This window comes from Terrabacter aerolatus (genome assembly GCF_007991735.1).
GTDB classification, from domain to species: domain Bacteria; phylum Actinomycetota; class Actinomycetes; order Actinomycetales; family Dermatophilaceae; genus Terrabacter; species Terrabacter aerolatus.
The window spans coordinates 1-47617 of the sequence record NZ_BJYX01000025.1; the positions used below are offsets into that span (position 1 = coordinate 1).

The 47617-nt window shown below is 71.5% G+C and carries 43 protein-coding genes; 27 read left to right on the top strand and 16 right to left on the bottom strand.

The annotated features are described in order from the left end of the window. A partial coding sequence (locus tag TAE01_RS17415) for a DUF4245 domain-containing protein (RefSeq protein ID WP_246111428.1) occupies nt 1-662 on the top strand: 662 nt, incomplete at its 5' end. A 13-nt stretch (nt 663-675) separates the two neighbouring features. Here TAE01_RS17415 and TAE01_RS17420 read toward each other — a convergent pair. Both TAE01_RS17420 and xseA read right to left on the bottom strand, forming a co-directional pair. Further along, nucleotides 676-957 carry an exodeoxyribonuclease VII small subunit gene (locus TAE01_RS17420; RefSeq protein ID WP_147068084.1) on the bottom strand — a complete coding sequence of 94 codons (282 nt, stop codon included), beginning with the start codon at nt 955-957 and terminating at the stop codon, nt 676-678. Nucleotides 958-967: 10 nt separating this feature from the next. Continuing rightward, a complete protein-coding gene (xseA, locus tag TAE01_RS17425) occupies nt 968-2404 on the bottom strand; it encodes an exodeoxyribonuclease VII large subunit (RefSeq protein WP_147068118.1) in 1437 nt (478 codons plus the stop codon). A 101-nt stretch (nt 2405-2505) separates the two neighbouring features. Here xseA and TAE01_RS17430 point away from each other — a divergent pair, with 101 nt between their 5' ends. Further along, on the top strand, nt 2506-3540 hold the full coding sequence (locus tag TAE01_RS17430; protein WP_147068085.1) for a 4-hydroxy-3-methylbut-2-enyl diphosphate reductase: 1035 nt from the start codon (nt 2506-2508) through the stop codon (nt 3538-3540). A 43-nt stretch (nt 3541-3583) separates the two neighbouring features. Here the strand turns inward: TAE01_RS17430 and TAE01_RS17435 are convergent, their stop codons facing one another. Together TAE01_RS17435 and TAE01_RS17440 are read right to left on the bottom strand one after the other, a co-directional pair. Then, nucleotides 3584-5287 (bottom strand): substrate-binding domain-containing protein, encoded by a 1704-nt coding sequence (locus tag TAE01_RS17435; RefSeq protein WP_147068086.1) that lies wholly within the window; start codon nt 5285-5287, stop codon nt 3584-3586. Nucleotides 5288-5460: 173 nt separating this feature from the next. Continuing rightward, on the bottom strand, nt 5461-6708 hold the full coding sequence (locus TAE01_RS17440; protein ID WP_147068087.1) for a DNA recombination protein RmuC: 1248 nt from the start codon (nt 6706-6708) through the stop codon (nt 5461-5463). A gap of 139 nt (nt 6709-6847) precedes the next feature. Between TAE01_RS17440 and TAE01_RS17445 the strand changes: the two genes are divergently transcribed. The 3 genes from TAE01_RS17445 to TAE01_RS17455 all read left to right on the top strand — a co-directional run bounded on the left by TAE01_RS17445 (nt 6848) and on the right by TAE01_RS17455 (nt 10667). Further along, nucleotides 6848-7687, top strand: coding sequence for a thioesterase family protein (locus TAE01_RS17445; RefSeq protein WP_147068088.1), 840 nt, complete (start codon nt 6848-6850; stop codon nt 7685-7687). Nucleotides 7688-7858: 171 nt separating this feature from the next. Next, nucleotides 7859-8944 (top strand): redox-regulated ATPase YchF, encoded by a 1086-nt coding sequence (gene ychF / locus TAE01_RS17450; RefSeq protein WP_147068089.1) that lies wholly within the window; start codon nt 7859-7861, stop codon nt 8942-8944. A 397-nt stretch (nt 8945-9341) separates the two neighbouring features. Next, on the top strand, nt 9342-10667 hold the full coding sequence (locus tag TAE01_RS17455; RefSeq protein WP_147068090.1) for a fibronectin type III domain-containing protein: 1326 nt from the start codon (nt 9342-9344) through the stop codon (nt 10665-10667). An 18-nt stretch (nt 10668-10685) separates the two neighbouring features. Here TAE01_RS17455 and TAE01_RS17460 read toward each other — a convergent pair whose 3' ends face one another. Then, nucleotides 10686-11987: a DUF1479 domain-containing protein gene (locus TAE01_RS17460; protein ID WP_147068091.1), complete on the bottom strand. Its 1302-nt coding sequence runs from the start codon at nt 11985-11987 to the stop codon at nt 10686-10688. A gap of 86 nt (nt 11988-12073) precedes the next feature. On the opposite strand from TAE01_RS17460, the gene TAE01_RS17465 reads away from it, so the two are divergent. Then, entirely contained in the window at nt 12074-13225 is a 1152-nt protein-coding gene (locus TAE01_RS17465; RefSeq protein ID WP_147068092.1) for an ROK family transcriptional regulator, read from the top strand. 175 nt (nt 13226-13400) lie between these two features. Here the strand turns inward: TAE01_RS17465 and TAE01_RS17470 are convergent, their stop codons facing one another. Continuing rightward, nucleotides 13401-14165 (bottom strand): DUF5995 family protein, encoded by a 765-nt coding sequence (locus TAE01_RS17470; protein ID WP_147068093.1) that lies wholly within the window; start codon nt 14163-14165, stop codon nt 13401-13403. 112 nt (nt 14166-14277) lie between these two features. Between TAE01_RS17470 and TAE01_RS17475 the strand changes: the two genes are divergently transcribed. After that, nucleotides 14278-14877 carry a hypothetical protein gene (locus tag TAE01_RS17475; RefSeq protein WP_147068094.1) on the top strand — a complete coding sequence of 200 codons (600 nt, stop codon included), beginning with the start codon at nt 14278-14280 and terminating at the stop codon, nt 14875-14877. A gap of 6 nt (nt 14878-14883) precedes the next feature. Continuing rightward, nucleotides 14884-15741 carry a hypothetical protein gene (locus TAE01_RS17480; protein ID WP_147068095.1) on the top strand — a complete coding sequence of 286 codons (858 nt, stop codon included), beginning with the start codon at nt 14884-14886 and terminating at the stop codon, nt 15739-15741. A 93-nt stretch (nt 15742-15834) separates the two neighbouring features. Here the strand turns inward: TAE01_RS17480 and TAE01_RS17485 are convergent, their stop codons facing one another. Beyond that, nucleotides 15835-16677 (bottom strand): class I SAM-dependent methyltransferase, encoded by an 843-nt coding sequence (locus TAE01_RS17485; protein WP_147068096.1) that lies wholly within the window; start codon nt 16675-16677, stop codon nt 15835-15837. Between the two features lie 187 nt (nt 16678-16864). Here TAE01_RS17485 and TAE01_RS17490 point away from each other — a divergent pair, with 187 nt between their 5' ends. Further along, nucleotides 16865-17548: a winged helix-turn-helix transcriptional regulator gene (locus TAE01_RS17490; RefSeq protein WP_147068097.1), complete on the top strand. Its 684-nt coding sequence runs from the start codon at nt 16865-16867 to the stop codon at nt 17546-17548. A gap of 24 nt (nt 17549-17572) precedes the next feature. Here the strand turns inward: TAE01_RS17490 and TAE01_RS17495 are convergent, their stop codons facing one another. After that, nucleotides 17573-18295 carry a DsbA family oxidoreductase gene (locus TAE01_RS17495; protein ID WP_147068098.1) on the bottom strand — a complete coding sequence of 241 codons (723 nt, stop codon included), beginning with the start codon at nt 18293-18295 and terminating at the stop codon, nt 17573-17575. A gap of 299 nt (nt 18296-18594) precedes the next feature. On the opposite strand from TAE01_RS17495, the gene TAE01_RS17500 reads away from it, so the two are divergent. The 5 genes from TAE01_RS17500 (at nt 18595) to TAE01_RS17520 (ending at nt 24757) form a co-directional block, all read left to right on the top strand. Further along, nucleotides 18595-19611: an ABC transporter permease gene (locus TAE01_RS17500; protein WP_246111429.1), complete on the top strand. Its 1017-nt coding sequence runs from the start codon at nt 18595-18597 to the stop codon at nt 19609-19611. Between the two features lie 110 nt (nt 19612-19721). Continuing rightward, complete coding sequence (locus TAE01_RS17505; protein ID WP_147068099.1) at nt 19722-21455, top strand: ABC transporter substrate-binding protein; 1734 nt, start codon at nt 19722-19724, stop codon at nt 21453-21455. Nucleotides 21456-21614: 159 nt separating this feature from the next. Further along, nucleotides 21615-22631 (top strand): ABC transporter permease, encoded by a 1017-nt coding sequence (locus TAE01_RS17510; RefSeq protein ID WP_147068100.1) that lies wholly within the window; start codon nt 21615-21617, stop codon nt 22629-22631. Between the two features lie 39 nt (nt 22632-22670). Further along, the gene (locus TAE01_RS17515; protein ID WP_147068101.1) at nt 22671-23723 is read left to right on the top strand and encodes an ABC transporter ATP-binding protein; all 1053 of its coding nucleotides are present in this window, start codon (nt 22671-22673) and stop codon (nt 23721-23723) included. Further along, nucleotides 23720-24757, top strand: coding sequence for an ABC transporter ATP-binding protein (locus TAE01_RS17520; RefSeq protein WP_246111430.1), 1038 nt, complete (start codon nt 23720-23722; stop codon nt 24755-24757). Before TAE01_RS17515 ends, TAE01_RS17520 begins: the two co-directional genes overlap by 4 nt. A 58-nt stretch (nt 24758-24815) precedes the next feature. Here TAE01_RS17520 and TAE01_RS17525 read toward each other — a convergent pair whose 3' ends face one another. From TAE01_RS17525 to TAE01_RS17535, 3 genes are all read right to left on the bottom strand, one after another. Then, complete coding sequence (locus TAE01_RS17525) at nt 24816-25829, bottom strand: hemolysin family protein (protein WP_147068102.1); 1014 nt, start codon at nt 25827-25829, stop codon at nt 24816-24818. Then, nucleotides 25826-27313, bottom strand: coding sequence for a hemolysin family protein (locus TAE01_RS17530; RefSeq protein WP_222594175.1), 1488 nt, complete (start codon nt 27311-27313; stop codon nt 25826-25828). The genes TAE01_RS17525 and TAE01_RS17530 overlap by 4 nt, the downstream gene beginning before the upstream one ends. Before the next feature lie 161 nt (nt 27314-27474). Beyond that, entirely contained in the window at nt 27475-27783 is a 309-nt protein-coding gene (locus TAE01_RS17535; RefSeq protein WP_147068103.1) for a 4a-hydroxytetrahydrobiopterin dehydratase, read from the bottom strand. 96 nt (nt 27784-27879) lie between these two features. Here TAE01_RS17535 and TAE01_RS17540 point away from each other — a divergent pair, with 96 nt between their 5' ends. The 4 genes from TAE01_RS17540 (at nt 27880) to mshB (ending at nt 33128) form a co-directional block, all read left to right on the top strand. After that, nucleotides 27880-28359, top strand: coding sequence for a (deoxy)nucleoside triphosphate pyrophosphohydrolase (locus TAE01_RS17540; RefSeq protein ID WP_147068104.1), 480 nt, complete (start codon nt 27880-27882; stop codon nt 28357-28359). Nucleotides 28360-28414: 55 nt separating this feature from the next. Continuing rightward, nucleotides 28415-30313 (top strand): translational GTPase TypA, encoded by a 1899-nt coding sequence (gene typA / locus TAE01_RS17545; RefSeq protein WP_147068105.1) that lies wholly within the window; start codon nt 28415-28417, stop codon nt 30311-30313. Nucleotides 30314-30341: 28 nt separating this feature from the next. Further along, nucleotides 30342-32105: an ABC transporter substrate-binding protein gene (locus tag TAE01_RS17550; protein ID WP_246111431.1), complete on the top strand. Its 1764-nt coding sequence runs from the start codon at nt 30342-30344 to the stop codon at nt 32103-32105. A gap of 90 nt (nt 32106-32195) precedes the next feature. After that, entirely contained in the window at nt 32196-33128 is a 933-nt protein-coding gene (mshB, locus tag TAE01_RS17555; RefSeq protein WP_147068107.1) for an N-acetyl-1-D-myo-inositol-2-amino-2-deoxy-alpha-D-glucopyranoside deacetylase, read from the top strand. A 97-nt stretch (nt 33129-33225) separates the two neighbouring features. Here the strand turns inward: mshB and TAE01_RS17560 are convergent, their stop codons facing one another. Both TAE01_RS17560 and TAE01_RS17565 read right to left on the bottom strand, forming a co-directional pair. Beyond that, the gene (locus tag TAE01_RS17560) at nt 33226-34023 is read right to left on the bottom strand and encodes a 3-hydroxybutyrate dehydrogenase (protein ID WP_147068108.1); all 798 of its coding nucleotides are present in this window, start codon (nt 34021-34023) and stop codon (nt 33226-33228) included. A 25-nt stretch (nt 34024-34048) separates the two neighbouring features. Further along, a complete protein-coding gene (locus TAE01_RS17565; protein ID WP_246111432.1) occupies nt 34049-34786 on the bottom strand; it encodes an acetoacetate decarboxylase in 738 nt (245 codons plus the stop codon). A 140-nt stretch (nt 34787-34926) separates the two neighbouring features. Here TAE01_RS17565 and TAE01_RS17570 point away from each other — a divergent pair, with 140 nt between their 5' ends. Further along, nucleotides 34927-35793, top strand: coding sequence for a LysR family transcriptional regulator (locus TAE01_RS17570; protein ID WP_186815267.1), 867 nt, complete (start codon nt 34927-34929; stop codon nt 35791-35793). A 206-nt stretch (nt 35794-35999) separates the two neighbouring features. Continuing rightward, nucleotides 36000-37625: a VanW family protein gene (locus TAE01_RS17575; RefSeq protein WP_246111433.1), complete on the top strand. Its 1626-nt coding sequence runs from the start codon at nt 36000-36002 to the stop codon at nt 37623-37625. Between the two features lie 123 nt (nt 37626-37748). Here TAE01_RS17575 and TAE01_RS17580 read toward each other — a convergent pair whose 3' ends face one another. After that, nucleotides 37749-38825, bottom strand: coding sequence for a GNAT family N-acetyltransferase (locus TAE01_RS17580; RefSeq protein ID WP_246111434.1), 1077 nt, complete (start codon nt 38823-38825; stop codon nt 37749-37751). 65 nt (nt 38826-38890) lie between these two features. Between TAE01_RS17580 and fdxA the strand changes: the two genes are divergently transcribed. From fdxA to TAE01_RS17595, 3 genes are all read left to right on the top strand, one after another. Further along, nucleotides 38891-39217 carry a ferredoxin gene (fdxA, locus tag TAE01_RS17585; protein ID WP_020143133.1) on the top strand — a complete coding sequence of 109 codons (327 nt, stop codon included), beginning with the start codon at nt 38891-38893 and terminating at the stop codon, nt 39215-39217. A gap of 2 nt (nt 39218-39219) precedes the next feature. Next, nucleotides 39220-40356: a succinyldiaminopimelate transaminase gene (gene dapC, locus TAE01_RS17590; RefSeq protein ID WP_281289311.1), complete on the top strand. Its 1137-nt coding sequence runs from the start codon at nt 39220-39222 to the stop codon at nt 40354-40356. Between the two features lie 167 nt (nt 40357-40523). Next, a complete protein-coding gene (locus TAE01_RS17595; protein WP_222594176.1) occupies nt 40524-41804 on the top strand; it encodes a citrate synthase in 1281 nt (426 codons plus the stop codon). 151 nt (nt 41805-41955) lie between these two features. Here the strand turns inward: TAE01_RS17595 and TAE01_RS17600 are convergent, their stop codons facing one another. Both TAE01_RS17600 and dapD read right to left on the bottom strand, forming a co-directional pair. Further along, the gene (locus TAE01_RS17600) at nt 41956-42828 is read right to left on the bottom strand and encodes a hypothetical protein (RefSeq protein WP_246111435.1); all 873 of its coding nucleotides are present in this window, start codon (nt 42826-42828) and stop codon (nt 41956-41958) included. Between the two features lie 56 nt (nt 42829-42884). After that, nucleotides 42885-43817 carry a 2,3,4,5-tetrahydropyridine-2,6-dicarboxylate N-succinyltransferase gene (gene dapD, locus TAE01_RS17605; protein WP_147068113.1) on the bottom strand — a complete coding sequence of 311 codons (933 nt, stop codon included), beginning with the start codon at nt 43815-43817 and terminating at the stop codon, nt 42885-42887. A 134-nt stretch (nt 43818-43951) separates the two neighbouring features. Between dapD and dapE the strand changes: the two genes are divergently transcribed. From dapE to TAE01_RS17620, 4 genes are read left to right on the top strand one after another with little or no spacing between them, the layout of a single operon-like run. Beyond that, nucleotides 43952-45052 (top strand): succinyl-diaminopimelate desuccinylase, encoded by a 1101-nt coding sequence (gene dapE, locus TAE01_RS17610; protein ID WP_147068114.1) that lies wholly within the window; start codon nt 43952-43954, stop codon nt 45050-45052. A gap of 22 nt (nt 45053-45074) precedes the next feature. Then, entirely contained in the window at nt 45075-45848 is a 774-nt protein-coding gene (locus TAE01_RS17615) for an LOG family protein (protein WP_147068115.1), read from the top strand. After that, nucleotides 45845-46303 carry a cell division protein DivIVA gene (locus TAE01_RS20605; RefSeq protein WP_186815268.1) on the top strand — a complete coding sequence of 153 codons (459 nt, stop codon included), beginning with the start codon at nt 45845-45847 and terminating at the stop codon, nt 46301-46303. The genes TAE01_RS17615 and TAE01_RS20605 overlap by 4 nt, the downstream gene beginning before the upstream one ends. Next, on the top strand, nt 46300-47514 hold the full coding sequence (locus tag TAE01_RS17620) for a putative hexosyltransferase (RefSeq protein WP_147068116.1): 1215 nt from the start codon (nt 46300-46302) through the stop codon (nt 47512-47514). The genes TAE01_RS20605 and TAE01_RS17620 overlap by 4 nt, the downstream gene beginning before the upstream one ends. The last annotated feature ends 103 nt before the right edge of the window (nt 47515-47617 follow it).

A 47617-nucleotide genomic window follows, 5' to 3' on the forward strand; every position in this document is an offset into this window, starting at 1 on the left:
CGGCCGGCGAGCCGGCGGCCGGCTCGCCGACGGTCGCCGAGCCGGCGCCGCCCGAGACGGCCGCGCCGGCCGCCCCGGCGAGCCGCTACTCGCTCGGCACGTTCCCCAACATGTTCCGGTCGATGTTCGTCATCGGCCTGTTCGTCCTCGCCCTCGTGGCGATCGTCCCGCGCATCACGCAGGTGCAGCGCCCGGCCGTCGACGCGGCGGGCAAGGCGAGCCAGGTGGCCGCCGAGACGACCTGGCGGGTCGAGCTGCCCCGGGGCCTCGGGCAGGGCTGGGTCCCGACCGTGGCGAGCTACGCCCCGGGCACGGAGAAGATCCCGACGTTCACGACGGTCTGGACGACGCCGAGCGGTGCCGACATCGCCCTCAAGCAGGCGGTCGGGGTGACCCAGGGCTGGGTCGCGCGCTCGGTCAACGACGGCCAGGCAGCCGGCACGGCCTCCGTGTCGGGCCGGTCCTTCGAGAGGTTCGTCGCGAGCGACAAGGGCCAGCTCGCCTATGTCGTCCGGGGGCAGGGCGCCAAGGGGCTCACGATCGTGGCCAGCGGCACCGCCAAGGAGGACGAGCTCAAGGCGTTCGTCGCCGCCCTTGCGCCCGTGACGCCGTCGGCCGACGTCACGCCGGCCCCGACCACCTCCACGGGCACGACGGGCTGACCCGGGCCGTCGATCAGGCGTCGTCCTCGTCGAAGATCTCGTCGTCGGCGTGGAGCTCGGCGGCCGGGGCCGGCGGGCGGGTCGCCTGCTCGATCTCGGCCTGCGCCCCGTCGAGCCACGTCGCGCAGTGGGCCGCCAGCGCCTCACCACGACGCCAGAGGTGCATCGAGTCCTCGAGCGGGGCCTGACCGGCCTCGAGCTTGGCGACGATCGCGATGAGCTCCTCGCGGGCGTCCTCGTAGCGCATCCCGGCGATGTCGGGGAACGAGCCGTCGGTCGTGGTCGCGTCAGCCATGGGCGTCACCCTACGACGTGCCGTCCTCGGCGGTCTCGGCCGGCTTCGGCGTGGCCGCCGTGCGGGGCTTACGGGGCTTGCGTGCCGAGGCCGCTGTGGTGGCAGTCGATCCCGTCGCCGGGTCGGCGGAGGGCGCGCCGGTTGCCGACGCGCGTGTCGCCGTCCTCGCCGTGCCCTTTGCAGCCGTCTTCCGGGGAGCCCTGGGTGCCGCGTCCTCGGCCCCGGCCGACACGGGTCGCACCCCGAAGTCGCCCCGGGCCACGCGGACCCGCAGCAGCTCTCCGACACCGACGTCGTCCTGGTCCATGACGATGCGTCCGTCGCGGTGCTGCACCACGGCATACCCTCGCTCGAGCGTCGACTGGGGCGAGAGGGCCACGACCTGCCGGCGCAGGTGCTCCGTCTGGTCGGCGGCGCGGTGCAGCCGTGCCTCCATGCGCGCCGTGGCTCGCACCCGCAGCGCCGCGACCTCCTGCCGCCGGACGCGGACGAGGGCGACGGGGTCGGCCATGACGGGGCGCGAGACGAGGGAACGCAGGCCGGACCGCTCGGCCTCGACGCGGCGCACCATCGCGCGGCGCACGCGGTCGCGGGCGCCGTCGACGAGCGCCTGCTCGTGGGCGGCGTCGGGCACGACCTTCTTGCCGGCGTCGGTCGGGGTGGAGGCACGCCAGTCGGCGACGAGGTCGAGCAGGGGCGTGTCGACGTCGTGGCCGATGGCACTGATGACGGGCGTCCGGGCCTGCGCCACCGCCCGGATCATCGCCTCGTTGGAAAAGGGGAGCAGCTCCTCGAGCGCACCGCCGCCGCGGGCGATGACGATGACGTCCACCGCGGGGAGCGCGTCGAGCTCACGGAGCGCCTCGACGACCTCGGTGACCGCGGACGTGCCCTGGACGGCGACCTCGCGGATCTCGAAGGCGACTGCGGGCCAGCGCCGCCGGGCGTTCTCGACGACGTCCTTCTCGGCGGCGGAGTTGCGGCCGGTGATGAGGCCGACCCGGTGCGGCAGGAAGGGGATGGGGCGCTTGCGACCGGCGTCGAAGACGCCCTCGGCCGCGAGGGTGCGCTTGAGGATCTCGACCCGGGCGAGCAGGTCACCGATCCCCACGGGCCGGATCTGACGGGCCTCGAGCTGGAGGGTGCCCCGCTTGGTCCAGAACGTGGGCTTGGCCTGGAGCACCACCCGGGCACCCTGCGCGAGGGGGATCGGCATGGCGTTGACGGCGTTCATGGGCACGGAGACCGACAGGGACATGTCGACGTCGGGGTCGCGCAGGGTGAGGAAGGCGGTGCCGCCACGCGGGTTGAACTGCACGACCTGGCCCTCGACCCAGAGCTGGCTCATCCGGTCGACGTAGTCCGAGATCTTGATGCTGAGCACCCGCACCGGCCACGGCTGCTCGGCCGTCGTGTCGGCGGCCTTGTCGGGCAGCGGGCTCGTCATGCTCACCCGCGTCACCCTAAGGGTGTCGCCCGCCCGATGGGTCGAGCGGTGGGTCGGGCGGCACGTCGGGGCCGGCCGCCGTCCACCGTACGATGGGGGCCATGAGCCAGTCAGCCGACCAGACGCCCGGCAAGAAGGTCCTCCTCGCAGCGCCCCGCGGCTACTGCGCAGGTGTGGACCGGGCCGTGGTGACCGTCGAGAAGGCGCTCGAGCTCTACGGCCCACCGGTCTACGTGCGCAAGCAGATCGTGCACAACAAGCACGTCGTCACCACCCTCGAGAAGCGCGGCGCGATCTTCGTGGACGAGACCGACGAGGTGCCCGAGGGCGCCACGGTCATCTTCTCGGCGCACGGCGTGGCCCCGGTGGTGCACGAGGAGGCGCGGGCACGCAGCCTCAAGACGATCGACGCGACCTGCCCGCTCGTGACCAAGGTGCACCGTGAGGCCGTCCGCTTCGCCGACGACGACTTCGACATCCTGCTCATCGGCCACGAGGGCCACGAGGAGGTCGTCGGCACCTCCGGTGAGGCGCCCGACCACATCACGCTCGTCGACGGTCCCGACGACGTCGACAACGTCACGGTCCGCGACCCCGAGAAGGTCGTCTGGCTCTCGCAGACCACGCTGTCGGTCGACGAGACGATGCAGACGGTTGCGCGGCTCAAGGAGAAGTTCCCGGCCCTGCAGAGCCCCCCGTCGGACGACATCTGCTACGCCACCCAGAACCGCCAGCTCGCCGTGAAGCAGATGGCCAAGGACACCGACCTCATGATCGTCGTCGGGTCGCGCAACTCGTCCAACTCGGTGCGTCTCGTCGAGGTCGCCATCGAGCACGGGGCCCGTGGGGGGCACCTCGTCGACTTCGCCGACGAGATCCAGGAGGAGTGGCTCGAGGGCGTGACGACCGTCGGCGTCACGTCGGGCGCCAGCGTCCCGGAGGTGCTCGTGCGCGACGTCCTCGCGTGGCTCGCCGAGCGTGGCTACGGCGAGGTCGAGGCCGTCATCGCGGCCGAGGAGTCGCTCCTGTTCTCACTGCCCAACGAGCTGCGTCGCGACCTCAAGGCCCGCAGGGGTGAGGACGCCGGCACCCTGCGCCACGACGCGGCCTTCGAGGACACCGGCTCGCTGCACTGACGGGTCCCGTCCGGGCGTCGGGTCGTCGGGGCCTGCACGCGGGTCAGCCTCCGAGTGCCTGGGTGAGCACCGGCTGCAGGTCCGCGTAGGTCTCGGTCGCGACGTACTGGCCGCCCGTGACGGCCACGACCTGTCGCATCGCCGCGGCATCGGCGCGGCCGCCGATGCCGACGACGACCACGGTGATGGGCCGTTTGGGGTCCTTGGCCGCCGCGAGGTGCTGCTTGAGCAGGTCGAGGCTCAGACCGTAGTCGTCCTCGTTGGGCCCGTCGGCGACGACGACGACGGTGTTGGTGTAGCCGGGCCGCCAGGCCGACCTGGCCCGGTCGTAGGTCGCGGCGATGGTGTCGTAGAGCCCGCTGCCGCCGCCGACGTAGCCGTCCAGGCCGGTGACGGCCGTGTCGACGGCCGTGAGGCTCTTGGGATCGCCGAGGCTCGCGTAGTCGGTGAGCTGGCGGAAGTCGTCGGCGTGGCTGCCGACGTGCAGCGAGTAGATCCACAGCGAGGCCATGGCTGTCGCGGGGACGGCCCCGAGGGCGCGGACGGTGGCCTGCTGCACCACGGCGAGGCGGCTGCCGTCGTCGGTGCGTTCGAGCATCGACCCGGAGACGTCGAGGGCGAGGAGGGTCTGTGTCTTGCGCGACGCTTCGCTCCACTGAGCGGTGAGCGGTGCCAGGGCGCCATCGCTCCCCGCGGCGACCTCCCGGATCTCCCCATGGAGGGGCGAGGGGTCCTTGGGGCCACCCGTCGCGGTGCGGAATCCGCTGTCCTGCAACAGTTTCTGGCTGTCCGCAGACGTGAGGTAGCTCGCGAGCGCCGTCACGAGCCGGGCCCGGGCCGGGTCGGTCGTCAGGGCGACCAGGGAGTACTCCAGTGGAGGCGCCCCCTCCGTCGGTGCGACGGCCGCGAGTGCCTGGTCGGGGTGGGCAGAGTTCCACGCGAGCAGCTGGGCCTGCGACACGACCGCTCCGCCGGCCCCCGGCCCGGCCAGGCCGTCGAGGGTCACGGCGGCTCCGGACGAGGGCGCCGTCGCTGCGACGAACGACTGCAGGCGGGCGGCCGGGAGCGACGTCGCGGCGACCCCGAGGACGTTGCGCGCGAGGGCGGACCGGTTCGGGTCGGGGAGGCGCACGGGGGTGGTCGCGCCGAGCAGGTCCGCCCAGCCGAGGCGCGTCCCGAGGGCCGCGGCGTCGTCGTCGGCCATCGCGACGAGCACCGGGCTGGAGGCGAACGCCGGGACTGCTGCCGGTGCGGCGCCCGAGACGGCGGCGGCGCGCCCCAGCCAGACGGGGGAGTCGGTGACCCAGGCGTCGGGACGTCCTGCCCCGGCCAGCGACCCGGAGACGGCGTACGGCTCCGCCGACTCGACCGAGTACGCCGCGCACGGGGCGTCGGGACGCCGGGCCAGGGACGCGGCGACGGCTGCGACGGCGGGCGCGGCGGCTGGGGCGACGGCGACGCGGACCTTGACGGGGTGGGCGCACGAGGTGGGCCGTACCGCGACCGTGGGAACCGCGGTCGGCACCTCGCGGGCGCCGACGTAGCGGTAGGCGCCGTAGCCGAGACCGCAGGCGACGACGACGGTCGCCAGGACCGCGACGGCGCGCGTGCGCCGACGACGGTGGGCGCGCTGACGAGCGGCCGCCTCGGCGCGCTCACGCGTCTCGCGCAGGCTCTGCTCGTACGGTCCGATGCGACGCCTCGGCGCGTCGGAGCCCTCTGGATCCACGCCCCCCGGCGCGGTCACGATGCACCCGATCCCACGCGCGTATTGTGCGCGGGGCCTCCCCGGGTGTCCACTACCCGGACAAATCGGACGCTGACATCGGCAGACGGAAGTCGTTGTGCCGCAGGCCTATCCGTGTGGTCGGCAGTCTCGACAGGCCGCGCGGTCGGGCACGGGCTCGGCGGGGCCGACGGTCAGGCCGACCGGTGCTCGGCGTCGCGCGCGCCCCGGGGCCGGCCGTCGGTGCCAGCGTCGTCGACCTGGGGCCGCTCGGTGCCGGTGACGTGCTGGAGGAACGCGTCGTCGCGCGCGCTGCGACCGAGGTCGTCGGTGAGCTCGGCCGCGCTCAGCGACCGGGGGGACACCTCGATGGGCGTCAGGGACGGCGGGACGTCGCTGGCCAGGTGCAGCTCGTGCATCCGGCGCGCGGTGACGAGGACCCGCGACTCCAGCGTGCCGACGAACTTGTTGTACTGCTCGACCGACCGGGACAGCGACTGGCCCATGGTCGTGACGTGACCGCCCAGGGTGGCCAGGCGCGCGTAGAGGTCCTGGCCGATCGCGAGGAGCTCACGGGCGTTCTGCTCGAGGGCGTCCTGCTGCCAGATGGCGCCGATCGTGCGCAGCACCGCGAAGAGGGTGCCTGGCGACGCGAGGACGACCTTGCGCGAGAGCGCGTGCTCGTAGAGCCCGGGGTCGTCCGCGAGCGCCGTCGCGAGGATGGCCTCGCCCGGGACGAAGCAGATGACGACCTCGGGAGACCGGGTGAAGGCGGTCCAGTACGCCTTGGCGGCGAGGCTCTCGACGTGTCGGCGCAGGGCGGTGGCGTGCGCGGCGAGCAGCTCGGCCCGCTCGACCTCGTCGACCGTCTCGCTGTGCGCCTGGAGGAAGTGGGCCATCGGGGCCTTGGAGTCGACGACGACGTGACGGGCGCCGGGCAGGTTGACGACGGCATCGGGGCGCACCGTGGCCCCGTGACGGCTGACGCTCGTGACCTGCTCGTCGAAGTCGCAGCGCGCCAGCAGGCCGGAGAGCTCGAGCACCCGGCGCAGCTGGACCTCTCCCCACGCACCGCGGACGGTGGACGCGTTGAGCGCCGTCGCGAGGGTCGCGGTCTCGGAGCGCAGCGACTCGGTGGAACGGCTCACCTCGGTGAGGCGCTCGCCCAGCTGTCCGAACTGGAGGGACCGGTCACGCTCGAGCGCCCCGACCTGGCGCTCGACCCGCCCGATGGTGTCGCGCAGTGGAGCGAGCAGGCTCGCCGTCGTGTCGTCGACGTCGCGGGCCGCCTCGAGGTCGGCCACGCGCTCGCGGAGGACGTCACGCTCGGCCTCCGCGCCGGCCGAGCGAGCCAGCAGGGCCGAACGCGCCGACAGCCACGCGAGCAGGCCCCCGACCAGGGCGCCGAGGACGAGGCCGACGAGCAGAGCGGTGAGATCCATGCGAGCACCGTCCCAGAGACCGCCGACACGGGGCCTCTCCGACACCCGGGTGGCGCGGACCGCGCCGTGACGGCCGACGTGGCGCACGGCATACCCCGAGCGCACCGGCAGCGTCGGGGACGTCTGTTAGACCTGTCCCGTGAGCGAGTACGACGACGCGACCCGGCTCGAGGCCGGCGAGGACCCGGCCCGGCGACACGGCACCTTCCACGAGGAGTGGATGATCGGCAACGCCGTCAACGGGGGGCTCGTCATGACGACGGCGCTGCAGGCGCTCGGCGAGCACCTCGCCGCAGACCCGACCGAGACGACCGAGCACGTCAACCCGGTCGTGCTCTCCGCCTACTTCATGACGGCCTCCCAGCCCGGTCCGTTCACGGTCACGACCGAGATCATGCGCTGCGGACGCCGGCTCTCCACCGGTCAGATGACGATCCACCAGACCGGCGACGACGGGCAGCCGGTCGAGCGCATGCGGGCGATCGGCTCGTTCGGCGACCTCGCCGACCTCGACGTGCAGCGGCAGGCGTCACCGCCGGAGATGCCGCCGCCCGAGGAGTGCGTCTCGGCGGAGCAGGCGCCACCCGACTTCCTCGCCAACGCGAAGTTCCTCGAGCGACTCGACCTGCGCCTCGACCCGCGCACGGCAGGGTGGGCCGTCGGCAAGCCCTCGATGCGCGGGGTCATGCGTGGCTGGCTGCGGCTGCGCGACGGCCGCGAGCCCGACACGACGATGCTCATGATGGCGCTCGACGCGCTGCCCCCCGTCGCCTTCGACCTCGGGCTCTTCGGGTGGACGCCCACGCTCGAGTTCACCGGCCACGTGCGCCGGCGACCCGCACCGGGCTGGCTGCAGGTCTCCCTCGGCAGCGAGACGCTGGGCGGCGGCATGATGGAGGAGGACGCGTTGATCTGGGACTCCACCGGCAACCTCGTGGCCCAGTCGCGCCAGCTGTGCGGCGTCCGCCTGCCGCGCTGACGGCTGTCATGACGGTCCACCTCGTCCACGAGACGCACTCGATCACGGAGGACGACGAGGCGACCGCGACGTCGTCGAGGCCACGCGGCGTCCCGATCGCGTGACCCCGGCGGGACGGCATACGCCCTCGTGGTCGGCAGGCCGCCCGATCGCCACTAAACTCTTGTCCTCGTGGCACTCACCATCGGAATCGTCGGTCTCCCCAACGTCGGCAAGTCGACGCTCTTCAACGCGCTGACCAAGAACAACGTGCTCGCCGCGAACTACCCGTTCGCGACGATCGAGCCCAACGTCGGCGTCGTCCCGCTGCCCGACGCGCGCCTCGGTGCGCTCGCCGAGATCTTCTCCTCCGAGAAGATCCTCCCGGCGACCGTGAGCTTCGTCGACATCGCCGGCATCGTCCGCGGCGCCTCCGAGGGCGAGGGGCTCGGCAACAAGTTCCTCGCCAACATCCGTGAGGCCGACGCGATCTGCCAGGTCGTGCGCGCGTTCGAGGACGGCGACGTCGTGCACGTCGACGGCAAGGTGAGCCCCGCCAGCGACATCGAGACGATCCACACCGAGCTCATCCTCGCCGACCTCCAGACGCTCGAGAAGGCCGTGCCGCGCCTCGAGAAGGAGGCCCGGGTCAACAAGGACAAGAAGGCCGCCGTCGACCTCGCGCTCGCCGCGCAGAAGGTCCTCGAGCAGGGCCACACGCTGTATGCCGCGGGGCCGGCCGCCGGGGTCGACCTGGCCGAGGCCAAGCAGCTGGGTCTGCTGACGACCAAGCCCTTCATCTACGTCTTCAACCTCGACGAGGACCAGCTCGCCGACACCGAGCTGCAGGCGTCGCTGCGCGAGCTCGCAGCGCCGGCCGACGCGGTCTTCCTCAACGCGAAGCTCGAGATGGACCTCATGGAGATGGAGCCCGACGAGGCGCTCGAGCTGCTCCAGAGCTTCGGCGCGGAGGAGTCGGGCCTCGACCAGCTCGCCCGCACCGGCTTCCACACGCTCGGCCTGCAGACCTACCTCACGGCCGGTCCCAAGGAGTCGCGCGCGTGGACCATCGGCAAGGGCTGGACCGCCCCGATGGCCGCCGGCGTCATCCACACCGACTTCCAGCGCGGCTTCATCAAGGCCGAGGTCGTCAGCTTCGACGACCTCGTCGCGGCCGGGAACATGAACGCCGCCAAGGCCGCCGGCAAGGTGCGCATCGAGGGCAAGGACTACGTCATGGCCGACGGCGACGTCGTGGAGTTCCGCTTCAACGTCTGACCGGGGACGGCTCAGCGGGCCGCTCCGAGCCCGATCGACGGGGGCGGGGGCGCACGGCTCATGGGGTACTCACGGGGCGACCGGGACCTTGTCCTCTGGTGTGCTCCGTCGCGCCGACGTTGGCTGGAGGTGGCAGCGAGGCACGGCCCTTCCGGAGTCGTGCGGGGCGGCCCACCGCAGGAGGTGCGTCATGACGACGCCGACGATGTTTCCCCCCGGATCCGATGCGGACGCAGGCGGTCCCGGCCGATCAGGCGCAGGGGGAGCGGGCGCGGCGGGTCCGCCGGTGACACCGGCAGCCCCGGCCTCCGGGGCTCCCACGCCGACGGTGACCTTCCTGCCGCCCACCCCTCCGGGGCCGCCGGCTCCGCCGCCCCGTCGTCGCCGGTGGTGGTTCGTGGTGCTTGCCGCAGGCCTCGTCGTCGTCCTCGCCGTCGCGGGCTGGCTGCTGTGGCGCAACTGGGTGCCGTCGGCGCCCGGGTCCCCGTCCAGCCAGGCGGTCACCGCGACCTCCGTCGAGCTGCGCTGGGGCCCGTCGACGTCCGGCCCGGGAGTCGACCAGTACCTCGTCCAGCGCGACGGCGCCCAGGTCGCCGCGCTCGGCGCCACGGTCACGAGCTGGGTGGACCGCAACGTGGCGCCCAACTCGGCCTACCGCTACGTGATCGTCGGGGCGTCCGGCAGCAAGCGTTCCGCGCCCTCGGCAGAGGTCGCCGTGCGCACACTGCCCGCCATGCCGGAGGCTCTCGAGCAGAAGGGGAGCAGCGCCACGAGCGCCACGATCGGCTGGGCCGCCCCGGCGCGCGGGCCCGCACCCGAGAAGTACGTCGTCTCGCGCGACGGCACCGAGGTCGGGACGGTTCCGGGCACGCAGACGACCTACGTGGACACCGGCCTCGAACCGGGCGGAGTCTTCAGCTACGTCGTCGTCGCGGCGACAGGCGCCAACCGCTCGCAGCCCTCGGCGGAGCTCATCGCGGTGACCCTTCCGGCGGCCCCGACCGGTCTCCGAGCCTCGAAGGTGACGACCGACGCGGCCACGGTGCAGTGGTCGCGGCCGTCCGGCCCGCAGCCGACCGGCTACGTCGTGCTCCGTGACGACACCGAGGTCCGGACCGTCTCGGGGACGACGCTGTCGTACACCGACACCGGTCTCGCCCCCGCCTCGACTCACCGCTACACCGTGCTGACCGACCTGGACGGACTCCGGTCCGACCCCTCGCCCGAGCTCGTGGTCACGCTGCGCACCCCGTCGGTCGCCAGCGGCCACCTGGACGGGTCGTGGCCGGTCGACGGCAAGGTCACCGACGTCACCGGCACCGTCACCCTCGGCGGGTCGGCGGCGAAGGGCCAGACGTTCGGCTGGACCTGGGACTTCGCGTCCTCGTGCAAGGTCGGGCCGTGCGCGGCTGTCGTCTCCGGCGTGTTCGCCTCGCACCCGTTCTCGGTGAAGGTCACTCCCGCCAACGGCACCTACTCGGGCTCGACCAACGTGCACATCTCGCACTGCCAGGGACTGAGCGGCACCGTCGACGTCAAGAACACGGTCCGGCTCAGTCTCACGCCCACCCGGTCGGGGCTCGTGTCGAACATCTGGTCGGTCACCTCGTGGAAGGGAACCCTCGTCCTGACGAGCCCCTACACGGCTGCCGGCAGCTCGGGGAACCTCCGGTCCTACTGTCCCGCCAACTCGCTCACCGCGTCGGTGGCGGCGACCCGCTGACGAACGAGGACGGGCCCGTCAGTCCAGGCCGAGTCCGCGGCGCCCCGTGGCGTTGAGCTGCTGGGGCGCGAAGCGGTCGGCCCAGCCGCGCTCGTAGTGCTCCTCCGGGAAGTCGCTGGGGCTGGAACCGCTGAGGAACGCCTCACGCACGCCGGCGGCATACCGCTCGTTGCGCTCGCACCACGGCGCCGCGGGGATGTACATGACGTTGCCCCACCCCTGCTGGTCGGCGACGGGGGCGACGCTGTGGATCATGTCGCAGTGCCACCACACGGAGTCGCCGGCCTGCACGTCGGGGATGCCGCTCAGGGCCTCGAGCAGGAGCGGGTGCCAGCGCTCGCTCGCGGGGAAGACCTGGTTGGTCGTGACGCCGCACATGTCGTCGTCGGCGACGTCGTCGAGCAGGGGCCGGAGCATGAGGTAGGCCATCGCCTCGGGGATCGGGACGGTGTGCAGGACCCCCTGGTCGTGGGCCATGTCGGACAGCGCCGTCCATCCCTGGAAGGTCCGGAAGGCGGAGCACATCGTCGTGCCGGGGTACTGCGTGCCGGCCGTGCGGTGCGCCGCGTCCCACGGGTCGTAGTCCTCGACGCTGCCGTCGAAGAGGTGGCGGAACGCGCGCTGGTACCCCTCGGTCATCCAGAGGTCGAGCGTGCCCGGGTCGCAGTGGGTTCCGAGGCCGCTCGAGTCGGCCCCCGGGGGGCGGCGACGGATGCGGTCGGGGTAGAGCGAGTCGCGCTCGGGGTCGAACCACGTGACGCCGTCGGACTCGTGCCTCCACTGGGAGTTGAGCAGCGCCTGCACGGCGGCCATCCGCTCGCTCTGGCGCGCCTCCATCTGCGCCGGCGACCAGTAGATGGGGTAGATCTCGGGCTTCGACCCGACGCTGCCGAAGAAGTCGTCCCCGGGACCCCGGTAGCTCTCGAAGAACCCGTTGCCCTCGACGTAGTCGACGATGCCGGCGTCCCACGCGAGGGCCTGCTCGCGGGGGAAGTGCCCGCGCACGACGAGGCAGCCGCGCCGACGGAGCTTGGCCAGCTGTTCGGCGCTCACGGTGCCGTTCTCGATGTCGGCGTAGTCGATGACGGGCCAGATGTCCTCGCCGCGCTCCCGGTCCGCCCGGATCTGCGCCACGCTCTCGCCGACCCGCTGCTCGACGACCGCGAAGACCTCCTCGACGCTGCGGCCCGACGCGGCGATGCGCGCGCGGATCGCCGCCTTGACCTCGCGGATCGCGCCGGGGAGGTCCTCGGGCGTCGTCTCCCAGTGCGGAAGGGCCGGCAGGGGGCGGTCGGTCGTGCGAGCCGGGGTGGTGGTCATGAGGTGTCCTTTGGTGAGGAGTCCTTACGAAGAGGAGCCTAGCGCGCCCGCGTCCATTGGGCAAGAGTCCTAACTAAGATGGCGGCATGTCGTCCGCCAAGCCGAGCCTCGAGCTGCTCCGGTCCCTCACCGAGGAGCACGTCCTGCGGGCGCTCATGGACCACCCCCGCCTGACCCGGGCCGAGATCGCCGCCGTCACCGGGATCTCGAAGCCGACGATCTCCGACGGGGTGCGCCGGCTCGTCGACCTCGGCCTCGTCGTCGACACGGGCGAGTGGAGCACCGGACGTGGCCGGGCCGGCTCGTACCACGCGCTCGCGCCGGGTTGTGGCACCGCCCTCGTCGTCAGCATCACGCCCCAGGGCGTCACCGCCGAGTCGGTCGACCCCTTCGGGACCGTCGTGGCCTCGAGCGACGTCCCGCTCGACCGGAGCGCGGGTGCGTATGCCGTGACGCCGGCCCTGCGGACAGCGCTCGGTCGCGTCGTGTCGGGCTCGGGCCGACGTCTCCGTCTGGGCGTCGTCAGCGCCGCCGACCCCGTCGACCGCGACACCGGCCGCCTCGTGCACCTGCCCGACGCGCCCTTCCTCGTCGGCGACCTCGACCCACGCGCGGTGCTGGCCTCGGCCGTCGAGGGGCCGGTGCTCGTCGACAACGACGTCAACTGGGCCGCACGTGCCGAGCAGGCCGCCGGGCAGGCCGGAGCCGCAGGAGGGTCGGCGGACTTCGTCTACCTCTACCTCGACGAGGGGCTCGGGTGCGCGGTCGTCTCCGACGGCGAGGTCCGTCGCGGGCACTCCGGTCTGGCGGGGGAGATCGCCCACCTCGTGACCGAGGGCCCTGAGGGTCGGGCCGTGCGGCTGACGGAGGTCTTCGCGCGGCTGGGCCTGCGACGCCCGGGCTCGACCGCGGTGGATGTCGAGCAGGTCCGGAGCCGGTTCGCCGACGCCTCGGACGGCGACCCGACCCTCGGGGCCCTGGCAACCGCCGTCTCGGGCGTGCTCGAGGCGGTCACCGCGCTCGCCGACCCCGAGGTGGTCGTCCTCGGTGGCGGGTGGGGTCGCGAGGCGGCCTTCGTCGACGAGCTGCGTCGCCGGTCCGCCGCCCTGCCCCGGACGGTCCCGGTCGTGCCCGCGCTGGTCGACCGCGAGCCCCAGCTGTCGGGCGCCAGGGCGGCGGCGCTCGAGCAGCTCCGGGAGCTCGTCGTCGCGACGGTCCGCAGACCGGACCGGGTCTAGGGGCAGTCGGCCTCTCCTCAGCCCGTGGAGGGGCTGTGTGCGCGGCCGGAAAAAAGATCTGGGTGGGCTGTAACGCACGTGCCCCACCGGGCGATGGAGGAGTCAGAAGAGGCGCCACTCGGACCCCCGAGCGAGTGGCGCCTCTCCTGTGTCCGCCACCCGGGCCGCGTGTCGATCAGTCCGTGGGGGGCAGCACGACCCCGAAGCCGGCCACCGAGAGCCTGAGCAGCACCTGACCCGGGGCGAGCAGGTCGGCGATCCGCGCGGCGCTGAGCACCTCCAGCTCACCGAGGCGCACGGCATACGCCTCCGGCCCCGTGGTGCGCGCCCGCTGGAGCTCCGTCGTGTTGTGCCACACCTTGGCGCGCGCCTCACGCAGGAACCGTGTCGACGCCGCCCGGTTGAGCGGGGTCAGCAGGCGGTCGACCGCGCTCTTGCGGCTCTGGGCGCTCAGCTCGTCGTCCTCGGCCGCGACGCGAGCCGACAGGACGGCGTCGATGCGCTCGTGGTCGCGCCGCCGCCGGTCGAGCAGGACGGGGTCCTCGAAGTCCGCGTCGCTGATGACGCCGAGAAGCGCCCGGGGCAGGTCGTAGTTGATGTGGGCGTTGATGCCGAGCAGCACCTGCCGCAAGGGCGGCAGGTCGGGCGGGGCGGCGAACGCGAGTCGCCACGGCCGCGGTGCCGGCCGGTCCGGGTCGCCGGTCAGGTCGGCCTCCAGGGCATCGAGGTAGAGGTCGGCGAAGACGACGTCCCACGCCTCCACCCAGTCGGGGTCCTCGAAGGATCCGCGCTCCACGGCATCCCCGACCGCTCGGGTCGTGCGCTCGTAGGTGGCGAGGAACGCGCGCCGGGAGGTCTGGCCCGGAGGCATCCCGTCGAGGACCGATGCCATCCGGTCGATGACGTCGGCGATCCTCCGTCCGTCCGCGGTCCCGGTCATCGCGATCTCCTCACGCACGCCGCCCCTCGCACCTATTCTGGAACGAGAGTCGCACGGCGTCAGGGGAATCCGGACGCCGTCGCGCGGGGGCGCTCCTGGTCGAGGAGGCCGGATGAGAGCACGCACGGACGGGCCGAGGACCTTCGACGCGGTCGTCGTCGGTCAGCGCGAGACCGATGCCTGGGTGGCCTACTACCGCCACGAGTGGGTGGCGTTCCTGCGGGCATCCGTCGGCATGGTCGCGGCCGGCTTCGGCATGAACCGCCTCGACACGGTGCGCGGTGCCGTGCTCGTGCTGCGCGCCAACCAGGCGTGGGCTCCCTTCCCGCACAACGACCCCCAGCGTGCTCGCGAGCTGATGCGGACGTTCTACGCGCTCGTGGCGCGGGCCAGCCACCTCGCCATCGACCCGACGCGCGCTGCGGCTCTCGAGGTCGACTGGTGGCGGGTGCACCGCGAGCACCAGCACGACGGCGCCGTGACGACCGAGGACCTCGTGGCGGCGCTCGTGGCCCTCTACGCCTACGTCTACGCCGCGGACCCCGCCCTCGTGCGCCCGGCAGCCGCCTGGCGCGTCGAGGCCATGGACCTGTCCGACGAGTGGGTGCGCCGCGGCTGCTCGATGACCGACCCGCTGCTGTCCGCCGAACGGCGCGCCCTCGTCGCGTCGTATGCCGGCCTGCTCGACGCCGTCGGCCGGTCGAGGGTGTGAACCGTCGTGGCCCGCGCCGGCCGGCACGTCGTGCTCCCGGTGGGGGAGCGTGACGACCGCATCCTTCCGACCACCCCGGCCCTCGCCGTCGTGCTCGTCCCGATCCTGCTCACGGCGTTCGTCATCCTCTACGGCTTCCCCGGCGACACCGGCCGGCTCTTCGCCTGGACCATCCGTCCCGAGCTGACGCCGATGGTGCTCGCGTCGGCCTACCTCGGCGGGGCGTGGTTCTTCGTGAGGGTCGTGCACGAGAGCCGATGGGCCCGCGTCGGCGCGGGACTGCTCTCCGTGACGCTCTTCGCCGCGCTGCTCGGCGTCGCGACGGTCATCCACTGGGACCGCTTCAACCACGGTTCGGTCGCCTTCTGGCTGTGGGCAGCCCTCTACTTCACGGCGCCGTTCCTCGTGCTCGCGGCGTGGCGGGCCAACCAGCGGGTCGCCGCCCCGCCGCGCTCCGACGACGTCCGCATCGGTCCGGTCGCGCGCGCTGTCATCGCGGCGGGTGCCGGGCTGGCCCTGGTGCAGGGGCTCGTCATGTTCTCCGTGCCGTCGGTCGTGATCCCGGTGTGGCCCTGGCAGCTGACGCCGCTCACGTGCCGTGTCGTCGGTGCCGTCTTCTGCCTGGGGAGTGCAGGGCTCGTCGTGCTCCGCGACCGGAGGTGGGTGCGGCTGAGGCTCATGGTCGAGGTCGAGGTGGTCATGCTGGTGCTCATGCTGCTCGGCATGGTGCGGGCGCGTGGTGACCTCCACCCGGACCGGCCGCTGACCTGGCTGCTCCTCAGCGGATTCGCCGCCACCCTCGCGGCATCGCTGTGGCTGTGGCACGCCATGGCGTCGGCCGAGCGGTCGTCCGGCGCGGTGTGAGGCCGTCGGTGGGCAGCCGTCCCGGTGGGTCGAGGTGATCCCGCACGCCGCGTCGGTGCCGGGATCACCTCGCCCGGCGGGGTCCTCGAGGCGTCAGGCAGGCGTGCGGCGGGCGGTCACGAGGAGGTACTCCCACGTCATGAGGCCGTTCGAGTCCTGGTGGGCTGCCGCGAGACCGTCCAGAGCTGCGTCGAGCGCCGCCACCTTGTCCGGTTCGTCCGCGATGCCGCGGTAGGTCACGATCGTCGGGCCGTACGTGCGCTTGAAGAAGTCCCGGAAGTCCCTCGGGCGCTCGAAACGCACTGGCAGCAGGCGCTTCTCGGCCGTGAGTCCCTCGACCCGAGCGCCGAGCAGCTCGCGCACGTGCGCCTCGTCCCCCCACAGCGGCGGAGGCTGGGCGCCGGGAGGCGGCGGCGCGGCATACGGCCTCATCGCTGCGAACATCTGCCCGATGAAACCCTGCGGCATCCAGCTCGCGAGCCCGATGGTGGCGCCCGGTCGGGCGACGCGCACGAGCTCGTCGGCAGCGACCTGGTGGTGCGGCGCGAACATGACGCCGACGCTCGACAGGACGACGTCGAAGGACGCGTCGTCGAACGGCAGCGCCTCGGCGTCGGCCTGCCGCCAGTCGAGGCGCACGCCGGCCTCGTCGGCAAGACGGCGGCCGATGCCGAGCAGATCGGGCGAGAGGTCGCAGGCGACGACGTTCGCCCCGGCCGCGGCGGCGGGGATCGCGGCGTTGCCCGTGCCGGCGGCGACGTCGAGGACGTCCTGTCCGGCCGTGACGCGGCACGTGTCGACGAGGACGCGGCCGAGCTCCGGGATGACCTCCCGGGCCACGGCCGCGTAGTCGCCCAGCCCCCACATGGCGACGTGGCGGGCCTTGAGCTCCGTGTCGGCGGTGCTGGCCGCCGGCGTCCGGGTGTGCGTGGTCATGCTGGTCCCTCCTTCGGTGACGGGCCGCCCTGCGGCCCGGAGGCCCCCCGGGCCGTCCTGTCCAGCGTCCGCCGGGCGGGGTGCACCCTCCAGTACTCGATGTGGACTGACGCGGTCCACGTTCGGGACCGATACTGGGCGGTGGGCCGCAGCGCCCGAGGCTGCGGCCCCGGACCGGAGGTGGGGCATGGGACGACACGACCCGGGGGCAGGCCAGTACTGCCCGATCTCGCGTGCACTCGACGTGGTGGGGGAGCGCTGGTCGCTGCTCATCCTGCGCGACATGATGACGGGCACGACGCGCTTCAACGACCTCGCGCGCGGGCTCCCCGGCCTGTCGCGCACCCTCCTGAGCAAACGGCTGCGCCACCTCGAGCGCTCCGGTGTCGTCGAGCGCTCGGGCACCCGCTACGTGCTGTCGCCCGCGGGGAGGGCGCTGGAGCCCGTCGTCTTCGGGCTCGCCTCGTGGGGCGCGCAGTGGATGTTCGGCGACCCACGGCCCGAGGAGCTCGACGCGCAGCTGCTCGTCTGGTGGATGCACAGCCGCGTGGACACCTCAGGGCTCCCCGGGGACCGTCACGTGCTGCACCTGCGGTTCGCCGACGACGCGCGCCGCTTCTGGATCCTCGTCGAGCACGGCGAGCCGTCCGTGTGCATGAGCGACCCGGGCTTCCCCGTCGACGTGACGATCAGCAGCGACGTGGCGTCGTTGTATGCCGTGTGGCTCGGCCGGCTGCCGCTGCCCGTGGCGCTGCGGTCGGGTCGTGTGCAGGTCGAGGGGGCCTCGACGGTGACCCGCAGGCTCGAGCGGGTGCTGCAGCTCAGCCCGGTGGCGCCGTTCGTGGCGGCGGGGAGCGCTGCGACGGCGTGATGCCGGGGTCGCCCGGGCGGACCTTCAGACGGCGCAGCCGTCGGGACCGCAGGCAGCTGCGTCGGCGGCCGTCCCGTTCGTCCCGTTCGTCGGCGACACCATGACGAGGGGGTGCGACTCGCGCCAGGCCTGCTCGAGCGCCTGCGTGAACAGCTCGGTCGGCTGGGCGCCCGAGATGCCGTACTTGTCGTCCAGCACGAAGAACGGCACGCCCCTGATGCCGAGCGAGTTGGCGGCGGTGACGTCGGCGACGACGGCGTCGCGCCACGTGTGCGTGTCGAGGTCTCGGACGATCTCGTCGGCGTCGAGGCCGGCCTCGACCCCGATGCGGACGAGGACCTCGCGGTCGCCGATGTCCTCACCGTGCTCGAAGTGGGCCGAGAGCAGCGCCTCCTTGACCCGGTCCCCGGCCCCTCGCGCCGTGGCGAGGTGCAGCAGCTCGTGCCCGGCGAAGCTGTTGGCGACGACGACCGACCCGAAGTCGTAGGAGAGGTCCTCGTCGGCCGCGATCGCGGTGACCTGCTCGAACATCTGCGAGACCTGCTCGCGGGACAGGCCCTTGCGCTCCACGAGGTAGTCGAGCTCGGTGCCGTCGTGGTGGTCGGGCAGGGTCGGGTCGAGCTGGTAGCTGCGCCAGCGCACGTCGACGTCGTCGCGGTGGGGGAACGCGGCGAGGGCTGTCTCGAAGCGGCGTTTGCCGATGTAGCACCAGGGGCAGGCGATGTCAGACCAGATCTCGACCTTCATGCACCGCTCAACCACCGCGGCGCGGGATTGCTTCCCCCGTGCGGCGCCCGGCGGAGCGCTGGGCGAGGGGTCTGCCCGGGTCCCGGGGCGCTCTGGCGCTCCGGACGATGTTTCACATTGCGAGACGGTAACGGTTCGGATTCAGCCGGGGTCCAACTTCCGACTTTCCGCGAAAGAGCCTGTCGCGAAGATGTCCGGTGCGTTAACGTCCCCGTCACGAGATGCAGTCGCAGCTGTGCTCGTGACGATCGTCATGTCCGGCGACGATCGGTATGAGCGACGAGAAGTGAGGCGAAGGCGTGTCCGAGATCCATCGAGACGTCGAGTTCGGTGCTGGGACAACGGACGAGACGTTCGACCTGGAGCAGGAGCCCGAGACCAAGAAGATCGAGGGTCGCACCCCGTGGCAGCTGGCTCGGGCCCGTCTGCGGCGCGACCGGCTCTCCATGATCGCCCTGACGGTCGCGACGATCGTCGTGGTCATGGCGATCCTGGCACCGATCCTCGACCTGCTCGGCGTCCTCAAGCCCAACGACTTCAACCCCGAGCTCATCGACCCCGCTCTCGGTGGCTACCCGCGCGGCGCCTTCGGCGGCATGTCGTGGACGCACCCGCTCGGCGTCGAGCCCGGCACCGGCCGCGACACGCTCTCCCGGGTCGTGCTCGGCCTGACGTTCTCGCTCATCGTCGCCATCAGCGCGACGCTGATCGCCGTCGTCGTCGGCACGGTGCTCGGGCTCATCTCCGGCTTCCTCGGCCACTGGGCCGACTGGTCCATCTCGCGCCTCGCGGACATGGTGCTCGCCTTCCCGGTCACGCTCATGCTGCTCGCGCTGTCGGGCATGTTCATCGACATCATCGGCAAGGTGGTGCCCAACGACAACGTCGCCACCGGCATATACATCGTCTTCGTGCTGGGCTTCTTCGGATGGCCCACCTTCGCCCGCATCATCCGCGGCCAGGTGCTGTCGATGAGGGAGCGCGAGTTCATCGAAGCCGCCCGGAGCCTCGGAGCCTCCAACCGGAGGATCTACTTCAAGGAGCTCTTGCCCAACCTGTGGGCGCCGATCCTCGTCTACGGCACGCTGGTCCTCCCGGCCTACGTGTCGGCCGAGGCCGCGCTCTCGTTCCTCGGGGTCGGCATCAAGCCCCCCACCCCGACGCTCGGCAACATCCTGGCCAACTCGGTCAACTACGCCTCGAGCGTCCCGATCTTCTTCCTCGTCCCGGGTCTGGCGATCGCCACCGTCGTCCTGAGCTTCAACCTGCTCGGTGACGGCCTCCGTGACGCCCTCGACCCGAAGGCGGACCGATGATGCCTCGGGCCTCTGCTCCAACGCAGGGTCAGGTACATGGAAGATTGCCCTCGGCAACCGCCCGAGGGTGGGAGCGCCGTCACATCGGTGCGTTTCATCAAAGGAGTGGTATGAGCAGTAGGAAGAGGACTACGGCCCTCGCAGCTCTCGGAGTCGCCTCCGTGCTCGGAGTTTCCGCGTGCGGCGGGGGTGGCACGACAGGCGGCACGACCTCGGGGTCCAACGCAGCAGGGGGTGCCCAGAAGGGCGGCACCATCTACATGCTCACGAAGCGCCCGGCCGAGCACATGGACCCGCAGCGGACCTACATCGGTCGCGACATCTTCAACCAGCAGCGACTGGTCTACCGCGGACTCCTTCAGTTCCCGGCGGGCAAGTCGGGCGCCGACGCGATCGTCCCCATCCCCGATGTCGCCACCGACACCGGCAAGAGCGAGGACGGCGGCAAGAAGTGGACGTTCACGATCAAGGACGGCGTCAAGTGGGAGGACGGCAAGCCGACCACGTGTGAGGACTTCAAGTACGGCTTCTCGCGCAACTTCGCCACCGACGTCCTCACCGGTGGACCGTCGATCTACCCCCTCAACTTCATGCCGTCGGTCGCCAAGGCCTACAAGGGCCCGTACCTCAAGACCGGCCAGGACGTCTACGACAAGGCCGTCACCTGCAACGGCAACGTGCTGACGTTCAACTTCGAGAAGCCGTGGGCCGACTTCCCCATGGCCATCGCGGGCCTGAACTTCGCCGCCCCGTTCCGTCAGGACAAGGACCAGGGGGACAAGAACAACTTCGTCATCTTCTCCAACGGCCCGTACAAGGCCGAGGGCGGCAAGTGGACGAAGGGCACCGGCGCCACGTTCGTGCGCAACGACCAGTACGACCCGAAGACCGACGGCAACCGCCAGGCCAACCCTGACAAGTTCGTCTTCACCGAGGGCCTCACCAACGAGATCATCACGCAGCGCCTCATCGCCGACGGTGGCAACGACAAGTACGCCATCACGGACCGCTCGATCCCGCCGGCCTTCTACAACCAGATCACCGGTGACGTCGCGAAGCGTGCGACCAACGTCCCCTCGCCGTACACGTTCTACATCCTGCCGAACTTCAACAAGATGAAGAACCTCAAGGTCCGCCAGGCTCTCGCCATGTCGACCGACCGTGCGGGCTACATCAACGCCCTCGGTGGTGCCAAGGCCGCGACGCTCGCCAAGAGCCTCGTCGCCCCGGACCTGCCCGGCTACAAGGAGAACCCGGCCTTCTCCAGCATGCCCCCGTCGGGTGACCCGGTGGCAGCGAAGAAGCTCCTCCAGGAGGCCGGTGTCGCGATGCCGTACCCGATCACGTACACCTACCAGGGCGGCACGCCGACCAGCGACAACGCTGCGGCGGCCCTGAAGTCCGGTTGGGACAAGGCCGGCTTCTCCGTGAAGCTGGCGCCCCTGACCGACACGTACTACGACGTGATCCAGAACCCGTCCAACAACTCGTTCGACGTCACCGAGGGTGGCTGGGGTGCTGACTACCCGTCCATCTTCACGGTGCTGCCGGCCCTGTTCGACTCGCGGATCAACCTGACCGGCAAGTCCAACGGCCAGGACTACGGCAACTACAAGAACCCCGACGCCGAGAAGATCATGGACGAGGCCGCTGCGGCCCCGACCGCGGACGCAGCGAACGCCAAGTGGCAGGAGCTCGACGCCTTCCTCGGCAAGGACGTTGCCTACATCCCGAACTACATCCAGAACTTCTACTTCCTCCACGGTTCTGGTGTCGGCAACTACAACCAGAACCCGGCAGTCAGCCAGTTCCCGGACCTCGGCGTCATCAGCGTCAACAAGTAAGTCCCGGCTCGGTTCGGTACGTCGGTCCTGAGATGACCTGACGTACCGGGTGGGGGGCGGCAACGTCCGCCCCCCACCCTCCGATGCTCGGCCGTCAACCACCCCCGACCCCACTCCCACTACCGGAAGGACGGGCCCCCTCCAGGGGCGACTTCGCACATGTTCGCGTACATCGTCCGCAGAGTGGCTGCAGGCATGGTCATGATCCTCGCCATGTCGCTCGTCACGATGCTGCTGTTCTTCGCCAGTCCTGCCGACCCGGCCCGCTACACGTGCGGCAAGAACTGCACCCCGCAGCTGCTCGAGCAGAACCGCAAGGCGCTCGGCTACGACCAGCCGGTCCTGTCCTACTGGGTCGACTTCACCAAGGGCATCTTCGTCGGCAGCGAGTTCCCCAAGGACCCGGCGCTGAAGAAGTCCGCGCCCGAGACCATCGCCGACTGCCCGGCCCCGTGCCTGGGCTACTCCCCGCAGTCGAGCCGACCCGTGCGCGACATCATCGTCGAGAAGCTGCCGGTCTCGGCCTCGCTCGCCATCGCGGCCTTCATCATGTGGATGATCGCCGGCGTCGGACTCGGCATCGTCGCCGCGTTGCGCAAGGGGTCGATCGTCGACCGCGCCATCGTCGGCAGCGCCCTCGTGTTCTATGCCTTCCCGACGTTCTTCATCGGCCTGGGGCTCTACGTCTTCCTGGCGCTCAAGTGGGGCATCGTCCCCGTGCCGGCCTACACCTCCATCGCCGACGGCGGCGTCGGGTTGTGGCTCCAGGGACTCTTCCTGCCTGCCCTGACCCTCGCCCTCGTCTACATCGCCGGCTACATCAGACTGACGCGCGCGTTCGTCCTCGAGGTCAAGGGCGAGGACTACCTGCGCACGGCGCAGGCCAAGGGCCTGACGTCGGGGCGGATCCTCTTCAAGCACACGCTCCGCGGCGCCCTGACCCCGATCGCCACCGTCGCAGGCCTGGACCTCGGCGGTCTGCTCGGTGGCACCATCATCACCGAGCAGGTCTTCAACTACGACGGACTGGGACGCACCGCCGTCATGGCGGCCACGACCTACGACCTCCCGGTCACGGTCGGCATCGTGCTCGTGGCCGCGACGTTCGTCATCACCGCCAACATCGTGGTCGACGTGCTCTACGCGGTCATCGACCCGCGCGTCAAGTACAGCTGACCCGGCCCGGCCGCTGCACCATCAAGGATTGGACAACGCATGAGCACGTGGGTGCCCACGGAGGGGACGAGCGACGCACTGCTCTCCGTTCGCGACCTCAAGGTGACCTTCCCGACCGAGGACGGGCTCGTCAAGGCCGTCAACGGTCTGACCTTCGACCTCAACGCCGGTGAGACGCTCGGCATCGTGGGCGAGTCCGGATCGGGCAAGTCCGTGACGAGCCAGGCCATCATGGGCCTGCACCGGGGGACGCGAGCCAAGGTCGAGGGAAGCATCGACTTCGACGGCAAGAACCTGCTCAAGCTCGAGGACGAAGAGCTGCGGGTCATGCGCGGGCGCGACATCGCGATGATCTTCCAGGACCCGCTCTCGGCGCTGCACCCGTACTACACGGTGGGCAACCAGATCATCGAGGCCTACAAGGTGCACCACGGGTCCGCCTCGAAGGCCGCGGTGCGTGCGCACGTCATCGACATGCTCGAGCGGGTCGGCATCCCCAACCCGCAGAAGCGCATCGACCAGTACCCGCACGAGTTCTCGGGCGGCATGCGCCAGCGCGCGATGATCGCCATGGCGCTCGTCAACAGCCCGCGGCTCGTCATCGCCGACGAGCCGACGACGGCCCTCGACGTCACCGTGCAGGCGCAGATCCTCGACCTGCTGATCGACCTGCAGAAGGACATCAACGCGGCGATCATCATCATCACCCACGACCTCGGGGTCGTGGCCGAGATGGCCGACAAGATCATGGTCATGTACGGCGGCAAGGCGGTCGAGGGCGGCACGGCCGACCAGACCTTCTACTCGCCCGAGCACCCGTACACCTGGGGCCTGCTCCAGTCGATGCCGCGCATCGACCGCGAGCGCCTCGATCGGCTCCGGCCGATCCCGGGCAACCCCCCGTCGCTCATCAGCCCCCCTTCCGGCTGCGCTTTCCACACCCGCTGCGCCTACCGCGACGACGAGAACCTCGGTTGTTCGACCATCGTTCCCGAGTTCGACGTGCAGGACTGGCACCCTGTCCGGTGCCTCATCCCGGCACCGAAGCGCAAGGCGATCTTTGACACGGAGATTAGGACGCCCTCATCGTGACCACCACCCACCCTGAGTCCGACGTGATCCTCGAGGTCAAGGACCTCCAGAAGCACTTCCCGACGCGCACCTCGGGCATCATCCGCCGGGCCTCCGACCCGGTGAAGGCCGTCGACGGCATCTCGTTCTCGGTCAACCGCGGCGAGACCCTCGGTCTCGTGGGCGAGTCCGGCTGTGGCAAGTCCACGGCCGGCCGCACCATGCTGCAGCTGCTCGAGCCGACGGGCGGCAGCATCCACTACAACGGCCGCGACATCACCGGCGTCCACGGCGCCGACCTGCGCAAGCTGCGCACCGAGATGCAGATGGTCTTCCAGGACCCCTACGGCTCGCTCAACCCGCGGCAGACCATCGGCACCATCGTCGCCGCACCGTTCGACATCCAGGGGATCACCCCGGACGGCGGCGTCAAGGCCGAGGTGCAGAGCCTCATGGAGCGCGTGGGGCTCAACCCGGAGCACTACAACCGCTACCCGCACGAGTTCTCGGGTGGCCAGCGCCAGCGCATCGGCATCGCCCGGGCCGTCGCTCTGCGTCCCAAGCTCATCGTCTGCGACGAGCCCGTGTCGGCTCTCGACGTGTCGATCCAGGCGCAGGTCGTCAACCTGCTGGAGGACCTCCAGACCGAGTACGACCTGACCTACGTCTTCGTGGCGCACGACCTCTCGGTCATCCGCCACATCAGCGACCGGGTGGCGGTGATGTACCTCGGCAAGTTCATGGAGGTCGCCGACCGCGACGAGCTCTACGCGAACCCGCTGCACCCCTACACGCAGGCCCTCCTGTCGGCCGTGCCGATCCCGGACCCGCGCAAGGAGAACAAGCGCGAGCGCATCCTGCTCAAGGGTGACCTGCCCTCGCCGATCAACCCGCCGTCGGGGTGCGTCTTCCACACCCGCTGCCCGCGGTTCCGTGAGGAGCTGAGCGAGACGGAGCGCAAGCGCTGCACGACCGAGATCCCCCTCGTGCAGAAGATCGGCAACCACGAGGTGGCCTGCCACTTCGCCGGAGCCGCCAAGATCGACGTGATCTAGCCCGAGTCTCCAGACCGAGTCGAGATCGACGTGATCCAGCCCGACGGGGCGCGGCGGCTCAGCCGTCCGTCTCGTCGTCGAACTGGCCCAGGACACGCTCCAGCAGGTCCTCCATCGTGACGAGCCCGACCGGACCGGTCGGGCCGTCGACGAGGACGAGCTGCGCGTGCTGGGCCCGCATGGCCGAGACGGCGTCGAGCAGCGAGAGCTCGGCGTCGACGTGCACCGCCGGGGTCGTGACCGTCGTGACGGGCTGGCCCGGCGCTGCCCGCACGATGTCGCGCACGTGTGCGACGCCGACGGGGAGCTCACCCTCGAGGACGACGAGCCGCGACCGGCCCGTCTCGCGGGAGACGGCCTCGGCCTCGGCGCACGAGACGGTCGTGCTCACCGCGACGAACTGCTCGCGAGGCACGACGACGTCGCGCAGCGGCGTGGTGTCGAGGTCGATGGCGCCGGCGAGCACCCGGTGCTCGGGTTCGGCGAGCATGCCGTGGTCCTTGGAGCTGGCGATGAGCAGCTGGAGCTCCTTGGGCCCGTGGACCTGACCCAGCTCGTCCTGGGGGGTGACCCCGACAAGGCGCAGGCAGCCGTTGGCCATGGCGTTGAGCAGGCTGAGCGCCGGCCGCATGACCCAGGCGAACCCGCGGAAGGGCAGGGCCAGCAGGACCGCGGACCGCTCGGGGTGGGCGATGGCCCACGACTTGGGCGCCATCTCGCCGACGACCATGTGCAGGAAGACGACGATCCCGACCGCCAGGACGACCGAGACGACGTATGCCGCCGCGTGGGGGACACGGACGAACGTGAACACCGGGGTGAGCAGCTCGGCGACGGCCGGCTTGGCGAGCGAGCCGAGCCCGAGGGTGCACAGCGTGATGCCGAGCTGGGCGCCGGCCAGCATGAGCGAGAGCTCCCGGCTGCCGCGGACCGCGGCCCGGGCCGCGACGCTGCCGCGCTCGGCGAGGACCTCGAGCCGGTGCCGCTTGCTGGCGACGAGGGCGAACTCGGCCGCGACGAAGAACGCGTTGAGGACGAGGAGCAGGAGGGAGATGAGCAGGGCGGTGGTCATCGACCGGCCTCCGTCGTGTGGTCGTCGTTCGGGTGGGACCGGGAGTCGAGCGACTCGAGGTCGGACAGGAGGTCGAGCACCTCGATGCGCACCGACGACGGCACGTGCCGTTCGACGGCTTCGACGGTCAGGCGCACCGACACCGACAGGTGTCGGCTCTCGGCCTCGTGCTCCTCGTCACGCGCGTCGACGGGTTGGTCTGCGCCCGGGGCGGACTCGGTGTCGTGACGCTCCACCGAGGTCTCCCGGCGTGCCTCGAGCAGCACCTCGTCGCCGACGACGGCCGTGTGCCCCAGGTCCTCGAGGATGAGACCGCTGATCGTGGAGTACTCGTCGGTGCTCGCGAGACGCAGGTCGGTGGCGGTGTCGATCTCGTCGAGGCGCAGGTGGCCGGGCACGCGCCACGTGTCGGGCGCGGTCTCGACGACACCGGGCTCCGGCGCGTCGTCCTCGTCGAGGATCTCCCCGACGACCTCCTCGGCGATGTCCTCGAAGGTGACGATGCCCGCGAAGCCCCCGTGCTCGTCGACGACGACGGCGAGCTGGCGGTGGTCGGCGCGGATCTGCTCCAGGACGCGGGGGAGCGGGGCGCTCGTCGGCACGACCGTGGCATCGGACACGACGGTCCCGACGCGCGTCGTCGCGCGGCGCTCGGGCGCGGTGGCGAGCACCTCGGCGATGCCGGCGACCCCGACGATGTCGTCGCCGTCGCGGCCGGTGACGGGGAAGCGCGACCAGCCGCTGTCGAGCAGGCCGACGAGGTCGGACACCGTCGCGTCGGCGTGGATCGTCGTCACGCGCACGCGCGGCGTCATCACGTCGTCGGCATCGAGCTCGCGGAAGCGCAGGCCTCCCTCGAGCACGTCGGACAGGTCGTCGTCGAGGAGGCCACCCGCGTGGGACTCGTCGATGATGCGGGTCAGGTCCTCGGCCGTGGCGCCCTGCTCGAGCTCCTCGACCGGCTCGATGCCCACCGTGCGCAGCAGCGTCGTCGACGCGCGGTCGAAGAGACGGACGACCGGCCCGGCGACCGTGAGGTAGACGAGGGTCGAGCGGCTGAGCGACCGGGCGAGGGGCACCGTGCGCGCGATGGCGAGGTTCTTGGGGGCCAGCTCGCCGAAGACCATCTGGACGACGGTCGAGAACACGAGGACCGCGGTGACCGACAGGCTGAGGCGCGCGGCATAGGACATCGAGGGGTCGAGCAGCTCGGCGATGCCGGCCCCGACGAGAGGCTCGGAGACGTAGCCGACGAGCAGGGCGGTCACGGTGATGCCGAACTGGGCGGCCGAGAGGGTGAACGACAGCTGCGAGGTGACGCGCAGGGCGCGCTCGGCCGGGGCGTCGCCGTCGGCGGCCAGCTGCCGCAGCGCGTTGCGGTCGACGGCGACGTAGGCGAACTCCTGGGCCACGAAGTAGCCGGTCGCCGCCGTCAGGGCGAGGATCAGGACGATGCCCAGGGCGATGCCCATGGTGGTGCTCATGCGATCACCACCCGGGTGAGCGAGTGGTGCGTCAGGGGTGGCCGGACCGGGTCCGGCCAGGGACTATGGCCCTCCCGGGACTCGGCGCGCGAGTCGGAGCGTGAGTGGGATCGCATGAGGCAATCCTAAGTTACGGCCGCGACCGACCGGTCCGCGCGACCTCAGGTGGTGGCGACGGCGCCCGCGCGCGTGGCCTCCTGGCTGATCTGGTGCGCCAGCTCGACGTCGAGCTGGGTCAGGCCGCCCTCGGAGTGCGTCGAGAGCGCGAACGCGACCGTGCGCCAGCGGATGTCGATGTCGGGGTGGTGGTCCATCGTCTCGGCCGCGGCCGCGACCTCCTGCACGAGCGCGATCCCCGTGAGGAACGCCGGAGCCTCGAAGGAGGCCCGCAGCGTGTCCCCGTCACGCGTCCAGTCGGGCAGGTCGCCGAGCTGGCGCTCGATCTCCTCGTCGGTCAGTCGTCGTGTCATGCAACCCAGTAAACGCCCCGACGTGCTCGCGCGGCACCGACCCGACGCTCCGCCGTCACCCGACGGTGACCCGCCTGTGGCACCATCGGTGGCGCCATGAGCAGTCCAGCCTCCACCTCGCACCCGGTGCGCCTCGTCGTCGGGGCGGCCCTCGTCGACGACCTCGAGCGCCCGACCCGTCTGCTGTCGGCCCGGCGCACCGAGCCGTCGGCGCTCGCCGGCGGGTGGGAGCTGCCCGGCGGCAAGGTCGACGACGGGGAGTCCCCGCTCGTCGCCCTGCACCGTGAGCTGCTCGAGGAGCTCGGCGTCCGTGTGCGCCTCGGCGCGCACGTGCCGGGGCCGAGACCCGGCTCCACGTGGCCGCTCGGCGACCGGTACGAGATGCTGGTGTGGCTGGCCGAGGTCGTCGAGGGCACGCCGGAGCCCCTCGAGGACCACGACGAGCTGCGGTGGCTCGGGCTCGAGGAGCTCGGATCCGTCGGGTGGCTGCCCGCGGACCTGCCCATCGTCGAGACCCTCGAGGCCACGCTGAGGCGCCGACAGGCCCCGGCGCACGACCCCGAACCCTCCGCCTGACGCCCCACGACGACGTGGTCCGAACCACCCTCCAAACCCTGAGAGACTGTTCCTCATGCCCATGAAGACCCGCGCGGACATCCGCAACGTCGCCATCGTCGCCCACGTCGACCACGGCAAGACCACCCTCGTCGACAAGATGCTCTGGCAGTCCGGCGCGTTCGGCGAGCACCAGCACGTCGACGAGCGCGCGATGGACTCCGGTGACCTCGAGCGCGAGAAGGGCATCACGATCCTCGCGAAGAACACCGCGGTGCACTACACGGGCAAGGCCGCCCAGGACCGGGGCCTGACCGACGGCGTCACCATCAACATCATCGACACCCCCGGCCACGCCGACTTCGGTGGTGAGGTCGAGCGCGGCCTGTCGATGGTCGACGGCGTCGTCCTGCTCGTCGACGCGTCCGAGGGCCCGCTGCCCCAGACCCGCTTCGTGCTGCGCAAGGCGCTCGCCGCGAAGATGCCGGTCATCCTCTGCATCAACAAGGTCGACCGTCCCGACTCGCGCATCGCCGAGGTCGTCGACGAGGCCTACGAGCTGTTCATGGACCTCGACGCCACCGAGGAGCAGATCGACTTCCCCATCGTCTACGCCTCGGCCAAGGCCGGCCGCGCCTCGACCGAGCGCCCCGACAACGGTGGCCTCCCGGACGGCGAGGACCTCGAGGCCCTCTTCGAGACCATCCTCGAGACCATCCCCGCGCCGACCTACGACGACGAGGCGCCCCTGCAGGCCCACGTCACCAACCTCGACGCCTCCAACTTCCTCGGCCGTCTCGCCCTGCTCCGTGTCTTCAACGGCACGATCAAGAAGGGCCAGCAGGTCATGTGGTGCCGTCACGACGGCACGCAGCAGCGGGTCAAGATCACCGAGCTGCTCATGACCGAGGCGCTCGAGCGCAAGCCCGCCGAGGAGGCCCGCCCCGGCGACATCATCGCCGTCGCCGGCATCCCCGACATCACCATCGGCGAGACCCTCGCCGACCCCGAGAACCCCATCCCGCTGCCGCTCATCACGGTCGACGAGCCGGCCATCTCGATGACGATCGGCACCAACACGAGCCCGATGGTCGGCCAGGTGCGCGGCTCGAAGGTCACGGCCCGCATGGTCAAGGACCGCCTCGACAAGGAGCTCATCGGCAACGTGTCGCTGCGCATCCTCAACACCGAGCGACCGGACGCCTGGGAGGTCCAGGGCCGTGGCGAGCTGGCGCTCGCGATCCTCGTCGAGCAGATGCGCCGCGAGGGCTACGAGCTGACGGTGGGCAAGCCCCAGGTCGTCACGCGCGAGGTCGACGGCAAGGTCCACGAGCCCGTCGAGCGCCTCACCATCGACACCCCCGAGGAGTTCCTCGGCGCGATCACGCAGATCATGGCCGCCCGCAAGGGCCGCATGGAGCAGATGACCAACCACGGCACCGGCTGGATCCGCATGGAGTTCCTCGTGCCCAGCCGTGGCCTCATCGGCTTCCGCACCGAGTTCCTCACCGAGACGCGCGGAACCGGCATCGCCCACCACGTCTTCGAGGACTACGAGCCGTGGTTCGGGGCCATCACGACCCGCACGAGCGGCTCGCTCGTCTCCGACCGCAAGGGGGTCGTCACCTCCTACGCCATGGTCAACCTCCAGGAGCGCGGCACGCTCTTCGTCGACCCGACGACCGAGGTCTACGAGGGCATGATCGTCGGCGAGAACTCGCGCGCCGACGACATGGACGTCAACATCACCAAGGAGAAGAAGCTCACCAACGTGCGCGCCTCCTCCTCGGACAACTTCGAGAAGATCGTGCCGCCGCGCAAGCTCAGCCTCGAGCAGAGCCTCGAGTTCTGCCGCGAGGACGAGTGCGTCGAGGTGACGCCCGAGTCCGTCCGCATCCGCAAGGTCGTCCTCGACGCCGGCGAGCGCGCGCGAACGGCGTCCCGCGCGCGTTCGGCGGCGAAGGCCGAAGGCTGACCGACCGGTGCCGGTCGGAGGTCGCGACGTGGTGCGTGGGCTGAGAAGGTCTGTCGCCGCCGGGGTCGGGGCTGCCCTGCTGGCAGCCGCCGCCGCGGCGTGCACGGGCTCGAGCGAGCCCGCGAGCACGCAGGCTGCGCTGGGATCTGCCCCGTCGGGTTCGACGGGGCAGCCCCAGCGGGGCGGCGCCCTGCAGGTGCTCGTCTCGGGGACGATCGCCACGTGGGACCCGCAGCTGATGTACGTCGGCCCGGATGCGTTCTTCGCCCAGCGCACCTTCGCCCGCGGCCTCACGGCATACGGCACGGGGGATCACCAGCGTGACATCCAGGCCGACCTCGCCACCGACACCGGCACCCCGAGCGACGGGGCCCGCACCTGGGCCTTCACGCTCCGCCCGGGCGTCACGTGGCAGGACGGCTCGCCGATCACGTGCGACGACGTGCGGCACGGCGTCGCGCGCACCTTCGACCGGCGCACCCACATCAACGGGACGAACTACGCGAGCTTCCTGCTCGACATGCCGACGCAGGTGACCCCCGAGGGCCTCGAGAAGCCCGTGTACGGCGGGCCCGGCGACACCGCCCACGAGGCCGACTTCGACCGGGCCGTGTCGTGCAAGGGATCGACGATCACGTTCCGGCTGCGTGACTCCGAGCCCGACTTCCCGCACATCGTGGCCCTGCCGGAGTTCGCGCCGCGCAAGGCCTCCGCGGACACCAAGGGCAGCACGGCGTCGTATGCCGTCATGTCGAGTGGCCCCTACCGGCTCCAGGGGCCGTGGGTGGAGGGGCAGGGCGGCACCTTCGTCCGCAACGAGCACTGGGACCCGCGCACCGACCCGATCCGCCGGGCCTACCCCGACGAGATCCGCGTCACCTCGGGCCTCGGGGAGCAGACCGTCATCCAGCGGCTGCTCAACCAGCAGGACGAGGACGCGTATGCCGTCTCGTGGGTCCAGGCCAGCCCCACCCTGCGCAACCAGGCCGGCACGGGCCTGCAGGCCCGGCTGACCTTCCCCTACACGGGCAACGTCGACTACCTCGCCCTCAACATGCGCAGCACGGTCATGTCCAACCCGGCCGTCCGCAAGGCCCTGGCCCTCTCGACGAACCGGGCGACCTACGTCACCGCGACCGGCGGCGAGGGCGCCGGCACGCCCACGTGGTCGATCCTCTCGCCGACCGTCGACCCCCAGTCGATCGACCCGCCCGCCGGGACGGGTGTCGAGGGCGACCCCGAGGGCGCGCGCCGGATCCTCCAGCAGGCCGGGGTGAAGCTGCCCGTGCCATTGCGCGTCGTCTACGCCCGGTCCGTGCTCGGCGACAAGGCCTACGCGGCGCTGGCCGCCGGCTGGGAGCGCGCCGGTTTCCAGGTGCAGCTCACGGGCGTGCCGGCCGAGAAGTACTACGAGACCATCGAGAAGCCGTCGTCGGTCTCCTCCTTCGACGTCTTCCGGGGAGTGTGGACACCCGACTGGCCCTCCGCCGGCGGCGTCATCCCCGCCCTGTTCGACTCGCGCATCAACATCGACTCGTCCGGTCCCGGCCAGGACGTCGGCTACTTCAACAGCCCCACCGTCAACGCCCTCATCGACAAGGCCGACGTGACGCCCGACCCGCGGACCCGCGAAAAGGTGTGGGATCAGGCCGACCAGCAGCTGCGCGACGAGGGCGGCTACATCGCGCTCTCCGCGACCAAGGCGCTCTACCTGCACGGGTCCGGGGTCCGCTTCTACGAGGACCACGCGGTCGGCGGGATCGTCGATCTCGCCACGGTGGCCGTCCGTTGACGCCGGTCACCTCCGGCGCCGACCGGCGTGCCGAGCCCCCGACCCGTCCGCCCCTGCCGGCCTCCTGACCTGACGATCCGAGAGGTTCCCGTGTCGCGACTGCTCTTCGTCCACGCCCACCCCGACGACGAGACGCTGACGTGCGGGGTCGCCATGGCCCACCACGTCGCGCGCGGCGACGAGGTGCACGTCCTCACCTGCACGCTGGGGGAGGAGGGCGAGGTGATCCCGCCCGGTCTCGCGCACCTCGAGGGCGACCCGGACGACCGGCTCGGGCCCTACCGCCACGGTGAGCTCCGGCGGGCGCTGGACCGTCTCGGCGTCGTCATGCACGTGCTCGGGGCCGACCCGGACCGGGGACGACTGTCGCGCTACCGCGACTCCGGGATGGTGGGCTCGCCGGCGGCCGCCCGGCCCGAGGCGTTCGCCGCGGCCGACCTCGACGAGGCGGGCGGGCTCGTCGCGGACCTCGTGCGCCGGCTTCGTGTCGACGTCGTCGTGACCTACGACGAGCACGGCGGCTACGGCCATCCCGACCACATCCAGACGCACCGCGTGACCCGGCGGGCCCTCGAGCTGCTCGCGCCCAGCGACCGGCCGGGACGCGCCTTCGAGATCCTCACCCCCGTCGCGTGGGCCCGCGACGACAGGCGCTGGCTGCAGGCCGCCGATCCCGCGCACCTCGACACCACCGCGTGGTGGCGGGAGCAGGACCTCGGCGTCGGTGCGCCCGAGCCGCCGCGGCTCGTCGTCCCGGCGACCGACGACCCGTTCCCGCCGTCCGTGGTCGACGACGCGCTCGTGACGCACGCCGTCGTCGACGAGGCGGCGAGGTCGGTCAAGAACGCCGCCCTGCGGGCCCACGCGACCCAGGTGATCGTGGCCGGCGAGGACGTGCACGCCCTCTCCAATCTCGTGGCCGCACGGACGACGGCGCGGGAGGGCTTCCGTCGGGTCGACCCGCTGGGCTGGGAGACGGTCGGTGGCGCCGTCGAGCCGGGCGAGGCCGGTCTGCTCGGCTGACTCGTCTGACTCGTCGTCGACCCTCCGGGTGCGTCTGCGTCTGCCTATGCCGTCTACGCCCGTGCCCGCGGGAGCGGGCGACCCGGAGCCGACCGGGTCAACGGGCGCTCCAGCCGCCGTCGACGACGAGCGACGTCCCCGTCATGGAGGCTGCGGTGCGGCTGCAGACGAAGGCCACCATCTCGGCGACCTCGGCGGGTTCGACGAGTCGCTTGAGGGCGGCGGACGCCAGCATCACCTCACCGAGCACCTGCTCCTCGGAGATGCCGTGGGCCGCGGCCTGGTCGGCGATCTGCTGGTCGACGAGCGGGGTGCGGACGTAGCCGGGGTCGACGCAGTTCGACGTGACGCCGTGGGCGGCCCCCTCCAGCGCCACCACCTTGGACAGTCCCTCGAGACCGTGCTTGGCCGCCACGTAGGCGCTCTTGTAGGCCGAGGCCCGGATGCCGTGCACCGACGAGACGTTGACGACGCGCCCCCAGCCCTGGGCGTACATGCCGGGGAGAGCGCCACGCACGAGGCGGAACGGTGCCTCGAGCATGATGCGCAGGATCCGAGAGAACTGCTCCGGCGGGAACTGCTCGATCGGGGCGACGTGCTGGATGCCGGCACAGTTGACGAGGACGTCGGCGGTCGGGTCGAGGGCACCGACGGCGTCGAAGTCGGAGAGGTCGAGCACCTCGGCGGTACCGCCCGTGAGGTCGGCGAGCTCCTCGACCGCAGCCCTCGTGACGTCGAGGGCTCGCACGTGGGCGCCGGCCCGGGCCAGGCGCAGGGCGGTGGCGCGGCCGATGCCGCTGCCGGCCCCGGTCACGAGCGCGGTGCGTCCGCCGAGGTCGAGGGCGATCTCCTCGACGCCGCTGGCGGGGGCGTGGTCGGCGGGTGTGAAGCTCATGGTGGGTGCTCCTTGCTGCGGCCGGTCAGGCCGCGAGGTAGTCGTGGACCAGCTCGGCGCGGGGGAGCGTCAGGTCGGTCAGGATGTGGCTGGCGCCGACGACCTCGAGCACGGGGAGGTCGGCGAGGGGCGCGAGGGCGTGCTCGAAGAGCTGCAGCCGGGCGGGGCCGGTCCAGGCGCCGCGCACGGTGAGGTCGGTGATCTGCGATCGCACGAGCTCGGCGATGCGGGGCCGACCGTCGTAGCCGGGGACGAGCTTGAGCATGTACGTCGGGATCCCGACCTCCGCCCGAGCCGTCTCGAGGTCCATGGGTGCGTGCTTGAAGCCCATCGTGGCCGTGGCCACGCGCAGGCTGCCGTAGTCGAGGGTGCCCACAAGGGTGTCGGCATCGACCGAGAGGCTCGGGCGACCGAGCTTCTTGGGGTACGCGCTGCCCTCGCGGCCCAGGGCGATGGCCGGCGCGTTGTCGAGGTACATCGAGTGGATGTACTCGGCCGTCTGCCCCTCGTGGCGGACCCGGAGCACCTGGCCCGACTCGGTGTAGCTCCCGAGACCCGAGCTGTCGGGCATCCGGATCACCTCGAACCGCACGAGGGGTTCGACGACCTCGAGCGGCTCGGGGACGACGGCTCGAACGGCGTCGAGGTCGGTGCGGTAGGTGATGGTGAGGTACTCCCGGTCGACGAACCGGTAGGGCCCGGCGGGGAAGGCCGCGCCTCCGAGGGGGGTGGTCGTCGCTGCGAGGACGTCCTGGCTTCGCACAGTGGTCTCTTCCAGGGGCGCGTCGTGGTGGTCGGTGGAGGGTCCGCGCCCGGGGGCCGTCCGACTCTTCATCCCTCAACGCTAGGAAGCCTGCTACGGGAAGAGAAATGCAGGTCAACGCTCATTCATACACTTGGTGCATGGATGTCCAGCTGCGCGACCTGAGACTGTTCACGGTGCTCGCCGACGACCCGCACTTCTCGCGCGCCGCGGCCACGGCCCGGGTCAGCCAGCCCACGCTCACCCGCTCCCTGGCGAGGCTCGAGGCAGCCCTGGGGGTGCAGCTCGTGGCGCGGACGACGCGCAGCGTGGTCCTGACGGCGTCGGGGGAGCGGTTGCGCGACGAGCTCGAGTCGGTGCTGCCGCGCCTCGACACGGCGCTGCGGGCGGTCAGCGACCACCCGACGCTCCGCCTCGGTTTCACCTGGCTGCTGCCGAGCGAGCTCGTCCGCGAGGTGACGCGCCGCTACGAGCTGACCACCGGCGGGACGATCGAGCTCGTGCGGCGTGACGACCGCTCGGGGGGAGTCCTCGGCGGCCACACCGACGCCGCGGTGGTCCACGACGGCGGCCGCCGCAGCGCCGGCCTGCGCGTCGTGCCGCTCGCCAGCGAGCCGCGGATCGTCGCCGTCGCCCGAGGTCACGCCCTGTCCCGCCGCCGGCGGGTCACGTGGGCCGAGCTGGCCGAGCACCCGCTCGTCGTCAACGCCGGGAGCGGCACCGTGGGGCCGGCGCTGTGGCCGGCCTCGGCTCGTCCGGCGGTCGCCGTCAGCACGCGCACCTACGACGAGTGGATCGAGATGGTCGCCGCTGACCGCGGTGTCGGCGTCCTGCCCCGGTCCGCGCGCAGCCGCCCCCACCCGGGGGTTCGCTACGTCGACGTCCCCGACGCGCCGCCGAGCACGATCGTCCTCGTTCGGCCGGCGCGGGCCGGCCACCCGCACGGGGACGTGCTCGAGGAGCTGGCGCTCCGGGTCTCGTCGCGTCAGGGGCTCGAGCGGAGGTAGCGGGTCGTCCTCGGCCGGGCCGCCGCCGCCGAGGTCTCGCTCGGGGATCGCTCGGGCCCGCGAGGGGTTGGCTGGAGGGATCGCTCGAGGATCCGGGGGCCGGGGGCCACCCGGCGCGCTGGCGCTCCCACCGGCGCTGCCTCGCGGGTCCGGCGCCCGAATGGGGTTATTTTCGTGCCGTTCGATGTCCCCTGACCGGAGAACCCATGGCCGACGACTGGTACGACGACACGCGGCGAGAGCGACGCTCCACCGCGATGCGCCTCTTCGTGGCCGCGCTCGTCCTCGGCGGCGGGTACGCGGGCCTGTGCGTGTGGTCCTCGGAGCACGTGCCGGCCTCGGTGTCCGTCGGCGGCATCCAGGTCGGCGGCATGACGCCGGAGTCTGCGCGGGCAGCCATCGCGGCGGGCTCGCGTCCGCTCCTGTCCACCCCCATCGGGCTGAGCGTGCCGGGGCGCGACGAGCCGGTCCAGGTCGTGCCGGGCGACGCCGGCCTCGCCGTCGACGCCGACCGTTCGCTCGAGGGGCTCACCGGCCTGACGCTCGACCCGCGCACCGTCTGGGACCGGCTCACGGGCTCGGTCCGCGCGCCGCTGCTGACGAGCGCGGACGACGACGCCCTGACCGCCTACGTCGACCGGCTCGCCCCGTCGGTCGCCGTCGCGCCCGTCGAGGGTCGGGTGACCTTCCCGGGCGGCTCGGTGGCCGTCGACATGCCGGTCCCGGGCCACACGCTGGACGTGCCGGCCACCAAGCTGGCGCTCCGCAGGGCCTTCCCCGACTCGACCCAGGCCACCGCTGTCGTCCGCGAGACCCCGCCCCTGGTGAGCGGCGACGCCGTCGAGGCGATGGCCTCCGACTTCGGGACCACGGCGATGTCCGAGCCCCTGACGCTCGTGTCCGGCTCGACCCGCGTGCGGCTCGACCCGTCGGAGTACGCCCCCACCGTGTCCGTCGTCGCCGACGCGTCCGGGCGACTGACCCCCCACTTCGACGAGACGGCGCTCGCGCGACTCGTCGCGAGCAAGGTCACGGTGACGACGCGCGCGGCGACGAGCGCCCGGTGGGAGTTCGAGGCGGGCCACGGCAAGCCCCGCCTCGTGCCGTCGGTCGACGGGCTCACCGTCGACGAGAACGCCCTGGCCGCGCGCGCGGTCGCCGCCATCTCCGGCACCGACCGGACCGTCGACGTCGGTCCCGCCCACGCCCAGCCGCCGTTCACCACCGAGGACGCCCAGAAGGCCGGGATCAACGAGCTCGTGGCCGACTTCAGCTCTCCGTTCCCGACGAACGACCCCACCCGGACCCACAACCTCGTCGTGGCGGCCCAGCACATCGACGGCACCTACGTGCCTCCCGGGGGAACCTTCAGCCTCAACGCCATCCTCGGCGAACGCACCGAGGACAAGGGGTATGCCGACGGGACCGTCATCATCGACGGTCGCCTGACGCGCGGCACCGGCGGGGGCATCAGCCAGGTGTCGACGGTCGTCTACAACCTGGCCTACTTCGCGGGCGTGGACTTCATCCAGTTCAGTCCGCACGCGTTCTTCATCCCGCGCTACCCGGAGGGCCGCGAGGCGACCGTCTACTGGCCGACGATCGACAACAAGTGGAAGAACGACACCCCCTACGGGATGCTCCTGCAGACCTGGGTGGAAGGTGGCAGCGTCCACGGGCGGGTGTGGAGCACGAAGACCTGGGACGTCACCTCGGTCAAGGGAGGGCGTCGCAACGTCGTGCCGCCCAAGACGATCCGTGACGACAGCCTGAAGTGCTACCCACAGCAGCCCAACCCCGGGTTCGACGTGACGGTCACCCGGCAGTGGTGACGGCCCGGATCGAGCGCGCTCGTGCGCACCGAGCCCGTGACGACGCACTACGTGCCCGAGGACCACATCATCTGCACCAACCCGCGCGCGACGCCGCCCTGACGCGGCGGCGGCCGAGATGCATCAGGCGTTCGGGCGGCTGAGGTAGGTGTACTCGTGGTGCACGGCGAAGCCGAGCGCCTCCCAGAAGGCCACGCCGTCGGTGTTGTCGGCCGACACCTGGAGGTAGATCGCCGGCATGTTGTTCTCGCGCGCCACCATGGCGACCGCCGAGACGAGCGTCGAGGCGAGGCCCTCGCGGCGGTGGTCGGGGTGCACCCACAGACCGAAGATGCCGGCCCAGCCGGGATGGATCGCCATCCGGGTGATGGCGATTATCCGGCCGCTGTCCGGTTCGCTCACCGACAGGAAGAGCTGGCCGTCGCTGCCCGTGAGGACGGCCTCCGTCGCTCCAGGGACGATCGACCGCTGCTGGCCGTAGGCCAGGAGCCAGTCCATCTTCAGCTCGGCGTCGGCCGTCACGGGCGCCGACGCCTCGGTGAGCGGAGGGACCGCCGCGGAGAGGCCGGTCATGATGAGCACCCGCTGCCAGTCGGCACGACCGCCGCCCAGGGTGTATCCGCGCTCGAGCAGGGCCGCGGCGACCGGGAGCTCCTCGACGACGAACCCGCGTTCACCGTGCACCTGGAAGATCGTCGGGCGACCGCGGTCGGAGTACCACTTCTCGACGAAGTCGACGGCCTTGTCGACCGGAAGGCTCGGGTCTCCCACGACGAGTGCGGAGTTGGCGCGACCGGTGAACCCCTCCGAGGCGCGGAGCACCCAGTCGCCGAGGCCACCGCGGTCCAGGGCCTCCCAGCCCTTGGCCATGAGCTTCTCGAGGTCGTCGGCCGAGATGCGCTCGTGAGCATGGCCGCGACGGCTCGCCGGGGGCGGGACGTCCTTGGCGGCGATGACGTCGGCGCGGATCAGCTTGACCCGCTCGGACCTCGTGTCGACGACGAGGAAGTCCTCGTCGCGAGCGACGAGCTCGCCGAGGAAGTCGGTCGCCCCCGCCCCCGCGCCCTCGGCGAGGCGGTAGCGCACGACGACGCGGCTGCCCACCGTCAGCGCCGCGCTGAGCCGGTGCCCGGCAGAGGCCCCGGTGGACGGCTGCGGGTCGGTCTCATCCGTGGGGCCGTCGGTGGGCTCGGCGTTCATGTCCGGCATACTAGGCGGTGCAGCATCCGCTCCCGAACGCTCCACAGCAGGAGGTCCGCACCCCCATGACCTACGTCATCGCCCAGCCTTGCGTCGACCTGAAGGACCGTGCCTGCATCGAGGAGTGTCCGGTCGACTGCATCTACGAGGGCAAGCGGTCGCTCTACATCCACCCCGACGAGTGCGTCGACTGCGGTGCGTGCGAGCCGGTCTGCCCCGTCGAGGCGATCTACTACGAGGACGACGTCCCCGAGCAGTGGGCCGACTACTACAACGCCAACGTCGAGTTCTTCAACGACCTGGGCAGCCCCGGCGGCGCCGCGAAGCTCGGCGTCATCGACAAGGACCACCCGCTCATCGAGGCGCTCCCGCCGCAGGAACACGACGAGTGACCGTGCCCGTCGTGCCCGGCGCGTCCGTGCGTGGGCTCGACCTCCCGGACTTCCCGTGGGACTCGCTCGCGCCGTACAAGGCGCGAGCGGTCGCACATCCGGAGGGCATCGTCGACCTGTCGGTCGGCACCCCCGTCGACCCGACGCCCGAGATCGTGCGGCAGGCGCTGGCCGACGCGGCCGACGCCCCCGGCTACCCGCTGACCGTCGGCACGGCCGACCTGCGGGCCGCGATCTGCGAGTGGTTCGAGCGCCGTCGTGGGGTCACCGGCCTGACCGCCGACGCGGTCCTGCCCACCATCGGCAGCAAGGAGCTCGTCGCGTGGCTGCCGACGCTGCTCGGTCTGCGCGGCGGTGACGTCGTCGGCATCCCGGCCGTCGCCTACCCGACCTACGACATCGGGGCGCGCATCGCCGGGGCCACGGCCGTGGTGGCGCAGTCCCTGACGAGCCTCGGGCCGCTCACGGCCGCGACGACGCCGAAACTGTTGTGGCTCAACAGTCCCGGCAACCCGAACGGCCAGGTGCTCGGGGTCGAGCACCTGCGCAAGGTGGTGTCGTGGGCCCGCGAGCACGGCGTCGTCGTCGCGAGTGACGAGTGCTACGCCGAGCTGGACTGGCGCGAGGGACACGTCGGCACCTCGACGCCGAGCATCCTGCACCCCGACGTGTGCGAGGGATCGCACGAGGGACTGCTCGCCGTCTACTCCCTCTCCAAGCAGTCCAACCTCGCGGGCTACCGCGCGGCCTTCGTCGCCGGCGACCCCGCCCTCATCGGGTCCATCCTCGAGGTGCGCAAGCACGCCGGCATGATCATGCCGACCCCCGTCCAGCACGCCATGGCGGTCGCCCTGCGCGACGACACCCACGTGCAGACGCAGCGGGCGGCATACGCCCGGCGGCGCGAGCTGCTGCTGGCCGCAGTCACCCGGGCAGGGCTGCGGGTCGAGCACTCCGACGCCGGCCTCTACCTCTGGGCCACCCGCGGGGAGGACTGTTGGACAACGGTTTCCGACCTCGCGGACCGCGGGATCCTCGTGGCGCCCGGTGCCTTCTACGGCGCGGCCGGAGCCCACCACGTCCGCATCGCGCTCACCGCCACCGACGAGCGCGTCGCCGCGGCCTGCGCGCGCCTCTGACCGCGCCCTGAGGGCCGCCCCGCCCAGGCCGCCGTCACCCGGCGTGCGCGGGCCCGGGCGGTGGTATGGGGGTGGACCTGTTTTCTCAGCGGACCCGACGCTGGGGTAACGTCGCTCGCGGATACGTCCGGCGACGTTGGGCCGGAGTTACAGGAGGCGGAGGAACAGTGACGAAGGCAGTGGACGCGACACTCAAGGTCGCAGACAAGGAACTCACGTTCCCGGGAGTCGGCGCCGTCGAGGGCAACGACGGACTCGGGGTCGGGTCCTTGCTCAAGGAGACCGGCCTCGTCACGTACGACGTCGGTTTCGTCAACACCGCGTCGTGCAAGAGCGCGATCACCTACATCGACGGTGACGAGGGCATCCTGCGCTACCGCGGCTACCCCATCGCCGAGCTGGCCGAGAAGTCCACGTTCGTCGAGGTCTCCTACCTGCTCATCTACGGCGAGCTCCCGACGCCCGAGGAGCTGACCCGCTTCGAGGACTCGATCCGCCGGCACACGATGCTGCACGAGGACCTCCGCGCCTTCTTCAACGGCTTCCCGCGCGACGCCCACCCGATGCCGGTCCTCAGCTCGGCCGTCTCGGCGCTCGGCACGTTCTACCAGGACAGCCTCGACCCCTTCGACCAGGAGCAGGTCGAGATCTCGACCGTCCGCCTCCTCGCCAAGCTGCCGACCATCGCGGCCATGGCGCACAAGAAGAGCGTCGGCCAGCCGTACATGTACCCCGACAACTCGCTGTCGTTCGTCGAGAACTTCCTGCGGATGACGTTCGGCTACCCCGTCGAGCCCTACGAGGTCGACCCGACCGTGGCCAAGGCCCTCGACCTGCTCTTCATCCTGCACGCCGACCACGAGCAGAACTGCTCGACCTCGACGGTGCGCCTCGTCGGCTCGGCCCACGCGAACCTCTTCAACTCGGTCTCGGCCGGCATCCACGCCCTGTCGGGCCCGCTGCACGGCGGCGCCAACCAGGCCGTCCTCGAGATGCTCGGCAAGCTCCACGAGTCGGGCGACGACCCGAAGAAGTTCATGGAGAAGGTCAAGAACAAGGAGGACGGTGTCCGCCTCATGGGCTTCGGGCACCGCGTCTACAAGAACTACGACCCGCGCGCCGCCATCATCAAGAAGGCCGCCGACGACATCCTCGAGAAGCTCGGCCAGAACGACCCGCTCCTCGAGATCGCCAAGGGCCTCGAGGAGATCGCCCTGGCCGACGACTACTTCGTCGAGCGCAAGCTCTACCCGAACGTCGACTTCTACACCGGCCTCATCTACAAGGCCATGGGCTTCGAGTCGAAGATGTTCACCGTGCTCTTCGCCATCGGCCGCCTCCCGGGCTGGATCGCCCAGTGGCGCGAGATGATGACCGACCCCGAGACGAAGATCGGCCGCCCGCGCCAGATCTACACGGGCGAGGCCCAGCGCAGCTACCCCGCCTGAGCCACGCGCTCACCGGACCGCACGACGGCCCGTCCCGCACCAGCGGGGCGGGCCGTTCGCGTCCCCCGACGGCCTGGACCTGCCGCCGACGGACAGTGCGTGGCCGAGCGGCCGCGTGGCCGCGGCCTCGAGTGGCCGTATGCGGTGGGGCTCAGCCGAGGTTGATCGTCACCGTCGTGCCGGCGGCGCCCGACGACCAGCCCACGTCGCCGTCGGAACGCTGCCAGGCGCGGTCGCCGATGGTGACCTTGGAGGCGCCGTAGAGGTCGGCGCGGGCGACGGCCCACTGGGCCACGGCCCAGGCGGTCGTCGTGTCCCGTGCCGTGACGGTCAGCAACCCGCTGCCCGGTCGGGCCGAGACGACTCCCATCTGCTCCGCGAGGTCGCTCGCGACGCGTTGGGGCGAGACGCTCGTCTTGACGGCGTCGAGGCGGCAGGTGAGGCCCGCGGGGGAGTGGCCGGTCAGCGTCGAGGCGAGGACCCGGCCCTGGCCCTCGTGGTCGCGGTAGGCCTCGGGGAAGCCGCTCTTCTGCACCTGCTGGGCGATCGTCGTGATGTCGGCGGTCTCGTAGCCCCGGTACTTCACGAGCGCGTCGTAGAAGGCGTTCGTCGCGTGCACCGGGTCGAGGATCTGCTCGGCCGTGCCCCATCCCTGGCTCGGCCGCTGCTGGAAGAGTCCGAGGGAGTCACGGTCGCCGTAGCGCAGGTTGCGGATCTTCGACTCCTGGAACGCCGTCGTCAGGGCGATGGTCGCCGCCCGCGGTGGCAGCCCGCGCTTGATCGACAGCGCCGAGATGAGAGCGGCGTTGGCCGTCTGGTCCGGGTCGAAGGTCTCGGTGGTCCCGGCGGCCTGGATGGTGCACTGCGGGTTGATGACGCTCTGGATGAGGAAGCGCGCCCCGAACCAGCCGGCGGTCCCGATGACGGCGACGACGAGCAGCGCGGTCAGCCACCGGCGTCGGCGGCGCGCTGGTGAGCGGGGCCGCGAGTCGGCAAGGGTCGGGCGCGGTCGTTTCGTCGGCATGGGGTCTGGTCCTCGGGTGGTCCGGCTCTGTTCTGAACCGGGCGGGCCGGTCTGGGTCAGTCGTTGGTGTGGAGGGCGGCGTTCAACGTGATGCCGGTGCCCTTGCGGTCACGGGCCTCCACGGCGCCGGTGACGCTGTTGCGGATGAACAGCACGTTGCTGGACCCCGAGAGCTCCTTGGCCTTGACGACGCTGCCGTCGGGCAGCGTCACCTTGGTGCCGGCCGTCACGTAGAGCCCGGCCTCGACGACGCAGTCGTCGCCGAGGGCGATGCCGATGCCACCGTTGGCACCGACGAGACAACGCTCGCCGATGCTGACGCGTTCCGTGCCGCCGCCCGAGAGGGTGCCCATGATCGAGGCGCCGGCGCCGATGTCGGACCCGTCGCCGACGACGACGCCCTGCACGATGCGGCCCTCGACCATGGAGGTGCCCAGCGTGCCGGCGTTGAAGTTGCAGAAGCCCTCGTGCATGACGGTCGTGCCCGCCGACAGGTGGGCCCCGAGCCGGACGCGGTCGGCGTCGGCGATGCGCACGCCCTGGGGCACGACGAAGTCGGTCATGCGAGGGAACTTGTCGACGCCGTACACGGCGACGTGCTGGCCGCGGGCGCGCAGGCGCATCCGGGTCTGCTCGAAGCCGTCGACGGCGCAGGCCCCGGCGCTCGTCCAGGCGATGTTGGGCAGGGCGCCGAAGACGCCGTCGAGGTTGATCGTGTTGGGCCGGACGAGGCAGTGCGACAGCAGGTGCAGGCGCAGGTATGCGTCAGGCGCGTCGGCCGGGGGAGTGTCGAGGTCGATCTCCACGAGACGGACCTCGGTGCGCACCCGGCGCGCCTCGTCGGTGCCCACCAGCGCGGCCAGCCCTTCGGGGGCCGCGGCGTCGGCCGATCGGTCACCGATCGCCGGCTGCGGGAACCAGGTGTCGAGCACCTGCCCGTCGTCCGTGATCGTCGTCAGTCCGTGACCCCATGCGTTGCGCTCCGACATGGCCGCAAGGATATGGGGCGTCGGGACCGTCGTGTGACGCCGACCCACGCCTCGGGCGGTGTGGCATCCGCGGAGGCGGCACCGGCGCCCGCTCGTCCGCGCCCCGTCTCCCCGGCGGCGGATAACCTCGGCGTATGCCGTCGACCTCCCCGTCCGCCGAACCGACCACCAGCGACTCCCTCGACCTGTCAGCCGACGTCACGTCGCTGACCGCTGCCGTCTGCGACATCGAGTCGGTGAGCCAGGGCGAGGCGGCCCTCGCCGGAGCCATCGAGGCCGCGCTGCGACCGCTCGCGCACCTCGAGGTCACCCGCCACGGCAACACCGTCGTCGCGCGCACCTCGCTCGGTCGCGCCGAGCGGGTCGTCCTGGCCGGACACATCGACACGGTCCCGCTGACGTCGGTGCCCAACCTGCCGACGCGGCACGTCGAGGGCGAGCTCTGGGGCCGGGGGACGGTCGACATGAAGGGCGGCGTCGGCGTCATGCTGCGCATCGCGGCACAGGTCGCCGAGCCGACCCGCGACCTGACCTTCCTCTTCTACGAGTGCGAGGAGATCGACGGGAAGTTCAACGGGCTCGCGATCCTCGCCCAGACCGCGCCGGAGCTGCTCGCCGGAGACTTCGCCGTGCTGCTCGAGCCGACCAACGGCGCCATCGAGGGTGGCTGCAAGGGCACCCTCCGCGTCGAGATCGTCACCAAGGGCATCGCCTCGCACTCGGCGCGGCCGTGGAAGGGGCACAACGCCATCCACGACGCTGCCGCGGTGCTCTCCCGCCTCACCGCCTACGAGGCCGAGACGATCACCGTCGACGGTCTCGACTACCACGAGGCGCTCCAGGCCGTCGGGATCAGCGGCGGCATCGCCGGCAACGTCGTGCCCGACCGCTGCACTGTCACGGTCAACTACCGCTACGCACCCGACAAGGACACGGAGGAGGCCCTGGCCCACGTCCGCCGGGTCTTCGAGGGCTTCGACGTGACCTTGACCGACGCCGCCGACGGTGCCCGCCCGGGCCTGCACCTGCCCGCGGCCCAGGCGTTCATCGAGGCCCTCGGCGTCGAGGTCAACCCCAAGGAGGGCTGGACCGACGTCGCGCGCTTCTCGGCGCTCGGCATCCCGGCCGTCAACTACGGCCCGGGCGACCCCAACCTCGCCCACATGGACGACGAGCGCTGCCCGGTGCACCAGTACGTCGACGCCGAGGCCGCCCTGCTGCGCTGGCTCGGCTGAGCTCGTTGCATAGGGTGGCGCTGTGACCGACCACCAACCCGAACCCATCGGCACGGGCAGCCCGCACGAGGACCGGCGACAGACCGGCCCCGTGATGCTGCGCCGCCACAAGGTGCCCGTGACGACGACCGACCAGCGACTGCTCGAGGCGCACCAGCCCAACGAGTGGCTGCACGCCGACCCGTGGCGGGTCATGCGCATCCAGTCCGAGTTCGTCGAGGGCTTCGGCACCCTGTCCGAGCTCGGACCGGCGGCCGCCGTGTTCGGCTCGGCGCGCACCCGACCCGACGACCCGGCATACGCCATCGGGGTCGAGGTGGGGCGACTGCTCGCCGAGGCGGGCTACGCCGTCATCACGGGAGGCGGCCCCGGCGCGATGGAGGCGGCCAACAAGGGCGCCTTCGAGGCGAAGGGGACCTCGGTCGGGCTCGGCATCGAGCTGCCCTTCGAGACGGGTCTCAACGAGTACGTCGACCTCGGCATCAACTTCCGCTACTTCTTCGCCCGCAAGGTCATGTTCCTCAAGTACTCCCGCGGCTTCATCGTGCTGCCGGGCGGCTTCGGCACCCTCGACGAGCTCTTCGAGGCGGTGACCCTGGCCCAGACGCAGAAGGTCACCGAGTTCCCGATCGTGCTCATGGGCGTCACGTACTGGCAGGGCCTCATCGACTGGCTGCGTGACACCGTGCTCGAGGGCGGCATGATCAGCCCCTCCGACCTCGACCGGCTCGTCCTCACCGACGACCCGCACGAAGCCGTCCGGGCCATCCGCAGCTACGAGGGGCCGCCGGCGTGAAGTGGTTCATCCTCGTCGTCGCGGTCATCGTCCTGTGCTTCGTCGTCGCCCTCGTCCTCGGTCTGGCTGGCGGTGGCCTCGGCCGCAACACGACGAGCCTGAGCCACGAGCCGTTGCCCGACGAGTCGATCCGTGACTCCGACTTCGACGACCTCGTCTTCGACGTCGGGGCGCGTGGCTACCGGATGAGCCAGGTCGACGGGGTCGTCGACCGGCTCCGGCGCGAGCTGCGCGAGAAGGACGAGGAGATCGCGGTCCTGCGCGGTGACGCTCCCGCCCAGGCTGCCGCCGAGGGTCCAGCCGAGAGCCCAGCCGGGGCTCCCGCCGAAGGTCCTGCCGAGGGTCCGGCCGAGGCTTCGGGGACCCCCGACCCGGCCGGCGCCCCGGAGACCGCTGAGGTGCACGAGCCGTCCGAGCCGTCCGAACCGACGGTCGGCCGCGAACCCACCCCATGACCGACGGGCTCGTCCTGCGGCCTCGCCGCGTCTTCATCCCCTGGGTGCTCGCGCTCTACGCGCTGGCCCGGGTCGTCACGACGACGATCCTGCTCGTCGTCATGCACCACCAGGTGCCGACGGGGATGACCGGCGGCGACGACGTGCCGGTGACGTACTTCCCCTTCACGGCACTGTGGGACGGGCAGTGGTACCAGACGATCGCGCTGCACGGCTACCCGTCCCAGCTGCCCCTGAGCGAGGCCGGCAACGTCCAGCAGAACGCGTGGGCGTTCTACCCGCTATTCCCGTTCCTGGCCCGCGCCGGCATGGCCGTCACCGGTCTCGGCTTCCCGGCCGTCGGGTCGACGGTCGCCCTGCTCTGCGGCGCCGGGGCGGCGGTCCTCATGGGGCTGCTGCTGCGCGACCGGATCGGCGAACCCGCGACCTACCTCGTCGTGGCGCTGTGGGCGAGCTTCCCCGCCTCGGTGGCGCTCCAGCTCGCCTACACCGAGTCGCTGGCGATGCTGCTCCTCGTCGGCTACCTCTACGCGCTGGCCAAGGAGCGGTGGCTCGTCGCGACCGCGGTGGCCCTGCTCGTCGGTCTCTCCCGACCGATCGCCGTTCCGCTCGGGCTCGTCACCCTCGTCGTGGTCGTGCTGCGATGGCGCGCGCGCCGCGACCGGCCGATCACGAGGGGCACGTATGCCGCCATGGCCGCCGCGCTCGTCGGCTGCGGCGTCGCCGGGCTGCTCTGGCCCGCCATCGCGTGGTGGCGCACCGGCGTCCGCTCGGCCTACACCGACACCATGGCGACCTGGCGCGGCTCGGGGACCGTCGAGCCGTTCACGCCCTGGCTCGGCATGTCCAGGTATGCGTTCGGCGAGACGTGGGGGCCGGTGCTGCTCGTCGTCGTACCGCTCGTCGTCGTCGCGATGGTCGCCGGGCCCTGGGCGCGCAACCTCGGCGCCGACCTGCGCACGTGGACGCTCGCCTACCCGGCCTACCTCGCGGCGGTCCTCGACCCGTTCACGAGCATCTTCCGCTACCTCATCCCGCTGTTCCCGATGCTCGTCGTGATCCTGGGAGCCGGCTGGGCCGACCGCCGCGGCAACACGTGGAAGCGCATGCTGTGGCGGTTCGTGCCCCTGATCGTGCTCTGCGTCGTCGGGCAGTACTACTGGACCGACATCCTCTGGCGCTTCGTCCCCCCGAGCGACTACCCCCCATGACCCGAACCCCACCCCGCCTGACCTGACCTGACCTGACCTGACCTGACCTGACCTGACCTGACCTGACCTGACCTGACCTGACCTGACCTGACCTGACCTGACC

Bases quoted from the DNA above. Each gene is read 5' to 3' on its own strand.
- TAE01_RS17420 (WP_147068084.1), bottom strand. From the start codon at position 957: ATGGCTGACGCGACCACGACCGACGGCTCGTTCCCCGACATCGCCGGG.
- xseA (WP_147068118.1), bottom strand. From the start codon at position 2,404: ATGACGAGCCCGCTGCCCGACAAGGCCGCCGACACGACGGCCGAGCAG.
- TAE01_RS17430 (WP_147068085.1), top strand. From the start codon at position 2,506: ATGAGCCAGTCAGCCGACCAGACGCCCGGCAAGAAGGTCCTCCTCGCA.
- TAE01_RS17440 (WP_147068087.1), bottom strand. From the start codon at position 6,708: ATGGATCTCACCGCTCTGCTCGTCGGCCTCGTCCTCGGCGCCCTGGTC.
- TAE01_RS17460 (WP_147068091.1), bottom strand. From the start codon at position 11,987: ATGACCACCACCCCGGCTCGCACGACCGACCGCCCCCTGCCGGCCCTT.
- TAE01_RS17465 (WP_147068092.1), top strand. From the start codon at position 12,074: ATGTCGTCCGCCAAGCCGAGCCTCGAGCTGCTCCGGTCCCTCACCGAG.
- TAE01_RS17470 (WP_147068093.1), bottom strand. From the start codon at position 14,165: ATGACCGGGACCGCGGACGGACGGAGGATCGCCGACGTCATCGACCGG.
- TAE01_RS17475 (WP_147068094.1), top strand. From the start codon at position 14,278: ATGAGAGCACGCACGGACGGGCCGAGGACCTTCGACGCGGTCGTCGTC.
- TAE01_RS17485 (WP_147068096.1), bottom strand. From the start codon at position 16,677: ATGACCACGCACACCCGGACGCCGGCGGCCAGCACCGCCGACACGGAG.
- TAE01_RS17490 (WP_147068097.1), top strand. From the start codon at position 16,865: ATGGGACGACACGACCCGGGGGCAGGCCAGTACTGCCCGATCTCGCGT.
- TAE01_RS17495 (WP_147068098.1), bottom strand. From the start codon at position 18,295: ATGAAGGTCGAGATCTGGTCTGACATCGCCTGCCCCTGGTGCTACATC.
- TAE01_RS17505 (WP_147068099.1), top strand. From the start codon at position 19,722: ATGAGCAGTAGGAAGAGGACTACGGCCCTCGCAGCTCTCGGAGTCGCC.
- TAE01_RS17510 (WP_147068100.1), top strand. From the start codon at position 21,615: ATGTTCGCGTACATCGTCCGCAGAGTGGCTGCAGGCATGGTCATGATC.
- TAE01_RS17515 (WP_147068101.1), top strand. From the start codon at position 22,671: ATGAGCACGTGGGTGCCCACGGAGGGGACGAGCGACGCACTGCTCTCC.
- TAE01_RS17525 (WP_147068102.1), bottom strand. From the start codon at position 25,829: ATGACCACCGCCCTGCTCATCTCCCTCCTGCTCCTCGTCCTCAACGCG.
- TAE01_RS17530 (WP_222594175.1), bottom strand. From the start codon at position 27,313: ATGAGCACCACCATGGGCATCGCCCTGGGCATCGTCCTGATCCTCGCC.
- TAE01_RS17535 (WP_147068103.1), bottom strand. From the start codon at position 27,783: ATGACACGACGACTGACCGACGAGGAGATCGAGCGCCAGCTCGGCGAC.
- TAE01_RS17540 (WP_147068104.1), top strand. From the start codon at position 27,880: ATGAGCAGTCCAGCCTCCACCTCGCACCCGGTGCGCCTCGTCGTCGGG.
- typA (WP_147068105.1), top strand. From the start codon at position 28,415: ATGCCCATGAAGACCCGCGCGGACATCCGCAACGTCGCCATCGTCGCC.
- TAE01_RS17560 (WP_147068108.1), bottom strand. From the start codon at position 34,023: ATGAGCTTCACACCCGCCGACCACGCCCCCGCCAGCGGCGTCGAGGAG.
- TAE01_RS17570 (WP_186815267.1), top strand. From the start codon at position 34,927: ATGGATGTCCAGCTGCGCGACCTGAGACTGTTCACGGTGCTCGCCGAC.
- TAE01_RS17575 (WP_246111433.1), top strand. From the start codon at position 36,000: ATGGCCGACGACTGGTACGACGACACGCGGCGAGAGCGACGCTCCACC.
- TAE01_RS17580 (WP_246111434.1), bottom strand. From the start codon at position 38,825: ATGAACGCCGAGCCCACCGACGGCCCCACGGATGAGACCGACCCGCAG.
- fdxA (WP_020143133.1), top strand. From the start codon at position 38,891: ATGACCTACGTCATCGCCCAGCCTTGCGTCGACCTGAAGGACCGTGCC.
- TAE01_RS17600 (WP_246111435.1), bottom strand. From the start codon at position 42,828: ATGCCGACGAAACGACCGCGCCCGACCCTTGCCGACTCGCGGCCCCGC.
- dapD (WP_147068113.1), bottom strand. From the start codon at position 43,817: ATGTCGGAGCGCAACGCATGGGGTCACGGACTGACGACGATCACGGAC.
- dapE (WP_147068114.1), top strand. From the start codon at position 43,952: ATGCCGTCGACCTCCCCGTCCGCCGAACCGACCACCAGCGACTCCCTC.
- TAE01_RS17620 (WP_147068116.1), top strand. From the start codon at position 46,300: ATGACCGACGGGCTCGTCCTGCGGCCTCGCCGCGTCTTCATCCCCTGG.